Genomic DNA, 57,671 nt, shown 5'->3' on the forward strand with positions numbered 1-57,671 from the left:
GTTCCCGCCGCCGCGAAAATCCCGTACGACCTGCGCGTAATCCATTCCCGGGCGCTCCGGGACGGCCCTCGCCATGAGATGACACAGTCCCTTCCGGATTCATTGATCACGCGAATGCCCCGGGAGAGAATCCCGAATTGTTGCTGTGAATGCGCCCGGAAGGGGGCACTGACCGGAGGCGCCCCCTTTTCCGTCGGCGCCCCGGGGAACAGGGAGGTCCGGTGACCGACAACACCGACAGCACCGACAACAACGCGGAGGATCCGCTCGTCGTGGTGGGCGCGGGCGTCATGGGTACGGCCATCGCCGCGCTCGCCGTCGGCCACGGCCACCCGGTCAGACTGATCGACCACTCCCCCGAGGCGTGCGCGGCCGCCCCCGAGCGGATCGAACTCCACCTGCGCACGGCCCGGATGATGGGCGCGCTGCCCGCCGGCGGGCGGCTCGGCCGGCTGACCACCGCGGGCACGCCGGACGCCGCCGCCGGGGCGGCCGCCGTGATCGAGGCGGTCACCGAGGACCCCGGGGAGAAGGCCGCGGTGCTCGCGGAGCTCGCGGCGGCGGTCCGCCCCGGCACCCTGCTGGTCAGCAACACCTCTGGGGTGCCCATCGAGGAGATGGCCGGCGCCGTCCCGCACCCCGAGGACCTCGTCGGGGTGCACTTCATGAACCCGGCGTACCTGATCCGGACGGTGGAGGTGATCCTCGGCCCGCGCAGCGGCGCCGCGGCGGCCACGGCCGTCCGGGAGCTGCTCGCCGGGCTGGGCCGCGAGGGCATCGTCGTGGGCGACGGCCCCGGCTTCGTCACCAGCCGTCTGCTGCACCGGATGCTCAACGACGCGATCGAGGTGGTGCGCGAGGGCCGGGCCGGGCCGGAGACGGTGGACGCCCTGATGCGCCACTGCATCGGCCACCGCACCGGCCCGCTGGCCACCGCGGACCTGATCGGCCTGGACAACCTCGCCGACTCGCTCCGGGTGCTGCACGAGAGGACCGGCGACGCGGCCTTCCGCCCGAGCGAACTGCTGCTGGAGAAGGTCCGGCGGGGCGAGCTCGGCCGCAAGAGCGGCCGGGGGTTCTACACATACGACTACGAGGAGATCACGCCATGACCCAGACCTCCGACCAGGCGGGCTCCGCCGCCGGGACGGGCCAGGACGCCCCCGGCATCGCCGACGAGCTGCTCGGCTTCCTCGCCGCGCGCACGAAGTCGACGTGGGAGCACGACCAGGACCTCTTCGCCGTCGGCGGGATGTCGTCGCTGTTCGCCATGCAGCTCGTCGTCCACCTGGAGAAGACGTACGGCGTCACCATCAGCGGCGCCGACCTGATGCTCGACAACTTCCGCACGGTGGACGCGATGGTCCGGCTCGTCCACAAGCTGGGCGGGTCCCGGGCATCGGCCGGGGCCACGGCCGGTGAGTGAGGCGACGGCGGCCGGCGGGGCGGACCGGTGGCCCGAGGAGCTGTTCACCGATCTGGTCGGTGACCGGGCCGCGGAGTGGGACCGTACGGGCCGGATACCACTGGACACGCTCCGGGGCCTCGGCGCCAAGGGTCTGCTGTGCGCGCAGGTGCCCGCGGCCCACGGCGGCCTCGCCTTCTCCAGCAGGCGCAACGGTGAACTCACCGCCCATGTGGGCGCGCTGTGCAGCTCCCTGCGCAGCGTCATGACCTCGCAGGGCATGGCCGCCTGGACGCTGCGCCGACTGGCCGGTGCCGGGCAGCAGGCCGCTCTCGTCCCCCGGCTCACCGGCGGGGAACTGGCCGCCGTCGCCTTCAGCGAGGCCGGGGCGGGCAGCGACCTGTCCGCCCTGCGGACGCGCATCACCCGCGACGGCGACGAGGTCGTCGTCGACGGGGCCAAAGTGTGGACCACCAACGCCGCCTACGCCGACCTGCTCGTCGTGTTCGGCCGCACGGAGGACGGCGCGGGCGCCGTGGTGGTGCCCGCGACGGCCCTCGGCGTCCGTATCGAGCGGATCACCGACCCGCTCGGCTGCCGCGCGGCCGGGCACGCCGACATCCGGCTGGACGGGGTCCGGCTGCCGGCCGACGCCCTGCTCGACGGGGTGGACCGCACCCCGGCCCTGCTCGTGACCACGGCGCTCAGCTATGGGCGGATGTCCGTGGCCTGGGGCTGTACGGGGATCCTGCGCGGCTGTCTGACCGCCGCCGCCCGGCACGCGAACGCGCGCGAGCAGTTCGGCGTCCGGCTGGCCGAGCACCAGCTCGTGGCCCGGCACCTCGCCGAGCTGCTGATCGCCGAGCAGGGCGCCAGCCGGGCGTGCGAGCACGCCAGCGAGCTGTGGGACGAGGGCAGCCCGGACATGGTGACCGCCGCTGTCCTCGCCAAGCACGTCGCCGCCACCGGCGCCGCGCGCGGCGCCGCCCGGGCGGTGCAGGTGCTGGCCTCCGCGGGCTCCCGCGACGGCCACACGGTGGCGCGGGCGCACCGCGACGCCAAGCTCATGGAGATCATCGAGGGCAGCAGCGAGATCTGCGAACTGATGCTGGCCCGGCACGCGTTGGCGACCGCGGGATGACGCCCGGCCGCGTGTCAGCGCGGCCGCACGACGAGGAGGGAACGACTGTGCACCGGGAGAACCCCGCCCCCACCACGGTGAAGTGCCTGGTCTGGGATCTCGACAACACGCTCTGGCAGGGCACCCTGCTGGAGGACGGCGAGGTGCGGCTGCGGCCGGGCCTGCGCGAGACGGTCGTCGAGCTGGACTCGCGCGGCATTCTCAACTCCGTGGCCAGCAAGAACGACCACGACCACGCCTGGGCGCGGCTCACGGAGCTCGGCCTGGCCGAGTACTTCGTGCTCCCCAGGATCGGCTGGGGGCCCAAGTCGAAATCGGTCCGGGCGATCGCCGAGGAGCTGAACTTCGCGCCCGGCACCCTCGCCTTCATCGACGACCAGCCCTTCGAGCGCGCGGAGGTCGCCCACTCCCTGCCGGAGGTCCGCACCTACACCGCCGAGCAGGCCACGGAGCTGACCTCGCTGCCGGAGTTCAGCCCGGCCACGGTCACGGTCGACTCGCGCCGGCGCCGCTCGATGTACCAGGCGTCGTTCCGGCGGGACGCCGAACGCGCCGGGTTCGACGGGCCGGACGCGGACTTCCTCCGCTCGCTGGACATCCGGATGCGGATCGCCCGCGCCACCCCGGCGGAGCTGTCCCGGGTGGAGGAACTCACCCTGCGCACCAGCCAGATGAACGCGACGGGCGTGCACTACTCCGAGGCCGACCTGCTCGCCCTGATCGACGACCCGGACCACGAGGTGCTGGTCACCACGGTCATCGACCGCTTCGGCCCGTACGGCGCGGTCGGCGTCGTTCTCGTCCAGCGCTCCGCCGCGCACTGGCGGATCAAGCTGCTCGCCACCTCGTGCCGGGTGGTGTCGCTGGGGGCCGGCAGCGCGCTGCTGCGCTGGCTGACCGACCGGGCGCACCGGGCGGGCGTGCACCTGACCGCCGACTTCCGGCCCACCGAGCGCAACCGGATGATGGAAGTGGCGTACCGCTTCGCCGGGTTCACCGGCGCCGACGAGGCCCCCTGCCCGTGCCTGACCGGCCCGGACGCCGCCCCCGGCTCCCCCGTCGGCCGGCTGCACCTCGTGCCGACCGCCCAGCCCGCCCCCGACACCCTCCACCTGGAGGCCCCCGACCTTTTCGAGAGGACCCGATGATCATCACCGCGTGCCGTGTCTGCGCCAACCACGAACTGCTGCCGGTACTGGACCTGGGCGAGCAGGCGCTCACCGGGGTCTTCCCGGCCCGCCGCGACGAGGTCGTCCCGTCGGTCCCTCTGGAGCTCGTCAGGTGCTCCCCCGCCGGGTGCGGCCTGGTGCAGCTGCGCCACACCCCGGACCCCGACCTGATGTACGGGGAGGGCTACGGATACCGCTCCGGCATCCGCCCGTTCATGATCAACCACCTGCACGGCAAGGTGGCGGCCCTGCGCGAGCTCGTCGAACTCGGTCCCCGGGACCTGGTCCTCGACATCGGCAGCAACGACTCCACCCTGCTGCGCGGCTACCCCGCGGACGGCCCGCGCCTGGTCGGCATGGACCCGACCGGCGGGAAGTTCCGCGAGCTGTACCCGCCGCACGTGGAGCTCGTCGTCGACTACTTCTCGCGCGAGGCGTTCGTGGAGCGCTTCGGCTCCGCGCGCGCGAAGGTCGTCACGTCGATCGCGATGTTCTACGACCTCCCGGACCCGCTGCGCTTCATGCGGGACGTCCACGACGTCCTCGCCGACGACGGCGTCTGGATGCTGGAGCAGAGCTATATGCCCGCCATGCTGGAGGCCGACGCCTACGACGTGGTGTGCCACGAGCACCTGGAGTACTACGCGCTCCGGCAGATCGAGTGGATGGCGGAGCGGGCCGGTCTCACGGTGCTCAAGGCCGAGCTCACGGACGTCTACGGCGGCAGCCTCTGCGCGACCCTGGCCAGGAAGGGGTCCCCGTACCCGAAGGACGAGGCCGGCCTGGCCCGGATCCGGGCCCGCGAGGCCGCGGCCGGTCTCGACACGATGGCGCCGTTCGACGCCTTCGCCCGGCGCGTCCGGGACCAGCGGGACGCCCTCGTCGACTTCCTGGGCCGGTCCCGGGACGCGGGCCTGCTGACCCTGGGGTACGGGGCGTCGACGAAGGGCAATGTGATCCTGCAGTACTGCGGGCTCACCGAGCGGGACCTGCCGTGCATCGGCGAGGTCAGCGAGGAGAAGGCCGGCCGCTTCACCCCCGGCACGGGCATCCCCATCGTCTCCGAGGAGGAGGCCAAGTCCCAGAAGCCGGACCAGCTGCTGGTGCTGCCGTGGATCTACCGCGACGGCTTCCTGGAGCGCGAGCGGGACTTCCGGGACCGGGGCGGGAAGCTGGTGTTCCCGCTGCCGGGGCTGAGCGTGGTCTGAAGGACGGGGAAACGACGAGGACCCCGGGCGGGCCGGAACATCCGGCCCGCCCGGGGTCCGTCGTACGCCCGGCCCGGACCCCGGCCCGTGGGGCGCGGGGTCCGGGCCGGGACTCACTCCGCCCAGGCGCCCGGCGCCGGCCCGCCGCTCCCGACGGGCGGGAAGATCGCGTCCAGTTCCGCCGACTCCGCCTCGGAGAGGACGAGGTCGAGCGCCCGCACCGCCGAGTCGAGCTGCTCCACCGTCCGGGGCCCGATCACCGCCCCGCTGATGCCCGGCCGCGACAGCACCCACGCCAGCCCCACCTCCGCCGGATCGCGCCCGATCCGGCCGCAGAACCGCTCGTACGCCTCGATCCGGGGCCGCATCTCCGGCAGCAGCTTCTGCGCCCGGCCCTGCGCCGACTTCACCGCGGTGCCGGCCGCGAGCTTCGCGAGCGCGCCGCTGAGCAGTCCGCCGTGCAGGGGCGACCAGGCGAAGACGCCGAGGCCGTAGGCCCGGGCGGCGGGGAGCAGTTCGAGGTCGGCGTGGCGCACGGCCAGGTTGTAGAGGCACTGCTCGGACACCAGCCCGAAGGAGTGGCGGCGGGCGGCGCTCTCCTGCGCGGCGGCGACGTTCCAGCCGGCGAAGTTCGACGACCCGACGTAGCCGACCTTGCCACTGGCGACCAGACGGTCCATGGCCTGCCAGATCTCGTCCCACGGGGCGGCCCGGTCGACGCGGTGCATCTGGTACAGGTCGATGTGGTCGACGCCGAGGCGGCGCAAGGACTGCTCGCAGGCGGCGACGATGTGCCGGGCCGAGAGCCCGCCGTCGTTGAGGCGCTCGCTCATGTCCTCGCCGACCTTGGTCGCGAGGACGACGTCCTCGCGCCGGGCGCCTCTCCGGGCCAGCCAGCGCCCGACGAGCTCCTCGGTGTGCCCCTTGTAGAGCCGCCAGCCATAGATGTCCGCCGTGTCGACGCAGTTGATGCCCCGGTCGAGGGCCGCGTCCATCAGCCGCATCGCGTCGTCGTCCTCGACCCGCCCGCTGAAGTTCACCGTGCCCAGCCAGAGCCGGCTGACCAGCGTCGCGCTGCGCCCGAGCCGCACGTGCGTCCGGTTCTCGCTCATTCCGCGTCCTCGCCCTTCGCCCCGGCCGCCCCGGCCATCGCCGCCACCATGTCGTCGAGCCCCTCGCGCAGGGGCACCCCGGCCCGCCAGCCGGTCACCGCCCGGAAGGCGGCGGGGTCCGACTCCGGGGTGTGGAAGTCGCCGGCCTCCGCGTAGGCGGGAGGCGGTACGGAGAGGACCGGGACGGCGGGTTTCCCGGTGCGCGCGGCGACGGTGCCGGCGAGCGCGGTGAACACGTCGCCGAGGCGCTCCGGCCGCCCGGAGCCGACGAGCCAGGGGCGGCCCTGGAGCCGCGGCACGTGCCGCAGCGCGGCGGCGAACGCGGCGGCGGCGTCGCGGACGTGGAGGAAGTCGCGTTCGACGGAGCCGTCGTGCCACATCGTGAGGGGTTCCCCGCCGAGGGCCCGCGCCGCCATGGCGGAGAGGACGCCCCGGCCGGTGGACCCGGAGAGCGGACTGCGGCCGTACACGGTCGCCAGCCGCAGGACGACGCCGCGCACGGCGCCGTCGGCGGTGCCCGCGCGCAGGATCTCCTCGGCGGCGGTCTTCTGCGCCGCGTACGAGCCGGGCCCCGGGGCGGCGGCGGAGCCGGTCTGGATCGTTCCCGCGAAGATCACCGCGGGTGGGGTGCCGGGGTGGCCCCGGCACGCCTCCACCAGGTCGCGCGCCAGGCCGACGTTCACCCGCTCGGCGCGCTCGTCGGCCGCCCGCCAGGACTGCGCGCCGCCGATGTGGGCGGCGAGGTGGACGACGGCGTCGGCCCCCTCGACGGCGTCGGCGACGGCCCCCGGCAGGGCGAGGTCCGCCCGCCGCACCTCGACGGCGGCCTCCGCCGTCGCGGGTACGGCGACGGGCCCGCGCGAGACGGCCCGTAACCGCACCGGCAGCCGGGCGAGTTCGGCGACCACGGCGGATCCCACGAACCCGGAGGCTCCGAGCACCACGACCGACGGCCCGCGCGGGTCGTCCGGCCCGTCGAGCAACCCGGCGATGTCCTTCACACGGCCTCCCGCACAGCGCACACGATCGAAGTCCCCTGGATTCAACGTCATCGCCACGGGTCGCGGGCCCGCCGGGGCGATCGGGCGGGGGACTTCGTCAGGTCCTGGGGGGCGGCGGACGGGCCGGCGAAAGCCCCTCGGCGGCGTCCGGTTCGCGGCCGCCGACGGCGCCGGAGCCGAGCGGGCCGACCTCCCACTCGATCTGTTCCCGGTCCCGCCGTTCCCCTTGCCTCCGGGGTGGCCGTCCTCATTACCCCACGGGTAATCGCACCCTTCCCCGCCGCCCGGCAAGCTGGCGGCAAGCGGACCCCGGGCCGGCGCACTCCGGCCGGGGGTCCGCGAGGGGGAACACCCGTTGGAGACAGAGGAGCACACCATGTCGCAGTACGAGACCGCCGTCACCCGCTACTTCGAGGCGTGGAACGCCACCGGGGCGGACACGCTCGCCGAGGCCGTCGCCGCCGCGTGGAGCGAGGACGGGTCCTTCACCGACCCGCTGAGCGAGGCCCGGGGGCACGCGGACGTCGCCGCGGTGATCGCCGGGGTCCACGAGCAGTTCCCCGGCTTCGAATTCCGGCCGACGGGCGAGGTCGACGGGCACCACGACACCGCGCGTTTCGGCTGGGAGCTGGTGTCCCCGGCCGACGGGTCCGCGCCGGTGGCCGGGTTCGACGTCATCACCCTGGCCGAGGACGGCCGGATCCGGTCGGTGCTCGGCTTCCTGGACCGGATCCCTACGGCGTGAGGAGCTGACGCTCCCGGAGGTGCCGCGCCGTCTCCGGGTCGGCGGGGAGGAAGGTCTCCATCGCCAGCTCGGAGACGGTGACGTCCATCGGGGTGTTGAAGGTCGTGATGGTCGAGACGAACGACAGGGTGCGGCCGCCGAGTTCGACGATCATCGGCAGCGCGTACGGCGCCCCGCCGGTACCGGCCGGCACCGGCCCGCCGGCGCACCCGTCGGGCAGCGGGTAGGCGCTGACCTCCTCGTACAGCGCGCGCAGCGGGGCGGAGCGCACCAGGGCCAGCTGGCGTTCCATCTGGTGGAGGAGATGGCCGCGCCACTCGGGGAGGTTACGGATGCGCGGGGCGAGGCCCTGGGGGTGCAAGGTCACGCGCATGGCGTTCAGCGGGGCTTCGAGCAGGGGTTCCGCGACGCCCTGGAGCAGCTCACCGACGCCGCGGTTGGCGGCCACCACGTCGTAGGCCCCGTCGACGATCAGCGCCGGGTAGGGCTCGTGGCCGCGCAGCAGGGCGTCCAGGCCGTCCCGGAGCCCGGACAGCGCGGGGTCCTCCAGTGGCCGCTCGGGGAAGAGCGGGGCGTAACCGGCCGCGAGCAGCAGGGCGTTCTGCTCGCGTACGGGCACGTCGAGCCGGTCGGCGAGGCGCAGCAGCAGCTCCTGGCTGGGCCGGGAGCGGCCGGTCTCGACGAAGCTGATGTGCCGGGCGGACGAATCGGCCCGGAGCGCCAGCTCCAGCTGGCTGATCCGGCGCCGCTCCCGCCACTCGCGTAACAGCGCGCCCACTCCGGTGGCCATCGCGACAGTCGTCATGACCCGACCGTAACGCGTGGCGGTACGGCGGCCGCGGCCGGGACGGGGCGACGGCGGGAATTGCCGGAATCCGGCTCGCCGGGCACGTCCCGGAAGGCCCGGGCAGTGCGCCTCCGCGTCCGGGGCAGCGGGCAGGGTGGAGCGGAAGCCGGCGGCAGTGGCCCCCGCGGCCGCCTCCTCCAGTGGTGCGAACTCCCCGGTGGCGCGGCTGACCCGGTGGCCGCGCCGCACCGCACCGGCTCCGCCACCGTGCCGAGCGGCGGGCCGACGCGGCTGTGGGCGGCGGCAGCCTGTACTCGCCTCGTCAGGAAGCCGGCTCCAGGCTCCCCCGCCGCAGCCGGTCCAGCGGCGACGGCCTGCGGTCGAGGCGAGCGTCCAGGAGGGCCGCCGCCTCCTCGTACCGGCCCGCCGAGACCAGGGTGAACAGCAGGGTCTCCTCCACGACGTCGCGCTGGGCCGCGCTGCCGCCCAGGGCCGGCAGCAGGGGCATCAGCGCGCGCAGTACGGGCAGGGCGGTCGCCCAGTCCTCCTCGACGACCGCCGTGAGCGCGGCGCACAGCGGGGCGACGACCTCGCGGAAGGCCCGGTCCCCGTGGGCGCCCGCGTGGGCGCGCAGGCGCGCCAGCGCGGCGCCGTCGCCCGCCGCCGCGAGGGTGACGGCGGTGTGGAGGGCGGCGAACGGGGTCGGCGGCGCGGTCCGCCAGCTCGCGGGGGCCCCGGCGAGGACCGCCGCGGCCGGCAGCGGGCCGTCCCAGGCGCCGGTCATCCGGCAGCGCCACAGGAGCGCGCCGGAGTCCACCAGCGCGCGGGCGCCGGTGACCGTGGGCGGCGCGAGCTGGGCGAGGTAGCGGGCGCGTACGGCGCCGGTGTCGCCCGTGGCCAGTTCGTGCAGGGCGGCGTGCCAGCTGAAGTGGGCGCGGTTGTTGGCGCGCCGGCCCTCCGCGTCGATCCAGCGGTCGATCCAGGCCAGGCCCTCGGTGTGCCGGCCGGTCTCGTAGAAGACGTGGGCCCGCGCGTGGACGGCGTGGCCGGAGCCCGGCTCGGCGGTCAGGGCGCGGGAGGTCAGCTCCTCGGCCTCGTCCCAGCGTTCCTGTTCCTGGCGGACGAAGGCGAGCTGGCCCTGGTACCACCAGTCGTCGCCGTAGGCGGGCGCGAGCCGTTCGACCAGGTCCCAGGTCTGCTCGCCGCACGTCACACCGCCGAAGGCGATGGTCGGCACGGCCAGGCTCACGGCGAGGGCGTCGCGCGGGTGGTCGTCGATGTGGCGCAGCAGCGCGTCGGAGCCGCCCGCCACGGCGCTCGCGGCCGCCGCGACGAAGCTGCGCTCCCGTTCGTCGCAGCCCTTGCCGGCGGCCTCGGCCGCGGCGGCCAGGGCGGCGGGGACGTCCACGTCGGCGCCCCATTCGTGGCCGAGGAGGGCGAGGGTGGCGTGCCCGAGGGCGAAGCCGGGGTCGGCGGCGACGGCCTCCTTCAGGTTCTCCTCGGCGCCGCAGGTCACGCGCAGGATGCCGTCGAGCGCGCGGTTGTACGCGGCGGCCGCCTCCAGGGTGGTGGTGAGCCGCAGCCCGTAGCGGTCGGCGGGGGTGCGGGGGCGGGCGGCCGGGGCCGTGCCGAGGGTCTCGACGACGGCGGCGGCCACGGCGACGGCCTGGGTGCGGATCTCGGGTACGGCGGTGGTCTCCCACAGTTCGCCGCGGCGGGGCGCGCCCAGCGTCCACAGCCGGGCGTCCCCGGCGCCGCGCAGGCGTCCGTCGGGGCCGGTGCCCAGGCCGAGGCCGTGCGGGCCGGGGTGGGCGAGGCCGCCGTCGAGCAGGGAGTCCAGCAGGGGGTCGGCGGCGCGCCGGGCGTCGCCCTGGGGGCCGGTGCAGTTGACGACCGCGCCGACGGTGACCGCGGCGCCGTCGGCGAACTCGACGCGCAGGAGGTCCCCGTCGGGCGTGACCGCCGTGACCTCGGCGGCCCGTACGGCCAGCCGGCCGGTGCGCCGGGCCCCGGCGATCCTGGCGGCGGTGGCGCCGGGCATGCGGTGCCGGTGCACCTCCCACCGGCGCAGGTCCTCGCTCAGGAAACGGGCGCGGTCGGCGGCGGGGAGCCCCTGCCACAGGGCGGTGGTGAGGGGGCGCAGGCTGTCGAGCGCGGGCCGCCAGTCGCCGTGCGTGCGCCGGGTACGGGCGATGTGGCGCAGGACGGCGGCGCGCAGGGCGGGGAGGCCGGTCACTCCGGTGAGGTCGGGGGCGGGTACCGGGCCGGCGGCGGGCGCGGGGGCGTGCTCCTGCGGCAGCAGCCCGTTGCGCGAGACGGCGTGGACCACGCGGTCCGGGCGCTCCAGGGTCACGGCCACGTCGGCCATGGTCAGGCCGGTGCCGACGAGCAGGACGTCCGCGCCCTCCGGTACCCGGGCGAGGGCGCCGGGCGCCCACGGGTCGGCGACGAACCCCGCCGCGCCGCGCAGTTCCGCCGGGGCCCAGTCGGTGCCGGGGGCGTGGTTGCCGGTGGCCAGGACGACCGCCTCGGCGGTGAGGCCGCCGCCGGAGGCCAGGCGCAGCGTGACGCGGCCGTCCTGGCGCGCGGCGGCGTGGACGACGCGGTCGCGGAGCCGGCGCAGCCGGGTGTCGCCGGCCCGCAGGGCGCTCCGCCGCAGGTGGTCCGCGAGGTAGGCGCCGTACTGGGCGCGCGGCGCGAAGGTGCCCTTCCCCGCGCCGGGTTCACGGTCGCGGAGCCAGTCGAGGAAGTCCTCGGGGCGGCCGGGGTCCGCGGTCATGCGTTCGGCGGGGACGTTGAGCAGGTGCCGGGCGTCGGTGGTGGAGTACGCGGCCCCCCGCCCGTTCTCCGCGGCCGGGTCGATCAGCACCACCTCCAGGGGGAGGCGTGCGGCGGCGGCCGCGTCGAGCAGCCGGGCGGCGGTCATCGTACCGGCGGCACCGGCCCCGACCACCGCGACGGTGCAGAATGGATGTACCCCAGCCATAGAGCGAGTCCCCCAGCGCAGCACAATGTCTACTTTTTCGATGGACATAGTTGTCTCGGTACATCCAAGACTCTCTCACCGCCGGGCGCCAGGGATCCCCGGATATACCCTTAGCCACCCCCTAGTTCATGCCGAAAAGGCCGGAGAGGACCCCGTTGTGAGGATCTCAGCCAAGTCCGACTACGCGTTGCGCGCCATGGCGCAGCTCGCCCGTGACGGCGCGGACGGCTCCCCGGTCAAGGCGGGCCGGCTGGCGTCCGAGCAGGACATCCCGCTGAAGTTCCTCCAGGGCGTGCTCTCCGAGCTCAGGCGCGCCCGGCTGGTGCACAGCACCCGGGGCCCCGAAGGCGGCTTCGTCCTGGCCCGCCCGGCGGCGGAGATCACGCTCGCCGACGTCTACCGGGCGATCGACGGGCCGCTGATCAACGTCCGCGACACCCGGCTGTCCGACATCGGGTACGCCGGGCCCGCCGAGCCGCTGCGCGAGCTGTGGATGGCCGCGCGCAGCAGCCTCCGCAACGTCCTGGAGCAGGTCACCCTGGCCGACCTGGACGCCGGCGCGCTGCCCGCCGCCGTCACCGAACTCGCCGAGCAGTACCGGCGCGACGTGCGCACGTACTCCTGACGCGGCACAGGCCGCCGGAGCGCGAAAGGGCGGGGCCGGGGAACTTCCCCGGCCCCGCCCCGCCCGGTCGGTACTGCGGCCGACCGACTACAGCACGCCCATCTCCCCCAGCTTCCCCACCAGTACCTCGACGGCCTCCTCCGGCGCGCAGGCCGTCGTGTCGATCCGGACGTCGGGCCGTTCCGGCGCCTCGTACGGGGAGTCGATGCCCGTGAAGTCGCGGACCTCGCCCGCGCGGGCGCGCCGGTAGAGGCCCTTGGGGTCGCGGGCCTCCGCGACGGCCAGCGGTGTGTCCACGTACACCTCGCAGAACTCGTCCGCCGCCACCAGGCCGCGCGCGAGGTCCCGCTCCGCGCGGAACGGCGAGATGAAGGAGACGATCGTGATCAGGCCCGCGTCGGCCATGAGGGCCGCGACCTCGGCGACCCGCCGGATGTTCTCGGCCCGGTCCGCCGCGCCGAAGCCCAGGTCGCGGCAGAGGCCGTGGCGGACGTTGTCGCCGTCCAGGAGGTAGGTGCGCTTGCCCAGGGCGTGCAGGCGCTTCTCCAGGAGGTTGGCGATCGTCGACTTCCCCGAGCCGGACAGCCCCGTCAGCCACACCACGCACGGCCGGTGACCGGCCGCGGCGGCGCGCTCCGCCTTGCCGACGTCGACGGCCTGCCAGTGCAGGTCGCCGGTGGCCCGCAGGGGCGTGCGGAGCATGCCGGCGCCCACGGTCGTACGGGTGAGGCGGTCGATGACGATGAAGCCGCCGGTGTGGCGGTTGCCGTCGTACGGGTCGTGGGCGATCGGCTGGTCGAGCACCAGCTCGCAGTGGCCGATGGCGTTGAGGCCCAGCTCGGCGCCCGGCCGGCGCTCCAGGGTGTTGACGTCGACGACGTGGTCGATCCGGGCGACCGTGGCGCCGACCGTGCGGGTGCCGCTCTTGACGAGGTACGCGCGGCCCGGGACCAGTGGCGTCTCCGCCATCCACACCAGGTGCGCGGCGAACCGGTCGGCGACGGCGGCGGGTTCGCCGGCGGCGCACAGCAGGTCGCCGCGGCTCGCGTCGATCTCGTCGGCGAGGGTGAGGGTGACGGCCTGGCCGGTGACCGCCTCGGCCAGGTCGCCGTCCCAGCCGGCGATGCGGCCGACGGTGCTGGTGGTGCCGGCGGGCAGGACGCGCACCGGGTCGCCGGGCCGTACGGTGCCCCCGGCGATCGTGCCGGAGAAGCCCCGGAAGTCGGAGTCGGGGCGGTTGACGTACTGCACGGGCATCCGGAAGGGACCCTCGGCGGCGGCCGTCTCGCCGCCGGCCGGGACGACGGTCTCCAGGTGCCCCATGAGGGTGGGGCCGGTGTACCAGGGCGTGTGCGGGCTGCGGTCGACGATGTTGTCGCCGTTGAGCGCGGACGTCGGCACGCAGGTGACGTCCGTGAGGCCGAGCTCCCCGGCGAACTCCCGGTACTCGCGGCAGATGCCGTCGAAGACGCCCTGGTCGTAGCCGACGAGGTCCAGCTTGTTCACGGCGAGGACGACGCTGCGGATGCCGAGCAGGGACACCAGGTAGCTGTGGCGCCGGGTCTGGGTGAGGACGCCCTTGCGGGCGTCGACGAGGATCACGGCGAGGTCGGCGGTGGACGCGCCGGTGACCATGTTCCGGGTGTACTGCTCGTGCCCCGGGGTGTCGGCGACGATGAACTTCCGCTTGTCCGTGGTGAAGAAACGGTACGCCACGTCGATGGTGATGCCCTGCTCGCGCTCGGCGGCCAGGCCGTCCACCAGCAGCGCGAGGTCCAGGTCACCGCCCCGGGTGCCGGACCGCGCGGAGTCGGCCTCCAGGGCGGCGAGCTGGTCCTCGAAGACGAGGTGCGACTCGTACAGCAGCCGGCCTATGAGGGTGCTCTTGCCGTCGTCGACGCTGCCGCAGGTGATCAGCCGCAGCAGGTCCTTGCGCTCGTGCCCGCGCAGGTACTCCTCGATGTCACCGATCGCGGCGCTCGTGGGGGTGGCCATCAGAAGTAGCCCTCCTGCTTCTTGCGTTCCATGGAGGCCGAGGAGTCGTGGTCGATCATCCGCCCCTGCCGCTCGGAGGTCGTCGCCAGCAGCATCTCCCGGATCACCTCCGGCAGGGTGCGGGCGGTGCTCTCCACGGCCCCCGTGAGGGGATAGCAGCCCAGGGTGCGGAAGCGGACGTCCCGGAGCCCGGGCCGCTCGCCCGGCCGGAGCGGGAAGCGCTCGTCGTCGACCATGACCAGGGTGCCGTCGCGCTCGACCACCGGGCGGGGCGCCGCCAGGTACAGCGGCACGATCGGCAGGTTCTCGCGGTGGATGTAGAGCCAGATGTCCAGCTCGGTCCAGTTGGACAGCGGGAACACCCGGACGCTCTCGCCGGGCGCCGTACGGGCGTTGTAGAGCCGCCACAGCTCGGGGCGCTGCCGCTTGGGGTCCCAGCGGTGCTGGGCGGAGCGGATGGAGAACACCCGCTCCTTGGCCCGGGACTTCTCCTCGTCCCGGCGGGCCCCGCCGAAGGCCAGGTCGAAGCCGTGGGCGTCCAGGGCCTGCTTGAGGCCCTCGGTCTTCCACATGTCGGTGTGCACCGACGAGCCGTGCGTGAAGGGGTCGATGCCCCGCTCGACGCACTCCGGGTTGCGGTGGACCAGCAGTTCCAGGTCCAGCTCGCGGGCCGTGCGGTCCCGGAACTCGATCATCTCGCGGAACTTCCACGTGGTGTCCACGTGCAGCAGCGGGAACGGCAGCCGTCCTGGGTGGAACGCCTTCCGGGCGAGGTGCAGCATCACCGTGCTGTCCTTGCCCATCGAGTAGAGCATCACGGGGCGCTCGCTCTCGGCCACCGCCTCCCGCAGGATGTGGATGCTCTCGGCTTCGAGCCGTTCGAGGTGGCCGATCGCGGCTCCGCCCCCGGCCCGTGTGCTGATGTCGGCCGTCACCGTATGTCCCGTTCCCCCGTGCCGGTCCCGCCGGCGGTCGTCCTGAGTGCGTCGAGCAGTTCCCCGGCCAGCTCCGGCCGGCAGACCAGCAGGTCCGGCAGGTACGGGTCGGGGCGGTTGTAGCGCAGCGGCGAACCGTCGAGCCGGGACACGTGCAGCCCCGCCGCGGCGGCCGCTCCGGCCGGGGCGGCGGAGTCCCACTCGTACTGCCCGCCGGCGTGCACATAGGCGTGCGCCTCGCCGGTCAGGACCGCCATGGCCTTGGCGCCCGCCGACCCCATCGGCACCAGCTCCGCGCCGAGCCGCCCGGCGACCGCGGTCGCCGCGGCGGGCGGCCGGCTGCGGCTCACCAGGATGCGCAACGGCCCCTCGGGGGCCGGGGCGAGGGGTGCGGGCCCGCCCGTTCCGTGCACGGCCTCCCGGTCCGGCAGCGCCACCGCCGCCGCGACGGGGACGCCGTCCACGGCCAGGCACACGTGCACCGCCCAGTCGGCGCGCCCCTCGGCGTACTCACGGGTGCCGTCCAGCGGGTCGACGATCCACACCCGGCTCGCCGCCAGGCGGGCCGGATCGGCCGCGCCCTCCTCCGACAGCAGCGCGTCGCCGGGCCGGTGCGCGGCGAGCGCGCGGGCCAGCCACTGGTGGGCCACCGCGTCCCCGGCGGCGCCCAGCGCGGCGCCGGACAGCGCCCGTTCCGCGCGCACCGCCAGCAGCAGCCGGCCGGCACCGGCGGCCAGCTCCGCCGCCAACCGGTGATCGTCCGCCGGTGTTCCCCACTCCTCGGGCACGTCCACTCGGGATCCCAAACTGTCGATGTCCTCAGGAACACGGCCCGGCCGCTCGAAATCGCCCGGCACACCGCGTACTTATCGAAAATCCATCGCCAATGCTATGCGGCGGCGGCCCGTGCGGTCGAGCGGGGCATTGCCCGGCACGCATTGCCGCCCCCGGTTAGGGGGACGTTAGGGGCGGCCTAGGGGTTGGTCACCGGCAGTTCATCTGGCAGCGTCAATACCGGAAATATAGGCTTCACTTGGACAACGGCCGGACCGACCAGTGTTCACAGGGGATGGTAACCCGGTATCCGACCACCGACCCGGATATGGCGCTGGTTCCCGTCTCGGAAGGACACCAGCCAACAATGTCAGCAACACCTGTGGACAGCGGCACCTGGGTACGCCGGTTCCATCCCTCGCCGGACGCCGGCACCCGCCTGGTCTGCTTCCCGCACGCCGGCGGCTCGGCGAGCTACTACTTCCCGGTCTCGGCCGCCATGTCGCCCTCCATCGAGGTGCTGGCACTGCAGTACCCCGGACGGCAGGACCGGCGCACCGACCCCCTGATCGAGAGCCTCCCCGAGCTCGCCGACCAGATCTTCACCGCCCTGCGGCCCTTCGCCGACCGGCCGCTGACGTTCTTCGGCCACAGCATGGGCGCGACCCTCGCCTTCGAGGTCGCCACCCGGTTCGAGCAGGTCGGCGCCCCCGTCTCCGGCCTCTTCGTCTCCGGCCGGCGCGCCCCGTCCACGCACCGCACCGAGACCGTGCACCTGCGCTCCGACGACGGCATCGTGAGCGAGCTGCACCAGCTCAACGGCACCGACAGCGGCGTACTCGGCGACGAGGAGCTGCTGCGGATGGTCCTGCCCGCGATCCGCGGCGACTACAAGGCCATCGAGACCTACCGCTACGAGCCCGGCCCCCCGCTCACCTGCCCGGTGCACGCCATGGTCGGCGACGCCGACCCCAAGGCCACCCTCGACGAGGTCCGCGCCTGGCGCGACCACACCACCGGCCCCTTCGAATTCGAGGCGCTGCCCGGCGGGCATTTCTACCTCAACCAATACCAGAAGGAGATCGTCAACCGGATCTCCGACCACATCGCCTGCGCGGCACAGCCCGAGAGTTTTCCGAGCACCCGGACCGGAAGGTAATTGCAGCGATGTCCGAACAGCGGCGCGACTCCGCCCCCGGCACATTCGTCATCTGCAGCGGGCGGTGCGGTTCCACCCTGATCGCCGATCTGCTCGCCGAGCATCCCGACATGACGCCGTTGCTGGAGTTCTTCGGCTCCCAGTATCAGGCGGGCATGGTGCAGAAACCCATGACCGGGCAGGAATTCTGGGAACTGCTCACCGCACCGTGGATCTCGATGAACACCGCGCTGCGCATCGGCCGGGTCCCCAAAGAGGTCCGCTACGACGTCACCGGCCTGGACCCCGAGACCGAGCTGAGCGGCCTCCTCGGCTTCACCCTCCCCGCGCTCACCGAGGACCCCGACCGGCTCCTGGAGGAGCTGTCCCAGGTCGTCCCGGGCTGGGAGACCCAGCCTCTCGGCGCGCACTACCGGCGGTTCTTCACCCTGCTGACCCGGCACGCGGGCCGCCCCCGCTGGGTGGAGAAGTCCGCCACCTCCGGCGTCTTCGTCCACGACCTGCTGGACATGTTCCCGGACGCCCGGTTCGTCTACCTGACCCGCGACGTCGTGGACGTCTCCGTCTCCATGACCGGGCACCCCATGTTCCTCATGGCCGACCTCAGCATCGCCTTCCAGCAGCGCTGCGACGTCGACCCGTACCAGGCGGGCGGCGTCCCCGAGGGCTTCGAGGCCCCGGCCGACATGGACCACCTGATGCCGGAGAACCTCTCCCCGTTCGTCCTCGACTACCGCTCCGGCAGCGTGGAGTCCCTGATGAACCTCACCGGGCTCCAGGCCATGATGGCCAAGTACACCGACGACGCGCTGAGCGGCCTCCCCGCCGACCGGGTGCACCGCATGGTCTACGAGGACCTGCTCGCCGACCCGCAGGGCGAACTCGGCGGCCTGGCCCGCTTCCTGGAGCTGACGGACGCCGAGGAGTGGGCACGGCGCTCCGCGACCCGCGTGGCCAAGCCGCGCGCGAAGGACCTCCAGGTGGACGCGGACGGCCGCGCCCAGCTGAAGGCGCTCTACGACGAGGTGTACGCCACCACCGAAGTGACGCGCTGACGCACCACGAACGGCGGGAGCCGGCCGGTCCGCGGACCGGCCGGCTCCCGCCGTTCCCGGGCTCAGCCGTCCAGGTCCAGCGGCTCCAGCTCGCCGTCGAGGATGTCGAACAGCTCGTCCGCCGTCGCCGACTCCAGCGAACGCTCCTCCGCCGGGGGCGCGCCCAGCGCCTGCCAGGCGGAGGTCAGCGCGCGCAGCCGGGCCGCGATCCGGGCGTGCTCCTCCTCGTCCGGCCGCTCGCCCGCCACCGCCGTCTCCAGGCGCAGCAGCTCGTCCTCCAGCGACAGCCGCCGCGTCTCCTCCGCCGGGGCCAGCAGGGAGTCCAGGTACTCCGCGAGCACGTGCGCCGTCGGATAGTCGAAGATCAGCGTGGCCGGGAGCCGCAGCCCCGCGACCGTCTGCAGACGGTTGCGCAGCTCGACGGCCGACAGCGAGTCGAAGCCCAGCTGACCGAACGCGCGGCCGGGCTCGACGGCCTCGGGACCCGGGTGCCCGAGCACCACGGCCACCTCGGTACGGACCAGCTCCAGGAGCGCCCGCTCCCGCTCCGCCCGGGTCAGGGCCGCGACCCGCTCGGCGAACGGCCGCTCCGCACCGGAGGCCGGCGCGGCGGCCGAGCGCCGGGCGGCGGCCCGGACGAGCCCGCGCAGCAGGTGCGGCACCGGGTCGGTACCGGCCTGGGCGCGTACGGCGGACACGTCCAGCCGCATCGGCACCAGGACGGCCCGGCCCGCCGGGTCGGGGGCGGCGCCGAGCCGCGCCAGACCGTCCGCCTCGGGCAGCGGCAGCATCCCGGAGCGCGCCATGCGGCGCAGGTCGGCGGCGCCGAGCTCCGCGCCCATGCCGCCGGGACCGTCCCACAGCCCCCAGGCCAGGGAGACCGCGGGGAGGCCGAGGTGGCGGCGGTGGACGGCGAGCGCGTCGAGGAACGCGTTGGCGGCCGCGTAATTGCCCTGCCCCGAAGCGTCGAAGACTCCCGCCACCGAGGAGAACAACACGAAGGCCGACAGACTCTCCATACCGGCGGTCAGCTCGTGCAGGTGCCAGGCCGCGTCGACCTTCGGACGGAAGACGACATCCAGACGCCCGGGAGTGAGGGAACTGATCACACCGTCGTCCAGGACACCGGCGGTGTGCACCACCGCCGACAGCTCGACACCTGCAAGCAACCCCTCCAGCGCCTGACGGTCCGACACATCACAGGCGGTGATGGTCACCTCGGCGCCGAGAGCCGTGAGTTCTTCGCGCAGCTCGGCCGCACCCGGGGTATCCGGGCCACGACGGCTCGTCAGCAACAGCTCACGCACACCGTGCTCGACCACCAGATGCCGGGCCACCAGCGCACCCAGACCACCCGTACCACCCGTGACCAGCACCGTCCCAGCACCGTACCGGCCGGGGGCGGCGGGCGCGGCGTCAGTGGTGCGGGCCAGGCGGGGGACGAGCAGCGAGGCGCCGCGCAGGGCGAATTCGGGTTCGTCGGAGACGAGGGCGGTGGCGAGGGCAGTGGCCGTCCCGTCCGTCTCCGCCGCCTCGTCCAGGTCGATCAGTACGATCCTGCCCGGCTGTTCGGCCTGGGCCGCGCGCACCAGACCACGGACGGCGGCACCGGCCGGATCGACGGCCCGCTCGGCCGGGTGGCCGGTGGAGACGGCACCCCGGGTGACGACCACGAGCCGGGCGGCGGCCCAGCGGTCGTCGGCGAGCCAGGTGCGCAGCACGTCGAGGACGGGTGCCGTGGCGGCACGTACGGCGGCGGGCAGGCCGGTCCCGTCATGCGGGACGTGGGCGTCGAGGACCACGACGTCGGGGCGGGGACGGCCCGCGACGGCCCCCGAGAGGTCCGCGAGCTCCTCGGTCCGCAGCCCGGCGGCGCGCAGGGCCGCAGCCAGGGGCTGCCGCTGCCCGCCTTCGCCCAGAACGGCCCAGACGTCCTCGTTCCGTGCGGTGGTGGCCCCGTCCGAGGCGGCGGCGGTCCACTCGACGTGGAACAGGCTGTCCCGGCCCGCAGCAGCCGGTTCGAGGTCGGCCGGCCGGAGCGACAGGGACGCCACTGACGCCACGGGCGCGCCCGACACGTCGGCGGCCTCCAGCGCCACACCACCCGGGGCGGGGGCGACCCGCACCCGCAGCGCGGTGGCGCCGGTCGCGTGGAGGGTGACGCCCGACCAGGCGAAGGGGAGTTCGGCACGGCTTTCGGAGCCCCCCAGCCCGATGGCGTGCAGGGCCGCGTCCAGCAACGCCGGGTGGAGCCCGTACGCGGCGGCGTCCGTACCCTCCGGCAGGGCCACCTCCGCGTAGACCTCGTCGGCGCCGCCGCCGCTCCAGGCCGCCGTCAGGCCCTGGAAGACGGGGCCGTAGTCCAGGCCGAGGGCGGCGAAGCGGTCGTAGAGGTCCTCGACGGCCAGGGGCGCGGCCCCGGCGGGCGGCCACTCGGAGAACGCGTACGCCGGCTGCCGGGCCTCCGGAGCCAGCGCACCGGAGGCGTGCCGCACCCAGGTGCCGTCGCCCTCGCGCCGGGAATGGACCGCCAGGGAACGGCGGCCGTCGGCGTCGGGCGCGCCGACGGAGACGCGCAGCTGCACACCGTCGCGCTCGGGGAGGACGAGAGGCGCTTCGAGGGTCAGCTCGTCGACGGTCGCGCACGCGCAGTCGTCGGCGGCCCGGACGGCCAGCTCGACGAAGGCGGTACCGGGGAGAACGGCCACGCCCCCGACCGCGTGCTCGGCCAGCCACGGGTGCGTACGCAGCGACAGCCGTCCGGTGAACAGCTGCCCCTCCGGCAACTCGACGGCCGCGCCGAGCAGCGGATGCCCGGCCTCGCCCAGCCCGGCGGCGGTGACGTCACCGGGCTCGGTCTCCGACGCGCTGAGCCAGAAGTGCTGGTGCTGGAAGGGGTAGGTGGGGAGGTCGGTGAGGGCGGCGCCGGTGCCGGAGAAGAAGGCGGACCAGTCGACGCGGGCGCCGGTGATGTGGAGGCGGCCGAGGGCGGTGACGAGGGAGGTCGGCTCGGGGCGGTCCTTACGGAGGGCCGGGATGAAGGCGACGTCTTCGGCGTCCGGCAGGCACTCCTGAGCCATCGCGGAGAGAACGCCGTCCGGGCCGAGCTCCAGGAAGGTACGGACGCCTTCGGAGTGGAGGGTCTGGATGCCGTCGGCGAAACGGACGGCCTCGCGGACGTGACGGACCCAGTACTCGGGGGACGTCAGGTCCGTGGCCAGTTCGCCTGTGACGTTGGAGACGACCGGGACAGAAGGGGCGGCGTAGGTGAGAGATTCAGCGACCTCGCGGAAACCGGCCAACATTCCATCCATCAAGGACGAATGGAACGCGTGCGAGACATTCAGGCGGCGCGCCTTCTCGAAACGACCGGCCACCTGCGCCACCGCGAGCTCGTCGCCCGAGATCACCACGGACGACGGGCCGTTGATCGCGGCGATGTCGACACCGTCGACGAGCACGGCACGGACATCGGCCTCGGTGGCACGCAGGGAGACCATCGCCCCACCGGCAGGCAGGGCCTGCATCAGGCGGGCGCGGGCCGCGACCAGCTTGCCCGCATCCTCCAGCGAGAACACACCGGCGACATGAGCGGCGGCGATCTCACCAATGGAGTGACCGGCCACGAAGTCCGGCCGGATGCCAAAGGACTCGGCGAGACGGAATAGCGCAACCTCGATGGCGAACAGCGCGGGCTGCGTGTTCTCCGTACGAGCCAGCAACTCCGCATCGTCCAGAACAGCCGGGCCCAAGCCCAGCGCCGCACAAGCAGCGTCGAAAGCCCCCGCAAACACCGGGTAAGCGGCATACAGCTCACGCCCCATACCGGCCCGTTGAGCACCCTGACCCGTGAACAACGCGGCAAGCTTCCCGCCCAGCACCCGGCCCTTGACCGTCTGCTCGCCGTCCACCACCACAGCCCGGTGCTCGAACTGCGCCCGCGCCGTCGCCAGCGTGAAACCGACATCCACCGCGTCAAGACCGGCAGCCGCCTCGACCACCTGGGCGACCTGCGCGTCCAGCGCCTCAGCCGTCTTACCCGACACCACCCAAGGCACCACCGGCAGAACGACATCACCACCAGTCGCCGCAGTCCCGGCCTCCGGTGCCTCCTCGATGATCACGTGGGCGTTGGTGCCGCTGATACCGAAGGACGACACGCCCGCACGACGCGGCCGGTCCCCCGCCGTCGCCCACTCGCGGGCCTCCGTGAGGAGCTCGACCGCGCCCGCCGACCAGTCCACCTGCGGCGAGGGCTCGTCCACGTGGAGGGTCTTCGGGAGCACTCCGGCCCGCATCGCCATGACCATCTTGATGATCCCGCCGACACCGGCCGCCGCCTGCGCGTGACCGATGTTCGACTTCAGCGAACCGAGCCACAGCGGCTCGTCGCCCGCACGCTCCTGACCGTACGTGGCCAGCAGCGCCTGCGCCTCGATCGGGTCACCCAGCGTCGTACCCGTACCGTGCCCCTCGACCGCGTCGACCTGGTCGGCGGACAGACCGGCCGACGCCAGCGCCTGCCGGATCACCCGCTGCTGCGACGGGCCGTTCGGCGCCGTCAGACCATTGCTCGCACCGTCCTGGTTCACCGCCGAACCCCGGATGACGCCCAGCACCTGATGGCCGTTGCGCCGCGCGTCCGACAGCCGCTCCACGAGCAGCATGCCCACGCCTTCGGCCCAGCCGGTGCCGTCCGCGCCTGCCGCGAACGCCTTGCACCGGCCGTCCGCCGCGAGTCCTCGCTGCCGGGAGAAGTCCACGAACGTGTCCGGGGTCGTCATCACGGTCACGCCACCGGCCAGCGCGAGCGAGCACTCGCCCGTACGCAGCGCCTGGATCGCCCAGTGCAACGCCACCAGCGACGACGAACACGCCGTGTCCACCGTCACCGCCGGGCCTTCGAGGCCGAACGTGTACGCCACCCGGCCCGAGACCACACTCCCCAGACCACCGTTCCCCAGGAAACCCTCAAGGCCCTCGGGAACCACCCGCAACCGCGACGCGAAATCGTGGTACATCACACCCGCGAAAACGCCCGTACGCGAACCCCGCAACGACGACGGCTCGATCCCCGCCCGCTCGAAGACCTCCCACGACGCCTCCAGCAGCAACCGCTGCTGCGGGTCCATCGCGAGAGCCTCACGCGGCGAGATACCGAAGAAGTCCGGGTCGAAGTCCCCCGCGTCGTGCAGGAAACCGCCCTCCACCGCGTACGTACGCCCCACCGCGTCCGGATCGGGGTCGTACAGCCCCTCCACGTCCCAGCCGCGGTTCTCCGGGAACCGGCTCACTCCGTCCCGGCCACCCGCGACGAGATCCCACAGACCCTCGGGCGAAGTGACCCCGCCCGGGTAACGGCAGCTCATCCCCACGATCGCGATCGGGTCGTCGTCACCGGCCACGGCGGCGGGGAGTTCCGTCCCCCCGCCCGACGCGGTCTGCTCCGTGGTGACGCCGAGGGCCTCCAGCAGGTGTTCCGCGAGGGCTTCCGAGGTCGGGTAGTCGAAGATGAGGGTGGCGGGCAGCCGCAGGCCGGTGGCCGTGTTGAGGCGGTTGCGGAGCTCCACGGCGGCGAGGGAATCGAAGCCGATGGCGCTGAACGCCCGGTCGGTGGCGACGGCCTCGGGGCCCGCGTGGCCGAGGACCAGGGCCACCTGGGTACGGACCAGGTCCAGTACCGCTTCCGTCCGCTCCGGTGCGGCCAGGGCCGCCAGACGGCGGCGCAGGGTCTCGTCCGCCGTGTCGGCTCCGGCGGACGCCGCCGCCCGTGCCTGCCGGCGGGTGGGCTGTGCGCCGGGGCGGACGACGCCGCGCAGCATCCACGGCACTCCCCCGGCGCGGGCGCGCAGGGCGGCGGTGTCGAGCCGCATGGGCAGCAGGACGGGTTCCCCGGTGGCCAGGGCGTCGTCGAAGAGGGCCAGGCCCTCGCGTGTGGTGAGCGCGGGCAGGCCGGAGCGGGCGACGCGGCGCAGGGCCGCCTCGTCCAGGCGGCCCGCCATGCCGCCGCTCTCCGCCCAGAGGGTCCAGGCGAGGGCCGTGGCGGGGAGGCCCTCGGCGTGGCGCCTGCGGGCCAGGGCGTCGAGGGAGGCGTTGGCGGCGGCGTAGTTGCCCTGGCCCGCGCCGTCGAGGGTGGCGGCCGCCGAGGAGAAGAGGACGAACGCGGTCAGCTCCGTGCCGCGCGTCAGCTCGTCCAGGTGCCGTGCGGCGTCGGCCTTCGGGGCCGCGACGCCGTCGAGGCGGTCCGCCGTGAGCGTGGTGACCGTGCCGTCGTCCAGGACGCCGGCCGCGTGGACGACTCCGGTGAGCGGGTGCCCTGCGGGTACGGAGGCGAGGAGCGCGGCCAGCGCGTCGCGGTCGGCGACGTCGCAGGCGGCGAGGGTCACCGTGGCGCCCAGGCCCTCCAGTTCCGCGCGGAGCCCGGAGGCGCCGGGGGCGTCAGGGCCGCGGCGGCCGGTCAGCAGCAGGTGGCGTACGCCGTGTTCGGTGACCAGGTGGCGGGCCAGGACGGCGCCGAGGCCGCCGGTGCCTCCGGTGATCAGGACCGTGCCGTCGGCGGACCAGACGGGACCGGCACCGTGCGGGACGGGCACCCGGGCCAGCCGGGCCACGGAGAGGGCCCCGGCGCGTACGGCCAGTTCCGGTTCGCCCGTGGCGAGGGCGTGGCCGAGGGCCGTGGGAAGGGCGTCCGCGGACTCCGCGGCCCCGTCCGTCTCGATCAGGACGAAGCGGTCCGGGTGCTCGGCCTGCGCCGCGCGGACCAGGCCGCGTACGGGCGCGAGCGCGGTGCCGGCGTCGACGGCAACGGCCAGCCGGTGGCCGACGGGACGGTCGCCGGCCAGCCATTCCTGGATCGACGCCAGGGCGCCGGCCGCCGTAGCGGGGCGGACGAGGACACCCGCGGAGGCGGCGTCCGGCCCGGTGAGCGGCTCGCCGGGGGCGGGCTCGGCGACGGGCGCCGCCGTTCCGCCCGGCTCCTGGACCGGGGTCCAGCCGGGGCGGAACAGCGAGTCGTGGAGGGCGTCGGCGAGCAGCTCGCCCGAGACGGGGCGCAGCACGAGGGAGCCGATGTCGGCGACGGGTGCGCCTGTGCCGTCGGCGACGGCCAGGGTGGCGCCGGAGGCGGTGGGGGTGATCCGGACGCGCAGTTCCCCGGCGCCGACGGCGTGCACGGTGACGCCGGTCCAGGCGAAGGGCAGTTCGGCCGTCTCGGAGGGGATGGCGTGCAGGGCCGCGTCGAGGAGCGCCGGGTGGAGGAGGAAGGACCCGGCGTCGCCGGCCCGCTCCAGGGCGACCTCGGCGAAGAGGTCCTCGCCGCGCCGCCAGACCGCGCGCAGGCCCTGGAAGGCGGGCCCGTAGTCGTAGCCCTGGCGGGCCAGTTCGCCGTAGTGGTCGCCGAGTTCGACGGGGGTGGCGCCCTCGGGCGGCCAGACCGTGAGGCCCGGGTCGGCCGGGTCGGCGGCCGTGGGCTCCAGGGCGCCGGTGGCGTGCCGTGTCCACGCCTCTCCGGCGTCGGCCGTCTCACGGCGCGAGTGGATCTCCAGGGTTCGGCGGCCGGTGCCGTCCGGTTCGGAGACGGTCAGCTGGAGGCGGACGGCCTCGCGCCCGGGCAGGGTGAGGGGTGCTTCCAGGGTGAGCTCGGCGAGGAGCTCACAGCCGGTGCGCTCGCCGGCCTGGAGGGCCAGTTCGACGAAGGCGGTGCCGGGCAGGAGGACCGTGCCCGCGACGGCGTGGTCGGCGAGCCAGGGGTGGGTGCGCGGGGAGATCCGGCCGGTGAGGACCAGGCCGCCCGCCTCGGCGAGGCCGAGTTCGGCGGCGAGCAGCGGGTGGGCGACCGGTACGAGGCCGAGCCCGGCGGCGGCGCCGTGCGCGGCGGGGGCGTCCAGCCAGTAGCGGCGGCGCTGGAAGGGGTAGGTGGGCAGGTCGACGGGGGCCGGGGTGCGGCCGGGGAGGCGGGCGGCGTAGTACGCGGCCCAGTCGACGTCGGTGCCGCGCGTGTGGAGGGTGGCCAGGGCGGCGGTGATCTCGGCCGGCTCCGGCCGGTCGCGGCGCAGGGCCGCGACGAACGCGACGCCGTCGGCGTCCGGCAGGCAGCCGTCCGCCATCGCCGTGAGCACGGAGTCCGGGCCGAGTTCGAGGTAGGTGCGGACGCCCTGCTCGTCCAGGGTGCGGATGCCGTCGGCGAAGCGGACGGCCCGGCGGACGTGGCTCACCCAGTAGTCCGGGGAGCACAGTTCCTCCGCCGTGGCGAGGCGGCCGGTGACGTTGGAGACGACGGGGATGCGCGGCGGCGCGTAGTCGAGGATGCTCGCGAAGTCGGCGAACTCGGCCAGCATCGCGTCCATGTGCGCGGAGTGGAAGGCGTGCGAGACGTTGAGCCGCTTCGCGGTGGCGAAGCCGGCCGCGACGCGCTCGACGGCCTCCTCGTCACCGGAGATCACCACGGCGGTGGGGCCGTTGACGGCGGCGATGTCGACGCCGTCGACGAGCGCGGCACGGACCTCGTCCTCGGTGGCGCGCAGCGACACCATCGCGCCGCCCGCCGGGGCCTCCTGCATCAGCCGGCCGCGGGCGGCGACGAGCAGGGCCGCGTCCTCCAGGGTGAGGACGCCCGCGACGTGCGCCGCGGTGAGCTCGCCGACGGAGTGCCCGGCGACGAAGTCGGGGGTGACGCCCCAGGACTCGGCCAGGCGGAAAAGTGCGACCTCGACGGCGAACAGCGCGGCCTGCGTGTACTGGGTGCGGTGCAGCAGCCCGGCCTCGGGCGTGTCCGCCCCGGCGAGGAGCACGTCGCGCAGCGGCCGGTCGAGCTGGAGGTCGAGGTGGCCGCACGCCTCGTCCAGGGCCGCGGCGAAGACGGGGAACGCCTCGTACAGCTCGCGGCCCATCCCGGCGCGCTGCGCGCCCTGCCCGGTGAACAGGACCGCGAGCTTGCCGGGCTTGGCGGTGCCGGTGACCAGGCCGGGGGCCTCCTCGCCGGCGGCGAGGGCCGTCAGGGCGGCGAGGACGGCCTGCCCGTGTCCGCCGGCACCGGCCTCGGTGAGGAGCACGGCCCGCTCCTCGTGGGCGGTGCGGGTGGTGGCGAGGGCGTACGCGATGTCGGCGGCGTCCCCGGGGGCGCCGGGCTCGCGCTCGGCGAGGTGTGAGCGCAGGAGACCGGCCTGCGCGGCGAGCGCCTCGGGGGTACGGGCGGAGACGAGCCAGGGGAGGGCGACGGGCTCCGTGGAGGCGGCGCCCGGCGACCCGGCCGGGTCGCTGTCGGCGGTTCCTACCGAGGCCGGAGGCGGCACGTCCACGGCCGGGCGCTCGGCCCGGTCTCCCTCGGCGGGCCCGGTGTCCGCGTTCGGCCCGGCGGGCAGCTCGTCGATCGGCCGGGACGACCGGGGCGCCTCTTCGATGATCGTGTGCGCGTTGGTGCCGCTGATGCCGAAGGACGACACACCGGCCCGGCGCGTCCTGCCCTCCTCGGCGGGCCAGGCGCGGGCCTCGGTCAGGAGTTCCACGGTGCCCGCCGACCAGTCCACGAAGGGCGTGGGCTCCTGGACGTGCAGGGTCCGCGGCAGCGTGCCGGCCCGCAGCGCCATGACCATCTTGATCACACCGCCGACTCCGGCGGCGGCCTGGCTGTGCCCGATGTTGGACTTCAGCGAGCCGAGCCGCAGGGGCCGGTCGCCGGGGCGCTCCCGCCCGTAGGTGGCCAGGAGCGCCTGGGCCTCGATGGGGTCGCCGAGCCGGGTTCCGGTGCCGTGGGCCTCCACGGCGTCGACGTCGGCGGCGGACAGGCCGGCGTCGCCGAGGGCGGTGCGGATGACGCGCTGCTGGGCGAGGCCGTTGGGCGCGGTGAGACCGTTGCTGGCGCCGTCCTGGTTGATGGCGGTGCCCCGGACGACGGCGAGGACGCGGTGGCCGTTGCGGCGGGCGTCCGAGAGGCGCTCGACGACGAGCACGCCGACGCCCTCGGCCCAGCCGGTGCCGTCCGCGTCGGCCGAGAACGCCTTGCAGCGGCCGTCCGTGGCCAGGCCGCGCTGCCGGCTGAACGCGGTGAACGTGCCGGGGCCGGCCATCACCGCGACACCGCCGGTGAGGGCCAGGTCGCACTCGCCGCGCCGCAGCGACTGGACGGCCAGGTGGAGGGCGACGAGCGAGCCGGAGCAGGCCGTGTCGACGGTCAGCGTGGGGCCTTCGAGGCCGAGGGCGTAGGCGACGCGCCCGGAGACGACGCTGGTGGCGTTGCCGGTGAGGAGGTAGCCCTCCAGCCCGTCGGGGGCCTCGTGCAGCCGGGGCCCGTACTCCTGCGGCTCGGCGCCGATGAAGACTCCGGTGCCGGAGCCGCGTACGGAGCCGGGGGCGATCCCGGCCCGCTCCAGGGCCTCCCACGACGTCTCCAGCAGCAGCCGCTGCTGGGGGTCCATGGCGGTGGCCTCGCGGGGCGAGATGCCGAAGAACTCCGCGTCGAACTCGGCGGCGTCGTGCAGGAAGCCGCCGCTGCGGACGTAGCTGGTGCCCGGCCGGTCCGGGTCGGTGTCGAACAGTGCCTCCAGGTCCCAGCCGCGGTCCTCGGGCAGCCCGGAGATCGCGTCCCGCTCCCCTGCGACGAGCCGCCACAGGTCCTCGGGCGAGCGGACGTCGCCGGGGTAGCGGCAGGCCATGCCGACGATGGCGACGGGCTCGTCGTCCGCCGGGCGCGGCGCGGGCCGTCCGGCCGCCACGGCCTCGGTGCCGCCGGTGAGCAGCTCGTGCAGGTGACGGGCGAGGGCGGCGGGGGTGGGGTGGTCGAAGACGACGGTGACGGGGAGCGCGAGGCCGGTCCCGGCGGTGAGGCGACGGTGCATGTCGACTGCCGCGAGCGAGTCGAAGCCGAGGTCCTGGAAGGGGCGGTCGGGGGCGGGGCCCGCGGGCACGTCCCGGCCGGCGTGGCGTAGCGCCGCCACGGCCGTCTCGGTCACGAGGTCGAGGAGGTCGCGTTCACCGGTCATTGCGTTTGCTTCGCCGTTCTGGGGGTTGGGTGGGGGTGGGTTGCGGGTGCGGTGGTGGGTGCCGCTGCGCGGGGCTTTTCCCCAGCCCCGCCCCTTCCCGATACCGGGGCTCCGCCCCGGACCCCGGTCCTCAAACGCCGGACGGGCTGAATTTGCCCGGTTCCGGGCAACAATCAAGCCCGTCCGGCGTTTGAGGACACCGCGCGTCAGCGCGGAAAGGGGGGCCGGGGGCGCAGCCCCCGGTTACGGGAAGGGGCGGGCTGGGGCAGAAAACATCAGCCCGGCAGCACGCCCCGTACGGAATCCAGCCGCGTCGCCGACACGACCTCACCCCCCGACAGGATCACCTCACCCGGCGCCGGCCGGCTCAGGAAGTGCAGCAGGCTCGCCGTCACGCCGTACGCCCCCGCGTTCGGGATCGTCACCACGTCGCCCTCCGCGAGCGCGGGGACGCGCACGTTGCGGCCGAGGACGTCGCCGGGCGTGCACAGCGGGCCGACCAGGCTCACCGTCTCCGCCGGGCTCACCGGGCTCATCTGGTCCCCCGGCTCCGCCGGGTCCGCCGCGTCGAGGTCGATGGCCAGCGGCAGCAGGCGGCCCAGGCCGGCCATGCCGCCGAAGGTGTTGATGCCGGCGTCGAGGATGACGAACTTCCGGCCCCGGCTCTCCTTGATGTTGGTGACGGTGGTGCGCAGTTCGCCGCAGCCGCCGACCAGATAGCGGCCCGACTCGCAGGCGATCTCCACGGAGCCCTCGCGCCAGCCGGGGAAGTGCAGGTCGAGGGCGGACTCCAGCTCGTGGCGGAGCTTCTCGTACACGGGCCGGGGGCCGGGGGTCGCGTAGGGCGCGGCGAAGCCGCCGCCGATGTCCAGGAAGCGCATCGGCAGGCCGAGTTCGTCGCGGAGCCGGGCCGCGGTCTCGATGCTCTGCCGGAACTCGGAGATCAGGTTCTCCTCGTCCCGGGAGTTGCTCAGCGGGAAGAAGTGGGCTCCCACGACCTGGGTGTGCGGCACGGCCAGCAGGTCGGCGGCGGTGTCGGCGAGGGTCTCGGCGTCGATGCCGAACTGCGAGGGGGTGCCCGTCATACGGATGCTGGTGGAGGCGCCGCCCGCCTCGCTGTTGACGCGCAGCAGGCAGTCGGCGACGACGCCGTGCGCCTCGGCGACCGCGCCCACCCGCCGCAGGTCCGTCAGCGACTCGACGGAGAACTGTCGCACTCCGCTGCCGATGGCCTCGTGCAGTTCCCCGGTGGTCTTGCCCGGTCCGGAGTAGAGGATCTCCGCCGCGGGGAAGCCCGCGTGGAGGGCCGAGGCCAGCTCGCCGGTGGAGCTGACCTCGGCGCGGCAGGCGCCCTCGCCCTCGCCCAGCGCGCGGGCGAGCTCGGGGTGCGGATTGGCCTTGAGGGAGTAGAACAGCGTGAACTCGGGCGGCAGGGCGGCCCGCAGCGCGCGCCGCGCCTCCCGCAGCCGGTCCAGGTCGTAGACGTACAGCGGCGAACCGAACCGCTCGGTCAGCTCTGCGGATGTGCGGCTCACGCCGTGCCCTCCTTGCCCTCGCCGGCACGGGCGCCGGCCGTCCGCCCGGGGGCGTGCGCCCCTTCGAGCAGTGCGATGAGTTGCTTCTTCTCGCTCTTGCCGTTGAGCGTCAGCGGGACGTCGGCGAGCACCCGGACGTCGGCCGGCACCTTCGCCGGCTCCAGTCGCTCGGCCAGCGCCCGCCGGATCTCCTGCGGGGTGAGGTCGCCCGCCACGCACAGGGTGAGGTCCCGGTCGGCGGTCGGCACCAGCGCGGCGGCGGCCCGTACGCCCGGGACGTCCATGGCGGCGGCCTCGATCTCGATCGTGCTCATCCGGACGCCGTGGCGCTTGAACATGTCGTCGCGGCGGCCCTCGAAGTAGAGGTAGCCGTCGGCGTCGAGGTGCCCGTAGTCGCCGGTGTGCAGGCGGGTGCCGCCGCTGCGGGCGTCGGGCCGGAACGTACGGGCCGTGATCTCCGGGGCGCGCCAGTAACCGGCCATGACGTGCGGGCCGGTGACGGTGATCTCGCCGACCTCGCCGGGCGGCAGCACGCCGCCGTCCGGGCCGAGGATCTCCACCCGGGTCCCGGGCAGCGGGCGGCCCACCGACTCCGGGCGCTCCAGCTCCTGGTCCGGCGGCATGATCGAGATGCGCTTGCACTCGGTGATGCCGAACATCCGCGCCACCCGGGCGCCGGGGAAGTTCTCCCGCAGCCCGGTGATGGTGGCTTGCTGGAGGGCGGCCCCGGTGTTGGTGAACAGCCGCAGCCGGGTGTCGCCGGGGGCGCGGGCGGCGAGCCGCAGGAGGATGGCGGCCAGCGAGGGGACGACCGGGAAGACGGTCGCACCGCACTCGCGGATCTCGTTGAGCAGCTTCACCTCGGGCTGGGCGCCGGCCAGTACGAGCTCGGCGCCGGCCAGCGCCGACAGCAGGATCTGGAAGAGGCCGTAGTCGAAGGAGAGCGGCAGCCGGCAGTACACGACGTCGTCGGGGCGGTAGCCCAGCTCGTGCTGGATGGCGCGGGCGGCGAAGGCCATCCGCTCCTGCGGGCACACCACGCCCTTGGGGGCCGCGGTGCTGCCGGAGGTGTAGATCAGCACGCCGATGTCGCCCGGCCGGGCGGCCGGTGCGGGTTCGGGCAGGCCGCGCAGCGCCGCGATCTCCTCCCACACGGCGGACACCGTGTGGACGGGCAGGCCGGCGGCGGCGTCGCGCAGTTGCCCGGCGCCCTCGTCGGTGGTGACGGCGAGCGTGGGCCCGCAGTCGGCGAGGACCTGCCGGAGCGCGTACTGCTTCATGCCGGGGTTGAGCGGCACGACGGTCACGCCGCGCCGGGCGCAGGCGTGGAACAGGGCGACGAGCTCACCGGTGTTGGGCAGCTGGACGACGACGCGGTCGCCGCGTACGACGCCCCGCCGCTCCAGCCAGTGGCCGGCGGCGGCGGCCTCGGCGGCGAGTGCCGCGTACGTCCACGAGACGCGGCCGTCGCGGACGGCAGGCGCGTCGGGGCGGGCTGCCATGGCCTCGGCGAGGATGTTGTGCAGGAGCCCCGGAGCGGCCTGCTCCGCCGCTCCGGGCGCGGGGGCGGCATCCCGTACGGGTTCCCCGGCCGCGCCGAAGTCCCGGGCCGCCCGGGCCTTGAGCCCGGCCCGGTCGATCTTGCGATTGGCGTTCAACGGCAACACGTCCAAGTGCTGGAAGCGGCGGGGGACGAGCCCTTGCGGCAGCGCCGCCCGGAGTCCTCTGGCCAGCTCGACGGGGGTGGCGCGGCGGCCGGTGTAGTAGACGACGAGCTCTTCGCTCTCCCCGCCCAGGTGGGCCGTCACGGCCGCCGCGTCCTCGACGCCCGCGCAGTGGGTGCGCACGGCGTGCGCGATCTCCGACAGCTGGACGCGCCAGCCCTGGAGCTGCACCTGGTCGTCCACCCGGCCCAGGAAGGAGAGTTCGCCGTCGGGGTCGCGGCGCACCCGGTCGCCCGTGCGGTACCAGCGCTTCCCGTCGCGTTCGAGGAAGCGGCCGGCGTCGTCGGCGGGGTCGAGGTAGCCGGCGCAGGTCTGCGGGCCGGCCACGCACAGCTCGCCCTCGGTGTCGTGCGGGGTGCCGTCGTCGTCCCGCAGGAAGACGTCGAGACCGGGGTGCGGGAGGCCGATCGGGACGACGCCGTTGACGCTGCGGCCGGGCGAGGTCGCGGGCGACCAGCGGTGGGCGGTGCAGGTGATGGTCAGCTCGGTGGGCCCGTAGAGGTTCTCCACCGCCGAGCCGGGGGCCGCGGCCTGCCACTGGGCGGCGTCCGCGTCCATGAGCGGTTCCCCGGCGAACAGGCTCCACCGCAGCCCCGGCATCGCCCCGGGGGTGAGCGCGCCCGTGCGGCGGGTCAGCGCGATGCTGTTCGGGGTGGCGAACCACACCGTCACGCCCTGCTCGGCGAGGTACTCCGGCAGGGCCCGGTAGGCGGGGCCGGGCACGGGCTGGACCCGGGCTCCGGCGCCCCAGGCGCAGAACAGGTCGAAGACGGCGCAGTCGAAGGTGAGGTCGAAGGTCTGCGAGAAGACGTCGTCGGGGGTGAAGTCGTAGCGCGCGTCGAGGGTGGCGAAGTACCGGGCCGCGCTGCCGTGGCTCACCGGGACGCCCTTGGGGCGGCCGGTGGAGCCGGAGGTGAACATGACGTACGCGGCGTCGGACGGGCCGGCGGGCCGGGGCGCGGCGAGGGCGAGCTCCGGGTCGGGGCGCAGGATCCGCCCGGGGCCCCGGCCGTCACCGGCGTGGTCCCCGTCGACGAGCACGGGGAGCTCCGAGCCGGGCGGCAGGATCTCCGCGAGGAGCCCCGGCCCGCGCGGGTCGGTGACGACGGCCTCCACCCCGGCGTCCGCCAGCGCCTGCCGGGTGCGCGCGGCGGGGAAGTCGGGGTGCAGGGGTACGACCGTGGCTCCGGCGTACAGCGCGGCGAGCACGCCCACGTAGGCCGTGCCGCTCTTGTTGGCGAGCACGCCGACCGCGCGCGGTGGGCCGCCCACCGCGTCCAGCAGGGTGCCCGCCCAGGTCAGCGCGGTGGCGTGGGCGTCGGCGTAGGTGACGCCGTGCTCCCCGACCCGGAACGCGTCCCGGTCCCCGGCCACGGCCAGTCCCCGCAGGAACCGTCCGTGCAGCGTGTTCTCCAAGTCGGGCCCCATGCCCCTCGCCCCCTCGTGTGCGTGGTTCGGTCGGTCCGTGCGGGTCAGGCCGCCGGCAGCGGCCCGGCGCCCGTCAGCGAGGAGAGCGTCGCCCACAGCCCGGCGGGCGTGGCGAAGGTCTCCCGGGACAGCGACTCGTCACGGAACTGCACGCCGTAGGTGCTCTCCAGGTCCATCAGGAGATCGACGATGCCGAGGGAGTCGAGTCCGTAGTCCCGCAGTTCCAGGTCGGCGAGGATCGTCTCCCCGGGCTCCATGTACGGCAGGGCGCGGCGCAGAATGTCCTCGAACTGCTGGTCCCACATACGGGTCGTCTCCTCTTCCACGTTTTTCACGGTTCGTTTGCCTCGGGGCGCGGTTCGGCTCAGGTACGGGGGCGCATCGCGCGGACCGGATCGGCGGCCAGTACCTCGAAATTGCTGACGGTGCAGTCGACCCGGCCGAACAGCCTGTCCGGTCCGGCGACGCACAGCCTGGTGACGCCGAGTTCCTTGAGCGTCGCCACGACGGAAGGCCAGCGGACGGCCGTCACATAGCCGTCCAGCAGCATGTTCCGGATGCCCTCGCCGGTCCGTACGACCGAGCCGTCGCCGTCGGCGACCACCGGTATCTCCGGGTCACTGAAGGTGAACTCCCCGAGCACCTCGTCCGCCACCTGCTCGCGCAGTCCGGAGAAGCGCGAGGAGTGCATCGGCGGGCGCATCGTGTACAGCGGCAGACCGCCGATCGACCGAATACGCCGCTCGAATTCCTCGACGGCTTGCGCGCGCAGGGTGAGCATGTAGAAGCCGTCGTCGAGATAGCAGGAGAAGTCGTGCCACTCGCCGCGCTCGGTGAGCTCCTCCAGCAGGGGCGCGAGCGCCTCCCACGGCGCCCGGACGAACGACAGCGTCACCAGGTCCCGGTGCTCGGTCGCGAAGTACTCGGCCGTGCGGCGGGCCAGCAGCGCGGTCAGCCGCGCCGCGTCCTCGAACGGCAGCGCGCCGGTGAACGCCGTCAGCGCCTTCTGCCCGAAGCTCGGACCGGCGCAGAACGCGGGCTCCAGCCCGTACCGCTCGCGCGCCCACTCCGCCAGCGCCACGCAATTCACGAAGAACGCGACCTGGGCGGCCTCGGAGTAGTCGTCCTCGGAATCCCTGAACCGGTTCATGACGGAATACCCGACGGCATCGGAGGCGGCCGCGAGCAGCCGCCTCGCCGAGGGGTTGACCATCATGAATTTCGCCGCGTCCGCGAAGCGGTTCGGTCCCATTCCGGGAAATACAACAGCCGTACTCATCCAGTAACCTGTCGTCGTCGGTGAGCGATACCGAGTGATATCGAGTGATACCTCAGGCAACACATCAAATCGTCGGCTCCGCAGGGGCCTTCGCGATACCCCTACCGGCCCGGATCCAGCCCCTATCGGGGTGGCCGGGCGGGCGCCCGGAGAGGCACTCTGAGGTGCACGTCGCAGCACTATCAGATGGGGTGTCTCCAGCTTTGTTCGCAACTCCCAGCGCCACCGGAACCGTTCCGTTCGGCGAACACCGGACCTGGTACCGCGTCACCGGTGAACTCGACGCGGGAAACCCCCCGCTGGTCGTCATGCACGGCGGCCCCGGCAGCACCCACGACTATCTGCTGTCGCTGACGGAGCTGGCCGGGCAGGGCTGGCCGGTCATCCACTACGACCAGCTCGGCAACGGCGCCTCGACCCACCTGCCCGGCCGGGACGCCGACTTCTGGACGGTGGACCTCTTCCTCCGCGAGCTCGACAACCTCCTGGAGCACCTGGGCGTCGCCGACGACTACATCCTCTTCGGCCAGTCCTGGGGCGGCATGCTCGCCGCCGAGCACGCCGTGCGGCAGCCCGCCGGCCTGCGCGGCATGGTGATCGCCAACTCGCCCGCGTCCATGCCGCTGTGGCGCGCGGAGGCCCTGCGGCTGCGCGCGGGACTGCCCGAGGCCCTCCAGGAGGCCCTGAACCGGCACGAGGCGACCGGGGCGTTCGACGACCCGGAGTACCAGCACGCCATGTACGCCTACTACCAGCGCCACGTCTGCCGCGCCGACCCGATCCCGCCCGAGGTCATGCGCACCCTCATGGCGCTCGGCAGCGACCCGACCGTCTACGGCACGATGAACGGCCCCAACGACTTCACCGTCATCGGGACCCTCCGCGACTGGTCCGTCGTCGACCGGCTGCACGCGGTCGAGGTGCCGACGCTGCTGATCAGCGGGCGGCACGACGAGGCGACCCCGGCGACGGTGCAGCCGTTCTACGACGAGATACCCGATGTGAGCTGGGAGATCCTGGAGAACTCCAGCCACATGCCGCACGTCGAGGAGCCGGAGAGGTTCACCGAGGTGATGACGGAATACCTCGGCTCGCTGGGCTGACGGAAGCCACCGGGGCCCGGGCCGGGCGGGGTGCTCCCCCGCCCGGCCCGGGCCCCGGTCCGTTTCTACAGGTCCAGCTCCTCCGCCATGTCCTCCAGCTCCTCCAGCAGGAACTCGCAGACGTCGTAGATGGTCCGGTGGTCGTAGACCAGCGTCGCCGGCAGCTCAAGGCCGGTGATCCGCTCCAGCCTGTTGCGGAGCTCCACCGCCGTCAGGGACGTGAACCCCATGTTGAGCAGGTCGGCGTCCTCGTCGATCTCGTCCAGGTCGTCGAGGCCGAGCACCGCGGCCGTCTCCCGGATCAGGATCTCGCAGAGGATGTCGAGCCGCTCCCCCTCCGACAGGTCGGCCACGCGCTCGTAGAAGGCGCGCACGTCACCCGCCGGAGCCTCAGGGGCGGAGCCTCCGTGCGGGGCCGCGGGGGCGGACACCCCGTACGGCGCCGGCGGAGCGGCCGGTGCCGAGACCCCGTAAGGGGCGGGCGGGGCCGACACGCCGTAGGGGGCCGCCGGGGCGGACCTCCCGGACGACCGGCGCCGCGAGGAACGGTCCTCGGCCTGGTACGCCTCGACCGGCTTCTTCGCCATGGTGAACGCCTCCGTTCGGGGTGCTTCCGCCCGGGGCGCCCCGGCCCCGGGCGCTTCCGTCCGGGGTGCCGTCGCCCGGGTTTCCTCCACTCGCGGTGCCTCGGCACGCGGCGCGGCCGCCTCCGCCGCGGCCGGCGCACCGGAGCCGTTGCGGGCGCGCCATGATGCCAGGGACGGCAGCAGGGCCGCGAGCGCGTTCAGGTCCTGCCGGTCGACCGCGCCCCAGAACTCCGCGTCGAGCGAACCGAGCGACGCGCCGCCCTCGGTGTCACCGTCCCCGGCGGCGTCCGGCGTGCTCTCCAGCCAGTAGTGCCGGCGCTGGAACGGGTACGTCGGCAGGTCCACGCGGCGGGCGCCGGTGCCGGCGAAGAACGCCTCCCAGTCGACGCGGCCGCCCGCGACGTGCAGCTTGCCGAGGGCGGTCACGACCGCCTGCGCCTCGGTGCGGTCCCGCCGCTGCGCGGGCACGAACGCGAGGTTGCGGGCGCCCGGCAGGCATTCCTGGGCCATGGCGGACAGCACGGCGTCCGGACCGATCTCCAGGAACACCCGCACGCCCTGGTCGTGCAGCGTACGGACGCCGTCACCGAACCGGACGGTACCCCGCACGTGCCGGACCCAGTACTCGGGCGAGCACAGCTCCTGCGCGGTGGCGAGGTGGCCGGTGAGGTTGGAGACGACCGGGATCGCCGGAACGCCGTACGTGAGGGACTCGGCGACCTCGCGGAAACCGGCCAGCATCCCGTCCATCAAGGACGAATGGAACGCGTGCGAGACGTTCAGACGACGGGCCTTCTCGAAACGCCCGGCAACCTGCGCCACCGCGTGCTCGTCACCCGAGATCACCACGGACGACGGGCCGTTGATGGCGGCGATGTCGACACCGTCGACGAGCACGGCACGGACATCGGCCTCGGTGGCGCGCAGGGAGACCATCGCCCCACCGGCAGGCAGGGCCTGCATGAGGCGGGCACGGGCGGCGACCAGCTTGCCCGCGTCCTCCAACGAGAACACACCCGCGACGTGAGCAGCAGCGATCTCACCAATGGAGTGACCGGCGACGAAGTCAGGGCGAACGCCCCACGACTCGGCCAGCCGGAACAGCGCCACCTCGACCGCGAACAGGGCAGGCTGCGTGTTCTCCGTACGAGCCAGAGCCTCCGCATCGTCCAGAACGGCCGGGTCCAGACCCAGCGCGGCGCACGCGGCGTCGAACGCCTCCGCGAAGACGGGGAAGGCCGCGTAAAGCTCACGCCCCATCCCCGCCCGCTGAGCACCCTGACCCGTGAACAGCGCGGCGAGCTTTCCGCCCACCGCCTTGCCGGTCGCCGACTCGGTGCCCACCACCACGGCCCGGTGGTCGAAGTGCGCCCGCGACGTCGCCAGCGTGAGACCGACGTCGCGCAGGTCGCGCCCGGCGGCGGCCGTACGGATCCGGGCCACCTGGGCGGCCAGGGCCTTCTCGCTCTTGGCGCTCATCACGAGCGGCACGACGGGCAGTTCCCGCTCGGCGGTCCGCTCGGCCTCCTCGGCCGGCGGCGCCTGCTCGACGATGACGTGCGCGTTCGTACCGCTGAAGCCGAACGACGACACACCGGCGCGCCGGGGCCGGCCGGTCTCCGGCCAGTCGCGGTTCTCGGTCAGCAGCTCGACGGCGCCGTCGGCCCAGTCGACGTGCTTGGAGGGCTCGTCGACGTGCAGCGTCCTGGGCAGGACGCCGTTGCGCATCGCCATGACCATCTTGATCACGCCGCCGACGCCCGCGGCGGCCTGCGTGTGACCGATGTTGGACTTCAGCGAGCCGAGCCACAGCGGCTCGTCACCCGCACGCTCCTGACCGTAAGTGGACAGGAGGGCCTGGGCCTCGATCGGGTCACCCAGCGTGGTGCCCGTGCCGTGCGCCTCGACCGCGTCCACGTCGGCCGGGGAGAGCCCGGCCACGGCGAGGGCCTGCCGGATCACCCGCTGCTGGGAGGGGCCGTTCGGGGCGGTCAGGCCGTTGCTGGCGCCGTCCTGGTTGATCGCGGTGCCCCGGACGATGCCGAGGACCCGGTGGCCGTTGCGGCGCGCGTCCGACAGCCGCTCCACCATCAGCATGCCGATGCCCTCGCCCCAGCCGGTGCCGTCGGCCGCCGACGCGAACGCCTTGCAACGCCCGTCCCTGGCGAGCCCGCCCTGGCGCGAGAAGTCGACGAAGGCGTTGGGGGTGGACATCACGGTGACACCACCGGCGAGCGCGAGGTCGCACTCGCCGGAGCGCAGGGCCTGGACGGCCATGTGCAGGGCGACCAGCGACGACGAGCACGCCGTGTCGACGGTGACGGCCGGGCCCTCCAGGCCGAGCGCGTACGAGACACGGCCGGACATCACACCGCCGGAGGTGCCGGTGCCGAGGAAGCCGCCGACGTCGTCCGGCACGGAGCCGCCGAGGCGCGACGCGTAGTCGAAGTGGATGGCGCCCGCGTAGACGCCGGTGCGGCTGCCGCGCAGCGTGGTCGGGTCGATGCCCGCGCCTTCGATGGTCTCCCAGGTGGTCTCCAGCAGCAGACGCTGCTGCGGGTCCATCGCGAGGGCCTCGCGCGGCGAGATCCCGAAGAACCCGGCGTCGAACTCGGTCGCCTCGTGGAGGAAGCCGCCGTCGCGGGTGTACGAGGTCCCCGGGCGCTCGCCCGTGGGGTCGTAGAGCCGCTCGGGGTTCCAGTCGCGGTCGGTCGGGAAGGTGGTCATCGCGTCGCCGCCGGAGGCCACCAGGTCCCACAGCAGGTCCGGGGAGGAGGCGCCGCCGGGGTAGCGGCAGCCCATGCCGACGATCGCGACGGGGTCGTCGTCCACGGCCTTGACGGGCGCGGCGGTGGTCTGTTCGGCCAGCCCGCCGGCCAGCTCGTCGCGCACGTACTCCATGAGGACGCGCGGCGTCGGGTAGTCGAAGACGAGAGTCACCGGCAGCCGCAGCCCCGTCCCCGCGTTGACACGGTTCCGCAGCTCGACGGCCGTGAGCGAGTCGAAGCCGCTCTCCTTGAACGACCGCTCCGGGTCCACGTCGTCGGCCCCGGCGTGCCCGAGGACGGCCGCGACATCGGTCCTGATGAGGTCGAGGATCGCCTCCTCGCGCTCGGCCCCGCTCAGCCCCGCGAGCCGCTGCCGCAGCCCCTCGGCCGCGGCCGACGAACGCGCCGCGGTACGCCGCGTACGCGTCCGCACCAGCCCGCTCAGCAGCGGCGGAAGCTGCTCGCCCGCGGCCGCCGCGAGGACGGCCATGTCGAGCCGCACGGGCGCGAGGGCGCCCAGGCCCAGGCTCTGCGCCGTGTCGAAGAGGCTCAGGCCCTCCTCGGTGGACAGCGGCGGCATCCCCGAGCGGTTCATCCGCTCCAGGTCCACGGCCGACAGCTCACCGCCCATGCCGCTCGCCCCGGCCCACAGGCCCCACGCCAGCGACAGACCCGGCAGACCCGCCGTGCGGCGGCGCTGGGCCAGGGCGTCGATGAACGCGTTCGCGGAGGCGTAGTTGGCCTGGCCCGGGTTGCCGAAGACTCCGGCGACGGACGAGAACAGGACGAACGCGGAGAGGTCGAGGCCCTCCGTCAGCTCGTGGAGGTTGACGGCCGCGTCGACCTTGGCGCCGAAGACCGTGTCGATCTGCTCGGGCGTGAGGGAGGAGACGGTCGCGTCGTCGAGGACGCCGGCGGTGTGGATGACACCGGACAGCGGGTGCGCGACGGGTACGGACGCGAGGAGCGCGGCCAGCGCGTCGCGGTCGGCGGCGTCACAGGCGGCTACGGTCACCTCGGCGCCGAGGGCGGCGAGTTCGTCGCGCAGCTCGGCGGCACCGGGCGCGCCGAGGCCACGACGGCTGGTCAGCAGCAGGTGACGCACACCGTGCTCGGTGACCAGATGACGGGCGAACAGGGCGCCCAGCGCACCCGTACCACCCGTGATCAGAACCGTGCCGTCGGCGTCCCACGGGCGCGGCACGGTCAGGACGACCTTGCCGACGTTGCGGGCCTGGCCCAGGTAGCGGAACGCCTCGGGGGCCCGGCGCACGTCCCACGCGGTGACCGGCAGGGCCTTGAGGACACCGGCGTCGACGAGCGCCACCAGCTCCACGAGCATCTCCTGGATGCGGTCCGGGCCCGCCTCCATCATGTCGAACGCCTGGTAGGCGACACCCTGGTGGGCGGCGGCCACCTCGGCGGCGTCGCGGATGTCCGTCTTGCCCATCTCGACGAACCGGCCGCCGCGCGGCAGCATCCGCAGCGAGGCGTCCACGAACTCGCCGGCCAGGCAGTCCAGCACCACGTCCATGCCACGACCGCCGGTGGCGGCCATGAACGCGTCGTGGAACTCCAGGTCGCGCGACGAGGCGAGGTGCGCGTCGTCCAGGCCGAAGGCCCGCAGCGTCGGCCACTTGCGCGGGCTCGCCGTGCCGTACACCTCGGCGCCCAGGTGGGCGGCGAGCTGCACGGCGGCCGTGCCCACACCGCCGGCGGCGGCGTGGATGAGGATCGACTCGCCGTCGCGCAGGCCCGCGAGGTCGACGAGCGCGTAGTAGGCCGTCAGATAGACGACGGGGGCGGCCGCGGCCTGGGCGAACGTCCAGCCCTCCGGCATCCGGACGACGAGCCGCCGGTCCGAGACGCTGTACGGGCCGAAGGAGGCCGACAGCAGGCCCATCACCCGGTCCCCGACCGCCAGGTCCGTCACGCCCGGCCCGGTCTCGACGACGACGCCCGCGCCTTCCATGCCCAGCTCGCCGGCGTCGCCCGGGTACATGTCCAGGACGTTGAGCACGTCACGGAAGTTCAGACCGCTCGCCCGCACCGAGACCCGGACCTGGCCCGGCTCCAGCGGGGCGAGGTTGGGCGCGGCGGGCACGAAACCGAGGCCCTGGAAGGTCCCCTTCGCGGTGATGTCGAGCCGCCAGGAGTCGGAGGTGTCGGCGGGCAGCGCCAGCACCTCCGAGGCGGACGCCCGTGCCAGCCGGGGCACGAACGCCTCACCGCCGCGCAGCGCCAGCTGGTGCTCACCGGCGGCGAGGGCACGCGCGAGCACCTCGCGCGACTCCTCCGACCCGTCGGTGTCGACGAGCACGAAGCGGCCCGGGTTCTCCGACTGGGCGGACTTCACCAGGCCCCAGACGGCCGCCTGCGCCAGGTCCGCGACCGGCTCGGACGCCTCGACGGACACCCCGCCGCGCGTCAGCAGGACGAGCCGCGACTCGGCGAACCGCTCGTCGTCCAGCCACCGCTGCACAAGGGCGAGGGTCCGGTGGGCGGCGGTGTGGGCCGGGGCGGCGGAGTACCCGTCCCCGGTGGGGTGCGGGGCGTCGTCGGCGGTGGCCGGAGCCGGGACCGGGACGAGGACGAACTCGGGGGTGTCGGGGGCCTCGGGGGCCTTGGTGGTCCCGGTGGTCCCGGTGAGATCGAGATCGGCCAGGTGGCCGAGGACCGCCTCCTCCGGTACGTCCGTCGAGAGGGCGTTCCACTCCAGCCGGAAGAGGGAGTCGTCACGGGAGGCGCCCGCGCTGAGCTGGTCGGCGGAGACGGTACGCAGGACGAGCGACCCGACCGTGGCCACCGGGGCACCGGTGGTGTCGGTGAGGCTCAGCGTGACGCCGCTGCCGTCACGGGTACGGCTGAGGCGGACGCGGACGGCGGTGGCGCCATTGGCGTGCAGGGTGACCCCCGACCACGCGAACGGCAGCTGCGGACCCGCCTCGCCACCGGCCACGAAATCACCGAACGCCATGGCGTGCAGCGTCGCGTCCAGGAGCGCCGGGTGCAGCCCGAACCTGGCGGCGTCGGCGTCCTCGGGGAGGGCGACCTCGGCGTAGACGTCACCGCCCTCGCGCCAGGCGGCGGTCACACCACGGAAGACGGCGCCGTACTCCAGCCCGATGCCCGCGAGCCCCTCGTAGAGGTCGCCGACGCCGACGGGCTCGGCGCCCTCGGGCGGCCAGACGGCGAGGGCAGCCGGGGACGCGTCCTCGGCTGCCGGGGCGAGGAGGCCGGAGGCGTGGCGGACCCAGGGCATGTCCTCGGGAGCACCCTCGGGCCGGGAGTGGACGGTCAGGCTCCGCCGGCCGGTGTCGTCCGGTTCGCCCACGGTCACCCGTAGCTGGACACCACCGTTCCCGTGCAGGACCAGCGGCGCTTCGAGGGTGAGCTCGTCGACGGTCGTGCAACCGGCCTCGTCACCGGCGCGGATCGCCAGATCGACGAACGCGGTACCGGGGAGCAGGACCGTACCCATGACGGCGTGGTCCGCGAGCCACGGGTGGCTCTGGAGCGACACCCGGCCTGTGAGGAGCAGCCCCTCGGAGTCCGGCAGAGCGACGACCGCACCCAGCAGCGGGTGATCCGCCGGACCCTGGCCGATGGCGGTGGCGTCACCGGTGCTCGCCGCACTGCCGAGCCAGAAGCTCTCGTGCTGGAAGGGGTAGGTGGGGAGGTCGGTGAGGCGCGCGCCGGTACCGGAGAAGAAGGCGGGCCAGTCGACGCGGGTGCCGGTGATGTGGAGGCGGCCGAGGGCGGTGACGAGGGAGGTCGGCTCGGGGCGGTCCTTACGGAGGGCCGGTACGAACGCGACGTCTTCGGCGTCGGGCAGGCATTCCTGCGCCATCGCGGAGAGAACGCCATCCGGGCCGAGCTCCAGGAAGGTGCGAACACCCTGATCATGGAGGGTCTGGATGCCGTCGGCGAAGCGGACGCCCTCACGGACGTGACGGACCCAGTACTCGGGGGACGTCAGATCCGTGGCCAGCTGGCCCGTGACGTTGGAGACGACCGGGATGGCGGGGACGGTGTAAGTGAGGGACTCGGCGATCTCGCGGAAACCGGCCAGCATCCCGTCCATCAGGGACGAGTGGAAGGCGTGCGAAACGTTGAGACGACGAGCCTTCTCGAAACGACCGGCCACCGCCTCGACAGCGGCCTCAACACCGGAAATGACCACAGAGGAAGGTCCGTTGATCGCGGCGATGTCGACACCGTCGACCAGCACGGCACGGACATCGGCCTCGGTGGCACGAAGGGAAACCATCGCCCCACCGGCAGGCAGGGCCTGCATCAGCGCGGCACGAGCGGCGACCAGCTTGCCCGCATCCTCCAGCGAGAACACACCCGCAACGTGAGCCGCCGCGATCTCACCAATGGAGTGACCAGCCACGAAGTCCGGCCGGACACCGAAGGACTCGGCGAGACGGAACAGCGCCACCTCGACCGCGAACAGCGCGGGCTGCGTGTTCTCCGTACGAGCCAGAGCCTCCGCATCATCGAAGACGGCCGGGTCCAAGCCCAGCGCCGCACACGCAGCGTCGAAAGCCTCCGCGAACACCGGATAGGCAGCGTGCAGCTCACGGCCCATCCCAGCCCGCTGAGCACCCTGACCCGTGAACAACGCGGCGACCTTGCCGCCCAGCACCCGGCCCTTGACCGTCTGCTCGCCCACCGCCACAGCCCGGTGCTCGAACTGCGCACGAGCCGTCGCCAGCGTGAAGGCAACGTCGACCGGGTTGAGGTCGGCACCCGCCTCCCGCACCCGTGCGACCTGCGCGTCGAGGGCCTCCGGCGACTTGGCCGACACCACCCACGGCACCACCGGGGGCAACACGGCGTCCACGGCGGCGGCCTCGGACATCACCGGAGGCTGCTCGACGATGACGTGCGCGTTCGTGCCGCTGAAGCCGAAGGAGGAGATACCCGCACGACGCGGACGACCCACCTCCGGCCAGTCGCGGGCCTCGGTGAGGAGCTCGACGGCCCCGTCCGCCCAGTCGATGTGCGGCGACGGCTCGTCGACGTGCAGCGTCTTCGGCAGCACCCCATGGCGCATGGCCATGAGCATCTTGATGATCCCGCCGACACCGGCCGCCGCCTGCGCGTGACCGATGTTCGACTTGAACGAGCCGAGCCACAGCGGCTCGTCGCCCGCGCGCTCCTGACCGTACGTGGCCAGCAACGCCTGCGCCTCGATCGGGTCACCCAGCGTCGTACCCGTACCGTGCGCCTCGACAGCGTCGACATCCGCCGGAGAGAGACCGGCCGTGGCCAGCGCCTGGCGGATCACCCGCTGCTGCGACGGACCGTTCGGGGCGGTCAGACCGTTGCTGGCGCCGTCCTGGTTCACCGCCGAGCCCCGGACGATGCCCAGGACCGGGTGACCGTTGCGCCGCGCGTCGGAAAGCCGCTCCACGAGCAGCATGCCTACGCCCTCGGCCCAGCCCGTACCGTCCGCACCCGCCGCGAACGCCTTGCACCGGCCGTCCGTGGCCAGGCCGCGCTGACGGGAGAACTCCATGAACGAGCTGGGGGTGGCCATCACGGTCACACCGCCGGCGAGGGCGAGCTCGCACTCACCCGCGCGCAGGGCCTGGACGGCCAGGTGCAGGGCGACCAGCGACGACGAGCACGCCGTGTCCACCGTCACCGCCGGGCCCTCCAGCCCGAACACGTAGGAGAGACGGCCGGAGACGACGCTGCCCGAGGTGCCGGTGCCCAGGAAGCCGTCGACGCCCTCGGGGACGGACGTGCCGATGCCGGACGCGTAGTCGTGGTACATCGCACCGGCGAAAACACCGGTCCGGCTGCCACGCAGGCCGGTCGGGTCGATGCCCGCCCGCTCGACGGCCTCCCAGGTGGTCTCCAGCAGCAGACGCTGCTGCGGGTCCATCGCGAGGGCCTCACGCGGGCTGATCCCGAAGAACGCCGGGTCGAACTCGGCGGCCTCGTGGAGGAAGCCGCCCTGACGCGTGTACGAGGTCCCTGGGCGCTCACCTGTCGGGTCGTAGAGGTTCTCCAGGTCCCAGCCACGGTCGGTCGGGAAGGACGTCACCCCGTCGCGCCCGTTGACGACCAGGTCCCACAGACCCTCGGGCGAGCTCACACCGCCGGGGTAGCGGCAGGCCATGCCGACGATCGCGATCGGGTCGTCGTCCACACGGGCCGTACGCACCGGAACCGCGAGGGCCGCCTGCGGCAGGGAGCCGGCGAGCTCGTCACGCACGTACTCCATGAGGACGCGGGTCGTCGGGTAGTCGAAGATCAGCGTGGCGGGCAGCCGGAGGCCCGTCACGGCGTTGAGGCGGTTGCGGAACTCGACCGCCGTGAGGGAGTCGAAGCCCAGCTCCGTGAACGCCCGGTCCGGCTCGATGACCGCGCCGGAGGAGTGGCCGAGGACCCCGGCGACCTCGTCGCGCACCAGGTCGAGCAGCGTCCCGGCCCGCTCGGCCTCGGGCAGCGTGAGCAGGCGCTGCCGCAGGGACTCCGCCTGACGGGCGTCGACCGTGCGACGCGCGGGCACGCGCACCAGGCCGCGCATCAGCGGCAGGAGCGGGTGCGTCGCCGCACCCGCCCGCAGGACGGCCAGGTCGAGCGGAGCCGGTACGAGCAAAGGCTCACCCGAGGCCACGGCGGCGTCGAGGAGTTCCAGACCCTGCCGGGGCGCGATCGCGAGCACACCACTGCTGCCCATACGGGAAGCATGCGCGGATTCCAGCTCGGCGCCCATGCCGTCCGTGTCCTCCCACAGACCCCAGGCGAGGGACGTCGCGGGGAGACCGGCGGCGACACGCTGCTGAGCGAGAGCGTCCAGGTAGGCGTTGGCAGCCGCGTAGTTGCCCTGACCGGCGTTGCCGAACACACCGGCAGCGGAAGAGAACAGCACGAACGCCGACAGCTCCATACCGGCGGTCAGCTCATGCAGATGACGAGCCGCATCCGCCTTCGGGCCGAAGACCGCGTCCAGACGCTCCCCCGACAGCGAACCGATCACGCCGTCGTCGAGGACTCCGGCGGTGTGCACGACAGCGGTGACGGGATGGGCGGCCAGCAACTCGGCCACAGCCTCGCGGTCGGCAACGTCGCACGCGGCGACGGCCACCTCGGCACCGAGAGCGGTCAGTTCGTCACGCAGCTCGGCCGCGCCCGGGGCATCCAGACCACGACGGCTGGTCAGCACCAGACCGCGTACGCCGTGCTCGGCCACCAGGTGCCGGGCCACGAGCGCACCCAGGGAACCCGTACCACCCGTGATCAGAACCGTGCCCTCAGCATCCCAGACACCCTGGTCAGCAGCGGTGACCGAGGCACGGGCGAGACGAGGCGCGAAGACCTCTCCCCCGCGTACGGCGATCTGGTGCTCGTCCCCCGCGTCGGCGGCGGCGACAGCGGCACCGAAGGTCTCGGGGCCGGCGTCGGTGTCGACGAGGACCACGCGGCCGGGGTTCTCCGACTGCGCCGAACGCACCAGACCCCACACGGCGGCCTGTACGGGATCGACGTCCGCGTCACCGGCCACAGCCGCCGCGCCCCGGGTCACCAGGACGAGCCTGGAGTCGGCGAACCGCTCGTCCGCGAGCCACTCCTGCACCAGGCCCAGTACGCCGTGCACGACCTCGCGCACCGCACCGGACTGGCACGGCACAACGGTGACGGAGGGCAGGGGCGCGCCGCCGTCCACAGCGGCGCGCAGCGCGGCGAGGTCCGCGTGGTCCGCGCCCAGGACGGACACGGACATGGACACAGCGTCGGCGCGGGTCGCGACCGGCACCCACTCCACCCGGAACAGCGCGTCCCGCATGCCCTGGTCAGCCGTGCGCAGTTGGTCGGCGGCGAACGGCCGCACGACGAGCGACTCCACCGACGCGACCGCCATGCCCGCCGCGTCGGCGAGCTCCAGCGTCGCGCTGTCGCCCGAGGGCGTGACCTTGACCCGCAGCGCACCGGCCCCGGTCGCGCGGAGGGTCACTCCGCGCCATGCGAACGGCAGCTTGACGCCGCCTTCCTCGGACGGCGAACCCTCGGCGCGTATGTGAGCCGAGAGGGGGATGGTGTGCAGCGTGGCGTCCAGCAGCGCCGGGTGCAGCCCGTACGACGCGACGTCCGTGCCCTCGGGCAGCGAGACCTCTGCGTAGATGTCGTCGCCCTTGCTCCAGGCGGCGGTGACGCCCTGGAAGACCGGCCCGTACTCCAGGCCGGCGGCGGCGAGACCTTCGTAGAGCCCGTCGACGTCCACGGGCTCGGCGTCCGCCGGGGGCCAGGTGATGAGGTCGACGGCGTAGGCGGGGGCCTCGGTGGTGAGGGTGCCGGAGGCGTTCCGCTGCCAGGGGGCGTCGTCGGGGGCGCCCTCGGCACGGGAGTGGACGGTCAGCTCGCGGCGGCCCGTAGCGTCGGGGGCGCCGACCGTGACGCGGAGCTGGGCGGCGTCCTGCTCGGCCAGGACCAGCGGGGCCTCAAGGGTGAGTTCCTCGACGGTGGTGCAGCCGACCTGGTCGCCCGCGCGGATGGCGAGTTCGACGAAGGCCGTGCCCGGAAGCAGCACACTGCCGCCTATGACGTGATCCGCGAGCCACGGATGCGTACGCAGCGACAGCCGGCCCGCGAAGACGAAGCCGTCGGAGTCGGGCAGGGCCACGACCGCGCCGAGCAGCGGGTGCTCGGCCGCGCCGAGGCCGGCGGCCTGCATGTCGCCGTACGCGGGACCGCCCTCAAGCCAGTAGCGCTCGTGCTGGAAGGCGTACGTGGGGAGGTCGGCGAGGGCGGCGCCGGTGCCGGAGAAGAAGGCGGGCCAGTCAACGCGGGCGCCGGTGATGTGGAGACGGCCGAGGGCGGTGACGAGGGCCGTCGGCTCGGGGCGGTCCTTACGGAGGGCCGGGATGAAGGCGACGTCTTCGGCGTCGGGCAGGCACTCCTGAGCCATCGCGGAGAGAACGCCATCCGGGCCCAGCTCCAGGAAGGTGCGAACGCCTTCGGAGTGGAGGGTCTGGATGCCGTCGGCGAAACGGACGGCCTCACGGACGTGCCGCACCCAGTACTCGGGGGAAGCGAGATCCGTGGCCAGCTCACCGGTCACGTTGGAGACGACCGGGACAGAAGGGGCGGCGTAGGTGAGGGATTCAGCGACCTCGCGGAAACCGGCCAGCATTCCATCCATCAAGGACGAATGGAACGCGTGCGAGACGTTCAGGCGACGGGCCTTCTCGAAACGCCCGGCGACCTGCGCCACCGCGTGCTCGTCACCCGAGATCACCACGGAAGACGGGCCGTTGACCGCCGCAATGTCGACGCCATCGACGAGAGCCTCGCGCACCTCGGCCTCGGTGGCACGCAGGGAGACCATCGCCCCACCAGCAGGCAGCGCCTGCATCAGCGCGGCACGGGCCGCGACCAGCTTGCCCGCATCCTCCAGCGAAAACACACCCGCCACATGCGCAGCAGCAATCTCACCGATCGAGTGACCGGCCAGGAAGTCCGGCCGGACACCCAAGGACTCGGCGAGACGGAACAGCGCCACCTCAACAGCGAACAGCGCGGGCTGCGTGTTCTCCGTACGAGCCAGCAACTCCACATCGTCCAGAACAGCCGGGTCCAGACCCAGCGCCGCACAAGCAGCGTCGAACGCCCCCGCGAACACCGGATAGGCCGCGTACAGCTCACGCCCCATACCGGCCCGCTGCGCACCCTGACCCGTGAACAACGCGGCAAGCTTCCCGCCCAGCACCCGGCCCTTAACCGTCTGCTCGCCGTCCACCACCACAGCCCGGTGCTCGAACTGCGCACGAGCCGTCGCCAAAGTGAACCCGACATCCACCGGGCTCAGGTCAACACCAGCACCCACCACCTGCGCGACCTGAGCATCCAGCGCCTCAGCCGTCTTGCCCGACACCACCCACGGCACCACCGGCAGAACGACATCGCCGGAGACCTCGACGGCCTCCTCCGCCGGAGCCTGTTCCACGATCACGTGGGCGTTCGTACCGCTGAAGCCGAACGACGACACACCCGCACGGCGCGGACGGCCCGCCTCCGGCCAGTCGCGGGCCTCCGTGAGGAGCTCGACGGCGCCTGCCGACCAGTCCACCTTCCGTGACGGCTCGTCGACGTGCAGCGTCTTCGGCAGGTGGCCGTGGCGCATCGCGAGGACCATCTTCATGACCGCGCCGACACCGGCCGCCGCCTGGGTGTGGCCCAGGTTCGACTTCAGCGAGCCGAGCCAGAGGGGGCGGTCGGCGGAACGTTCCTGCCCGTAGGTGGCGATCAGGGCCTGGGCCTCGATCGGGTCGCCCAGCGTGGTGCCCGTGCCGTGCGCCTCGACGGCGTCGATGTCGGCCGCCTCCAGCCGGGCGTTGGCCAGGGCCTGACGGATCACCCGCTGCTGCGACGGGCCGTTCGGCGCCGTCAGACCGTTGCTCGCACCGTCCTGGTTCACCGCCGAGCCCCGGACCACGGCCAGGACGGGGTGGCCGTTGCGGCGGGCGTCGGACAGGCGCTCGACGAGGAGCACACCGACGCCCTCACTGAGCGACGTGCCGTCGGCCGCCTCGGCGAAGGGCTTGCAGCGGGCGTCGGCGGCGAGGGCGCCCTGCTGGCTGAACTCACGGTAGGTGTCCGGGGTGACGGCGACGGTCACACCGCCCGCGAGGGCGAGCTCGCACTCGCCCTGGCGCAGGGCCTGGACGGCGAGGTGCAGGGCCACCAGCGACGACGAGCAGGCCGTGTCGATGGTCATGGCCGGGCCTTCGAGGCCGAGCGCGTACGAGACGCGGCCGGAGACGACGCTGTTGGACGTGCCGGTGCCGAGGAAGGCGTCGATCTCCTCGGGCACGCCGCTCATGTCGCCCGCGTATTCCTTGTACATCACACCGGCGTAGACGCCGGTGCGACTGCCGCGGAGCGTCGTGGGGTCGATGCCCGCCCGCTCGAACGCCTGCCAGGACGCCTCCAGCAGCAGGCGCTGCTGCGGGTCCATCGCCATGGCCTCGCGGGGCGAGATGCCGAAGAAGCCCGGGTCGAAGCCGGCGGCGTCGTCGACGAAGCCGCCCTCGCGGACGTACGAGGTGCCGCGGCGGGCGTTCTCGCGGTCGGGGTCGTAGAGCGACTCCAGGTCCCAGCCGCGGTCGGCCGGGAAGGGGCCGACACAGTCGGCGCCCTCGACGAGGCGCTGCCACAACTTCTCGGGGCCGTCGATCCCGCCGGGGAGCGCGCAGGCCATGCCGACGATGGCTATCGGCTCGTGGGCCTTCGCCTCGACCGTCTGGAGCCGCTGCCGGTAGTCGTGGAGGTCGGCCGCCGCCTTCTTGAGATAGTCGCGGAGCTTGTCCTCGTTAGCGTGAGCCATGTCCTGTGTCGTCTCTTCCTTGGAGCGTGCTTGGGGAATCCGGCCGGGCCGGGAAGTCTGGGGTGAGGGGCCGGGGGCGGTCCGGGCGCGGGGTGCGCGCCCGGACCGCTCACGGGCTGGATACGGGCCGGGTACGGACGTCAGAGGCCGAATCCGTCGAGGAGGTCGAAGATCTCGTCGTCGCTCGCTGAATCGATCTTGTCCCTCATCGTTTCCTGTTCGGTCTCGGCCGCCGTGTCCGTACCGCCGCCGGGGGCCGCGGTGAGGCGGGCCAGGACGTCGCCCAGCCGGATCGCGATGCGCTCGCGTGCCGTGGCGCCACTGTCCTCACCGACGGCACCGGCGGCACCGGCGGTTCCCGCGGCCTCCTCGGCCCGTGCGGCGACGGCCGTCAGGGCGGCCTCCAGCCTGTCGATCTCGGCGATCACCGACTGGACGGCGGCCTCCTGGCTGCCCGCGCCGCTGAGCTCGGAGCCCAGGTACTCGACGATGGCGGCCGGGGTCGGGTGGTCGAACACCAGGGTGGCCGGGAGCCGGAGGCCGGTGGCCGCGTTGAGCCGGTTGCGGAGTTCGAGCGCGGTCAGCGAGTCGAAGCCGGTCTCGCGGAACGCCCGCTCCGCGTCCACGGCGTCCGCCGAGGCGTGGCCGAGCACCGCCGCCACCTGGCCGGTGACCAGCTCCAGCAGCAGCGCCGTCCGCTCCGCCTCGGGCGCGGCCTGCACCCGCTCGCGGAAGGCCCGCGCCGCCGCCGAGCCGCCGCCCGCGCCGGAGCGGGAACCGCGCCGGGCCGGCGTCCGGACCAGGCCGCGCAGGACCGGCGGCAGGCCGCCGTCGCGGGCGAGTTCACGCAGGGCCGCGAGGTCGACGCGGATCGGTACGAGCACCGCCTCGTCGCGGGCCACGGCCGTGTCGAACAGGGCGAGTCCCTCGTCGGAGCCCATCGCCTCGACGCCGCCCCGGGAGAGGCGGGAGACGTCCCCGCCACCGAGGCCGCCCGTCATGTCGCTGGTCTCCTCCCACAGGCCCCACGCCAGCGACGTCGCCGGCAGGCCCGCGGTGCGCCGCCACTGGGCGAGCGCGTCGAGGAAGGCGTTGGCGGACGCGTAGTTGGCCTGGCCGGGGTTGCCGAAGACGCCGGCCGCCGAGGAGAACAGCACGAAGGCGGAGAGACCGAGGTCCTTGGTCGCCTCGTGCAGGTTCCAGGCGGCGTCGGCCTTCGGGCGCAGCACCCGGTCGACCTGTTCGGCGGTCATGGCCGCCACCACACCGTCGTCCAGTACGCCCGCGGCGTGCACGACGGCGGTCAGCGGGTGTGCGGCCGGTACGGACGCGAGCAGCGCGGTGAGCGCCTCGCGGTCGGCGGCGTCGCACGCCGCGACCGTGACGTGCGCGCCGAGCCCGGTGAGCTCGTCGCGCAGTGCGGCCGCGCCGGGGGCGGTGAGGCCCCGGCGGCCGGTCAGCACCAGGTGGCGCACGCCGCGTTCGGTGACGAGGTGGCGGGCCAGCAGCGCACCGAGCGTGCCGGTGCCGCCGGTGACCAGGACGGTCCCGTCGGGGTTCCACTCCCCGGCCGGGTCCGGAGCGGCGCCGGCGCGGGCGAGGCGCGGTACGAACGCCTCGCCCCGCCGGATGACCAGCTGGTCCTCGTCTCCGGCGCCGACGGTGCCGGCGAACGCCTGGCGCGTCGTGTCGTGCTCGTCCAGGTCCACCAGCGTGAACCGGTCCGGGTTCTCCGACTGCGCGGACCGCACCAGGCCCCACACGGCCGCACCGGCGAGGTCGCCGACGGCGTCGCCGCCGGGGCCGGCCATCGCGCCGCGCGTCACCAGCACCAGGCGGGAGTCGGCGAGGCGGTCGTCGGCGAGCCATGCCCGTACGAGCTCCAGGGCGCCGTGCACGGCCTCCCGGGCGGCGGCGGCCGGGGAGACCCCGGAGCCGGCGCGCGTACCGGCGGTGTCGACGCACGTCACGACGGTGCCGGGGACGGAGCCGGCGGTCAGGGACGGCAGATCCGCGTGACCGGCGGCCCGCGAACCGAGGGCCGGGCCCAGCTTGAAGGCGTCCTCGCCGAGGATCGCCCAGGTGGTGGTCTCCGCCGTGGAGGCCCCGTCGGCCGGGCGGGGGGTCCACTCCACCCGGAACAGCGAGTTCTGTCCCTCCTCGCCGCCGTCGGCCGCCGCGAGCTGCTCGGGCGAGACGGGGCGTACGGCGAGCGACTCGACCGAGGCGACCGGCGCGCCGTCCTCGTCGGTCAGCCACAGGCCGACCGCTCCGGACCCGGCCGGTGCCACCCGTACCCGGAGCACCGAGGCGCCGGGCGTGCGGACCGTGACACCGGACCAGGCGAAGGGGAGCGCGGCGGTGCCGCCACCCTGCTCCTCGCCGGAACCGGAACCGGAGCCGGAGCCGGAATCAGAACCAGAACCGGTGAATCCGCCGAGGCCGATCACATGCAGCGCGGAGTCCAGCAGCGCCGGGTGCAGCCCGAACGAACCGGCCTGCGCCCGCGTCTCCTCCGCCAGCTCGATCTCCGCGAACACCTCGGACTCGCCGCGCCAGGCGGCCCGTACGCCCTGGAACACCGGGCCGTACTCCAGCCCGGCCAGACCGAGCTCACCGTAGAGCGCGGTCACGTCGACCTCCTCGGCCGCCAGCGGCGGCCAGGTGGAGGCCGTGGTGACGGGCTCCTCAGGGGCCTCCTCCGAGAGGGTTCCGACGGCGTGACGCGTCCACTCCTGGTCCGGTCCGGCGCTCTCCCGGCGCGAGTGGATCACGACGGAGCGGCGGCCGGTGTCGTCCGGTTCGCCCACGGTCACCCGCAGCTGGACACCACCGTTCCCGTGCAGGACCAGCGGCGCTTCGAGGGTGAGCTCGTCCACGGTCGCGCAACCGGCCTCGTCACCGGCGCGGATCGCCAGATCGACGAACGCGGTACCGGGGAGCAGGACCGTACCCATGACGGCGTGGTCCGCGAGCCACGGGTGGCTCTGCAGCGACACCCGGCCCGTGAGCAGGAAGCTCTCGGAGTCCGGCAGGGCGACGACCGCACCCAGCAGCGGGTGCCCGGTCGAGCCCTGGCCGATGGCGGCGGCGTCACCGCCGGCCACGATGGCCTCCAGCCAGAAGGACTCGTGCTGGAAGGGGTACGTGGGCAGGTCGGCGAGGCGGGCGCCGGTACCGGAGAAGAAGGCGGACCAGTCGACGCGGGTGCCGGTGATGTGGAGACGGCCGAGAGCGGTGACGAGAGATGTCGGCTCGGGGCGGTCCTTGCGCAGCGCCGGGACGAACGCCATGTCGTCGGTCTCCGGCAGGCACTCCTGCGCCATCGCCGACAGGACACCGTCCGGGCCCAGCTCCAGGAAGGTACGAACACCCTGGTCGTGGAGGGTCTGGACGCCGTCGGCGAAACGGACCGCCTCACGGACGTGACGCACCCAGTAGTCGGCGGAGCAGAGCTCCCCGGCCTCGGCGACCCGGCCCGTCACATTGGAGATGACCGGGATCACCGGGGCGTGCAGCGTCATGCCCTCGACGACGGCCCGGAGGCCCTCCAGCATGCCGTCCATCCGGTGGGAGTGGGCGGCGTGCGAGATGTTGAGGCGCTTGGTGGTCGCGAACAGCGCGGCCACCGCCAGCGTCGCGTCCTCGTCACCGGAGATGACGACCGAGGACGGGCCGTTGACCGCGGCGACGTCGACGCCGTCGAGCAGCACCGCCCGCACCTCGGCCTCGGTGGCGCGGACCGCCACCATCGCACCGCCCTCGGGCAGGGCCTGCATAAGCGCGGCACGGGCCGCGACCAGCTTGCCCGCGTCCGCCAGCGAGAACACCCCGGCGACGTGCGCCGCCGCCAGCTCGCCGACGGAGTGTCCGGCGACGAAGTCCGGCCGGACGCCGAAGGACTCGACGAGGCGGAACAGCGCGACCTCGATGGCGAACAGCGCGGGCTGCGTGTTCTCCGTACGGCCCAGCAGCGCGGCGTCGTCGAGGATCGTCCGGTCCAGGCCGAGCGCCTCGCAGGCGGCGTCGAACGACGCCGCGAACACCGGGAACGCGGCGTACAGCTCGTGTCCCATGCCGACCCGCTGCGCGCCCTGGCCGGTGAACAGCGCGGCGGTGGCGCCGCCGAGCACCCGGCCGGTGAGCGCCTGGGCCCCGCCGTCCACCACGAGGGCGCGGTGGTCGAACTGCGCGCGGGCCGTCGCGAGGGTGAAGGCGACGTCCACGGGGTCGAGGCCGGCCCCGGCCTTACGGACCCGGTCGAGCTGCGCGTCGAGGGCCTCCGGCGACTTGCCCGAGAGCACCCACGGCACCGCCGGGAGCCCGAGGACGTCCCCGGCCCCAGTCTCCGCCTCCGGCGCCTGCTCCACGATCACGTGGGCGTTCGTGCCGCTGAAGCCGAAGGAGGAGATGCCCGCACGACGCGGACGACCCACCTCCGGCCAGTCGCGGGCCTCGGTGAGGAGCTCGACGGCCCCGTCCGCCCAGTCGATGTGCGGCGACGGCTCGTCCGCGTGCAGCGTCTTCGGCAGCACGCCGTTACGCATCGCCATGACCATCTTGATGATCCCGCCGACACCCGCGGCGGCCTGGCTGTGGCCGATGTTGGACTTCAGCGAGCCGAGCCACAGCGGCTCGTCGCCCGCGCGCTCCTGGCCGTAGGTGGCGAGGAGCGCCTGGGCCTCGATCGGGTCACCCAGCGTCGTACCCGTGCCATGCGCCTCGACGGCGTCGACGTCGGCCGGGGAAAGGCCGGCCACGGCGAGGGCCTGGCGGATCACCCGCTGCTGGGACGGACCGTTGGGCGCCGTCAGACCGTTGCTGGCGCCGTCCTGGTTGATCGCCGTGCCGCGCACGACCGCGAGGACGCGGTGGCCCTTGCGGCGGGCGTCGGAGAGCCGCTCGACGAGCAGCATGCCGACGCCCTCCGCCCAGCCGGTGCCGTCGGCGCCGGCGCCGAACGCCTTGCAGCGCCCGTCCGCCGAGAGCCCCCGCTGGCGCGAGAACTCCATGAACGCGCCCGGAGTCGACATGACGGTCACACCACCGGCGAGCGCCATGTCGCACTCACCGCCGCGCAGGGCCTGGACGGCCATGTGCAGGGCGACCAGCGACGACGAGCACGCCGTGTCGACGGTGACCGCCGGACCCTCGAACCCGAACACGTAGGAGAGACGGCCCGACACGACACTGCCGGAGGTACCCGTACCGAGGAATCCGTCGACGCCCTCGGGAGCCGCGGCACCGACGCCGGACGCGTAATCGTGGTACATCGCACCGGCGAAGACACCGGTCCGGCTGCCGCGCAGGGCGGACGGGTCGATGCCCGCCCGCTCGACGGCCTCCCAGGTCGCTTCGAGGAGCAGACGCTGCTGCGGGTCCATCGCGAGGGCCTCGCGCGGGCTGATCCCGAAGAACGCCGGGTCGAACTCGGCGGCCTGGTGAAGGAAGCCGCCCTGACGCGTGTACGAGGTCCCCGGGCGCTCACCCGTCGGGTCGTAGAGGTTCTCCACGTCCCAGCCGCGGTTGTCCGGGAAGGCGGTGATGCCGTCGCGGCCGTCGCGGACGAGGTTCCACAGGTCCTCGGGCGAGCTCACGCCACCCGGGTAGCGGCAGGCCATGCCGACGATCGCGATCGGCTCGTCGGCGGTGACCACCGCGGTGACGGCGGCCGTCTCCTGCCGCCCGCCGAGCAGCGCCTCACCGAGGTGGCCGGAGAGGGCGGCGGCGGTGGGGTAGTCGAAGACGAGCGTCGCGGGGAGCCGCTGGCCCGTCGCCGTGTTGAGGCGGTTGCGGAGTTCGACGGCGGTCAGGGAGTCGAAGCCGAGCTCGGTGAACGCCCGGTCCGGCTCCACGGCCGCGTTCGAAGCGTGACCGAGGACGGCGGCCACCTCCGTACGGACCAGGTCGAGCAGCGCACCCGCGCGCTCGTGCTCCGGCAGGGCGAGGAGACGCCTGCTGAGCGAGTCCGTCCGACGGGCGTCGGCGGTACGGCGCACCGGGCCGCGTACGAGCCCGCGCAGCAGCGGCGGCACGTCACCGCCACCACGGGCCATGGCTCGCAGGTCGAGCGGCGCGGGTATCAGCAGGGCCTCGCCGGACACCATGGCGGCGTCGAGGAGTTCCAGACCCTGCCGGGGCGCGATCGCGAGCACACCACTGTTACCCATACGGGAGGTGTGGGCGGATTCCAGCTCGGCGCCCATGCCGTCCGTGTCCTCCCACAGGCCCCAGGCGAGGGACGTGGCGGGGAGACCGGCGGCGACACGCTGCTGGGCGAGAGCGTCCAGGTAGGCGTTGGCGGCCGCGTAGTTACCCTGACCCGCGTTGCCGAACACACCGGCAGCCGAGGAGAACAGAACGAACGCGGACAGCTCCATACCGGCGGTGAGCTCGTGCAGGTGACGAGCCGCGTCCGCCTTCGGAGCGAACACCGCGTCCAGGCGGGACGAGGTCAGCGAGCCGATCACGCCGTCGTCGAGGACGCCGGCGGTGTGGACGACAGCGGTGACGGGGTGGGCGGCAAGCAGGGCCGCCACGGCGTCGCGGTCGGCTACGTCGCACGCGGCGACGGTCACCTCGGCACCGAGGGCGGTCAGTTCGTCACGGAGCTCGGCCGCACCGGGGGCATCCAGACCGCGGCGGCTGGTCAGCACCAGGCCGCGTACGCCGTGCTCGGCCACCAGGTGACGGGCGACGAGGGCACCCAGGGAGCCTGTACCGCCTGTGATCAGGACCGTGCCCTCGGCGTCCCAGACGCCCTGGTCGGTAGTGGTGACCGAGGCTCGGGCGAGGCGCGGCGCGAAGACCTCTCCGCCACAGACCGCTGC

At 73.9% G+C, this 57,671-nt stretch carries 24 protein-coding genes (1 of these 24 only partly in view); 10 read left to right on the forward strand and 14 right to left on the reverse strand.

Annotated elements, in window-relative coordinates; all coding sequences use genetic code 11:
* Positions 1-221 precede the first annotated feature (221 nt).
* The 5 genes from AF335_RS16215 to AF335_RS16235 are packed head-to-tail and all read left to right on the forward strand — an operon-like array spanning position 222 to position 4,923.
* The gene (locus AF335_RS16215) at positions 222-1,112 is read left to right on the forward strand and encodes a 3-hydroxyacyl-CoA dehydrogenase family protein (protein WP_244927045.1); all 891 of its coding nucleotides are present in this window, start codon (positions 222-224) and stop codon (positions 1,110-1,112) included.
* On the forward strand, positions 1,109-1,426 hold the full coding sequence (locus AF335_RS16220) for an acyl carrier protein (protein WP_102919091.1): 318 nt from the start codon (positions 1,109-1,111) through the stop codon (positions 1,424-1,426). The genes AF335_RS16215 and AF335_RS16220 overlap by 4 nt, the downstream gene beginning before the upstream one ends.
* Positions 1,427-1,466: 40 nt before the next feature.
* Positions 1,467-2,546, forward strand: coding sequence for an acyl-CoA dehydrogenase family protein (locus tag AF335_RS16225; protein ID WP_102919259.1), 1,080 nt, complete (start codon positions 1,467-1,469; stop codon positions 2,544-2,546).
* Between the two features lie 47 nt (positions 2,547-2,593).
* Entirely contained in the window at positions 2,594-3,694 is a 1,101-nt protein-coding gene (locus AF335_RS16230) for an HAD-IIIC family phosphatase (protein WP_244927046.1), read from the forward strand.
* Complete coding sequence (locus AF335_RS16235; RefSeq protein WP_102919093.1) at positions 3,691-4,923, forward strand: class I SAM-dependent methyltransferase; 1,233 nt, start codon at positions 3,691-3,693, stop codon at positions 4,921-4,923. Before AF335_RS16230 ends, AF335_RS16235 begins: the two co-directional genes overlap by 4 nt.
* A gap of 113 nt (positions 4,924-5,036) precedes the next feature.
* Here the strand turns inward: AF335_RS16235 and AF335_RS16240 are convergent, their stop codons facing one another.
* Positions 5,037-6,035 (reverse strand): aldo/keto reductase, encoded by a 999-nt coding sequence (locus tag AF335_RS16240; protein WP_102919094.1) that lies wholly within the window; start codon positions 6,033-6,035, stop codon positions 5,037-5,039.
* Positions 6,032-7,036: an NAD-dependent epimerase/dehydratase family protein gene (locus AF335_RS16245; protein ID WP_244927047.1), complete on the reverse strand. Its 1,005-nt coding sequence runs from the start codon at positions 7,034-7,036 to the stop codon at positions 6,032-6,034. Before AF335_RS16245 ends, AF335_RS16240 begins: the two co-directional genes overlap by 4 nt.
* 376 nt (positions 7,037-7,412) lie before the next feature.
* On the opposite strand from AF335_RS16245, the gene AF335_RS16250 reads away from it, so the two are divergent.
* Positions 7,413-7,781: a nuclear transport factor 2 family protein gene (locus tag AF335_RS16250; RefSeq protein ID WP_102919096.1), complete on the forward strand. Its 369-nt coding sequence runs from the start codon at positions 7,413-7,415 to the stop codon at positions 7,779-7,781.
* Here AF335_RS16250 and AF335_RS16255 read toward each other — a convergent pair.
* Both AF335_RS16255 and AF335_RS16260 read right to left on the reverse strand, forming a co-directional pair.
* The gene (locus AF335_RS16255) at positions 7,771-8,586 is read right to left on the reverse strand and encodes an MmyB family transcriptional regulator (RefSeq protein WP_102919260.1); all 816 of its coding nucleotides are present in this window, start codon (positions 8,584-8,586) and stop codon (positions 7,771-7,773) included. The genes AF335_RS16250 and AF335_RS16255 overlap by 11 nt on opposite strands.
* Before the next feature lie 304 nt (positions 8,587-8,890).
* Complete coding sequence (locus AF335_RS16260; RefSeq protein ID WP_102919097.1) at positions 8,891-11,554, reverse strand: FAD/NAD(P)-binding protein; 2,664 nt, start codon at positions 11,552-11,554, stop codon at positions 8,891-8,893.
* A 157-nt stretch (positions 11,555-11,711) separates the two neighbouring features.
* On the opposite strand from AF335_RS16260, the gene AF335_RS16265 reads away from it, so the two are divergent.
* Positions 11,712-12,179, forward strand: a complete 468-nt coding sequence (locus AF335_RS16265) for an RrF2 family transcriptional regulator (protein WP_102919098.1) — start codon at positions 11,712-11,714, stop codon at positions 12,177-12,179.
* A gap of 87 nt (positions 12,180-12,266) precedes the next feature.
* Here the strand turns inward: AF335_RS16265 and cysN are convergent, their stop codons facing one another.
* From cysN to AF335_RS16280, 3 genes are read right to left on the reverse strand one after another with little or no spacing between them, the layout of a single operon-like run.
* Positions 12,267-14,174: a sulfate adenylyltransferase subunit CysN gene (cysN, locus tag AF335_RS16270; RefSeq protein ID WP_102919099.1), complete on the reverse strand. Its 1,908-nt coding sequence runs from the start codon at positions 14,172-14,174 to the stop codon at positions 12,267-12,269.
* Positions 14,174-15,109, reverse strand: coding sequence for a sulfate adenylyltransferase subunit CysD (gene cysD / locus AF335_RS16275; RefSeq protein WP_244927048.1), 936 nt, complete (start codon positions 15,107-15,109; stop codon positions 14,174-14,176). Before cysD ends, cysN begins: the two co-directional genes overlap by 1 nt.
* Positions 15,106-15,903: a 3'(2'),5'-bisphosphate nucleotidase CysQ gene (locus AF335_RS16280; protein WP_170127713.1), complete on the reverse strand. Its 798-nt coding sequence runs from the start codon at positions 15,901-15,903 to the stop codon at positions 15,106-15,108. The genes cysD and AF335_RS16280 overlap by 4 nt, the downstream gene beginning before the upstream one ends.
* A gap of 347 nt (positions 15,904-16,250) precedes the next feature.
* Here AF335_RS16280 and AF335_RS16285 point away from each other — a divergent pair, with 347 nt between their 5' ends.
* Together AF335_RS16285 and AF335_RS16290 are read left to right on the forward strand one after the other, a co-directional pair.
* Positions 16,251-17,042 (forward strand): thioesterase II family protein, encoded by a 792-nt coding sequence (locus AF335_RS16285; RefSeq protein ID WP_102919100.1) that lies wholly within the window; start codon positions 16,251-16,253, stop codon positions 17,040-17,042.
* 8 nt (positions 17,043-17,050) lie between these two features.
* Positions 17,051-18,097, forward strand: a complete 1,047-nt coding sequence (locus tag AF335_RS16290; protein WP_102919101.1) for a sulfotransferase family protein — start codon at positions 17,051-17,053, stop codon at positions 18,095-18,097.
* A gap of 62 nt (positions 18,098-18,159) precedes the next feature.
* Here the strand turns inward: AF335_RS16290 and AF335_RS16295 are convergent, their stop codons facing one another.
* The 5 genes from AF335_RS16295 to AF335_RS16320 all read right to left on the reverse strand — a co-directional run bounded on the left by AF335_RS16295 (position 18,160) and on the right by AF335_RS16320 (position 35,012).
* A complete protein-coding gene (locus AF335_RS16295; RefSeq protein WP_376697806.1) occupies positions 18,160-29,043 on the reverse strand; it encodes an SDR family NAD(P)-dependent oxidoreductase in 10,884 nt (3,627 codons plus the stop codon).
* 305 nt (positions 29,044-29,348) lie between these two features.
* Positions 29,349-30,608: an alanine racemase gene (locus AF335_RS16300; RefSeq protein WP_102919103.1), complete on the reverse strand. Its 1,260-nt coding sequence runs from the start codon at positions 30,606-30,608 to the stop codon at positions 29,349-29,351.
* Positions 30,605-33,760 carry an AMP-binding protein gene (locus AF335_RS36410; protein WP_311775580.1) on the reverse strand — a complete coding sequence of 1,052 codons (3,156 nt, stop codon included), beginning with the start codon at positions 33,758-33,760 and terminating at the stop codon, positions 30,605-30,607. Before AF335_RS36410 ends, AF335_RS16300 begins: the two co-directional genes overlap by 4 nt.
* A 44-nt stretch (positions 33,761-33,804) precedes the next feature.
* Positions 33,805-34,086: a phosphopantetheine-binding protein gene (locus AF335_RS16315; RefSeq protein ID WP_311775579.1), complete on the reverse strand. Its 282-nt coding sequence runs from the start codon at positions 34,084-34,086 to the stop codon at positions 33,805-33,807.
* 38 nt (positions 34,087-34,124) lie between these two features.
* A complete protein-coding gene (locus AF335_RS16320; protein ID WP_221505226.1) occupies positions 34,125-35,012 on the reverse strand; it encodes an ACP S-malonyltransferase in 888 nt (295 codons plus the stop codon).
* Positions 35,013-35,242: 230 nt separating this feature from the next.
* On the opposite strand from AF335_RS16320, the gene AF335_RS16325 reads away from it, so the two are divergent.
* Entirely contained in the window at positions 35,243-36,142 is a 900-nt protein-coding gene (locus AF335_RS16325; protein ID WP_102919105.1) for a proline iminopeptidase-family hydrolase, read from the forward strand.
* Positions 36,143-36,207: 65 nt separating this feature from the next.
* Here the strand turns inward: AF335_RS16325 and AF335_RS36415 are convergent, their stop codons facing one another.
* Positions 36,208-50,841, reverse strand: coding sequence for a type I polyketide synthase (locus AF335_RS36415; protein WP_102919106.1), 14,634 nt, complete (start codon positions 50,839-50,841; stop codon positions 36,208-36,210).
* 140 nt (positions 50,842-50,981) lie between these two features.
* Positions 50,982-57,671, reverse strand: the 3' portion of a protein-coding gene (locus AF335_RS16335) for a type I polyketide synthase (RefSeq protein ID WP_102919264.1). 24,114 nt of this gene lie beyond the right edge of the window; 6,690 of the gene's 30,804 nt are visible here — the last part of the coding sequence; its start codon lies off the right edge, out of view; the stop codon is at positions 50,982-50,984.

Origin of the sequence: Streptomyces eurocidicus, assembly GCF_002891295.1 — a bacterium.
GTDB lineage: Bacteria > Actinomycetota > Actinomycetes > Streptomycetales > Streptomycetaceae > Streptomyces > Streptomyces eurocidicus.

Bases quoted from the DNA above. Each gene is read 5' to 3' on its own strand.
- AF335_RS16220 (WP_102919091.1), top strand. From the start codon at position 1,109: ATGACCCAGACCTCCGACCAGGCGGGCTCCGCCGCCGGGACGGGCCAG.
- AF335_RS16235 (WP_102919093.1), top strand. From the start codon at position 3,691: ATGATCATCACCGCGTGCCGTGTCTGCGCCAACCACGAACTGCTGCCG.
- AF335_RS16240 (WP_102919094.1), bottom strand. From the start codon at position 6,035: ATGAGCGAGAACCGGACGCACGTGCGGCTCGGGCGCAGCGCGACGCTG.
- AF335_RS16250 (WP_102919096.1), top strand. From the start codon at position 7,413: ATGTCGCAGTACGAGACCGCCGTCACCCGCTACTTCGAGGCGTGGAAC.
- AF335_RS16255 (WP_102919260.1), bottom strand. From the start codon at position 8,586: ATGACGACTGTCGCGATGGCCACCGGAGTGGGCGCGCTGTTACGCGAG.
- AF335_RS16260 (WP_102919097.1), bottom strand. From the start codon at position 11,554: ATGGCTGGGGTACATCCATTCTGCACCGTCGCGGTGGTCGGGGCCGGT.
- cysN (WP_102919099.1), bottom strand. From the start codon at position 14,174: ATGGCCACCCCCACGAGCGCCGCGATCGGTGACATCGAGGAGTACCTG.
- AF335_RS16285 (WP_102919100.1), top strand. From the start codon at position 16,251: ATGTCAGCAACACCTGTGGACAGCGGCACCTGGGTACGCCGGTTCCAT.
- AF335_RS16290 (WP_102919101.1), top strand. From the start codon at position 17,051: ATGTCCGAACAGCGGCGCGACTCCGCCCCCGGCACATTCGTCATCTGC.
- AF335_RS36410 (WP_311775580.1), bottom strand. From the start codon at position 33,760: ATGGGGCCCGACTTGGAGAACACGCTGCACGGACGGTTCCTGCGGGGA.
- AF335_RS16320 (WP_221505226.1), bottom strand. From the start codon at position 35,012: ATGGGACCGAACCGCTTCGCGGACGCGGCGAAATTCATGATGGTCAAC.
- AF335_RS36415 (WP_102919106.1), bottom strand. From the start codon at position 50,841: ATGGCTCACGCTAACGAGGACAAGCTCCGCGACTATCTCAAGAAGGCG.